General features: G+C 73.2%; 53 protein-coding genes, 1 tRNA gene and 1 pseudogene (1 of these 55 cut by a window edge). 26 read left to right on the forward strand and 29 right to left on the reverse strand.

Annotation, left to right across the window (positions count from 1 at the left end):
• Positions 1 to 73 carry the end of a hydroxymethylbilane synthase gene (gene hemC / locus ACIBIW_RS25075; protein ID WP_399339267.1) on the forward strand. The gene continues 893 nt to the left of window position 1, outside the view, so only the last 73 of its 966 coding nucleotides appear in the window; its start codon lies off the left edge, out of view; it ends in the stop codon at positions 71 to 73.
• Between the two features lie 111 nt (positions 74 to 184).
• Here hemC and ACIBIW_RS25080 read toward each other — a convergent pair.
• A tRNA-Val gene (locus ACIBIW_RS25080) sits at positions 185 to 256 on the reverse strand.
• A 188-nt stretch (positions 257 to 444) separates the two neighbouring features.
• On the opposite strand from ACIBIW_RS25080, the gene ACIBIW_RS25085 reads away from it, so the two are divergent.
• From ACIBIW_RS25085 to ACIBIW_RS25110, 6 genes are all read left to right on the forward strand, one after another.
• Complete coding sequence (locus tag ACIBIW_RS25085; RefSeq protein WP_399339268.1) at positions 445 to 1203, forward strand: DUF4097 family beta strand repeat-containing protein; 759 nt, start codon at positions 445 to 447, stop codon at positions 1201 to 1203.
• 77 nt (positions 1204 to 1280) lie between these two features.
• Positions 1281 to 2708, forward strand: coding sequence for a hypothetical protein (locus ACIBIW_RS25090; RefSeq protein WP_399339269.1), 1428 nt, complete (start codon positions 1281 to 1283; stop codon positions 2706 to 2708).
• Between the two features lie 98 nt (positions 2709 to 2806).
• Positions 2807 to 3988, forward strand: a complete 1182-nt coding sequence (gene dgoD / locus ACIBIW_RS25095) for a galactonate dehydratase (protein ID WP_399339478.1) — start codon at positions 2807 to 2809, stop codon at positions 3986 to 3988.
• A 96-nt stretch (positions 3989 to 4084) separates the two neighbouring features.
• A complete protein-coding gene (locus ACIBIW_RS25100; RefSeq protein ID WP_399339270.1) occupies positions 4085 to 4705 on the forward strand; it encodes a bifunctional 4-hydroxy-2-oxoglutarate aldolase/2-dehydro-3-deoxy-phosphogluconate aldolase in 621 nt (206 codons plus the stop codon).
• Positions 4702 to 5655: a sugar kinase gene (locus ACIBIW_RS25105; RefSeq protein WP_399339271.1), complete on the forward strand. Its 954-nt coding sequence runs from the start codon at positions 4702 to 4704 to the stop codon at positions 5653 to 5655. The genes ACIBIW_RS25100 and ACIBIW_RS25105 overlap by 4 nt, the downstream gene beginning before the upstream one ends.
• A 65-nt stretch (positions 5656 to 5720) precedes the next feature.
• Positions 5721 to 5945 carry a zinc ribbon domain-containing protein gene (locus ACIBIW_RS25110; protein ID WP_399339272.1) on the forward strand — a complete coding sequence of 75 codons (225 nt, stop codon included), beginning with the start codon at positions 5721 to 5723 and terminating at the stop codon, positions 5943 to 5945.
• Positions 5946 to 5999: 54 nt separating this feature from the next.
• Here the strand turns inward: ACIBIW_RS25110 and ACIBIW_RS25115 are convergent, their stop codons facing one another.
• From ACIBIW_RS25115 to ACIBIW_RS25125, 3 genes are all read right to left on the reverse strand, one after another.
• On the reverse strand, positions 6000 to 6854 hold the full coding sequence (locus tag ACIBIW_RS25115) for an HAD family hydrolase (protein WP_399339273.1): 855 nt from the start codon (positions 6852 to 6854) through the stop codon (positions 6000 to 6002).
• Entirely contained in the window at positions 6851 to 9331 is a 2481-nt protein-coding gene (locus ACIBIW_RS25120) for a phosphoribosyltransferase (RefSeq protein ID WP_399339274.1), read from the reverse strand. The genes ACIBIW_RS25115 and ACIBIW_RS25120 overlap by 4 nt, the downstream gene beginning before the upstream one ends.
• Positions 9332 to 9416: 85 nt before the next feature.
• On the reverse strand, positions 9417 to 10586 hold the full coding sequence (locus ACIBIW_RS25125) for an HpcH/HpaI aldolase/citrate lyase family protein (protein WP_399339275.1): 1170 nt from the start codon (positions 10584 to 10586) through the stop codon (positions 9417 to 9419).
• 231 nt (positions 10587 to 10817) lie between these two features.
• Between ACIBIW_RS25125 and ACIBIW_RS25130 the strand changes: the two genes are divergently transcribed.
• Entirely contained in the window at positions 10818 to 11609 is a 792-nt protein-coding gene (locus ACIBIW_RS25130) for a TerD family protein (RefSeq protein WP_399339276.1), read from the forward strand.
• 49 nt (positions 11610 to 11658) lie between these two features.
• On the opposite strand, the gene ACIBIW_RS25135 is transcribed toward ACIBIW_RS25130, so the two are convergent.
• From ACIBIW_RS25135 to ACIBIW_RS25160, 6 genes are all read right to left on the reverse strand, one after another.
• On the reverse strand, positions 11659 to 12399 hold the full coding sequence (locus ACIBIW_RS25135; RefSeq protein ID WP_399339278.1) for a Tellurium resistance: 741 nt from the start codon (positions 12397 to 12399) through the stop codon (positions 11659 to 11661).
• A gap of 281 nt (positions 12400 to 12680) precedes the next feature.
• Positions 12681 to 13826, reverse strand: coding sequence for a DUF475 domain-containing protein (locus ACIBIW_RS25140; RefSeq protein ID WP_399339279.1), 1146 nt, complete (start codon positions 13824 to 13826; stop codon positions 12681 to 12683).
• Positions 13827 to 13898: 72 nt separating this feature from the next.
• Positions 13899 to 14474 carry a TerD family protein gene (locus ACIBIW_RS25145; RefSeq protein WP_399339280.1) on the reverse strand — a complete coding sequence of 192 codons (576 nt, stop codon included), beginning with the start codon at positions 14472 to 14474 and terminating at the stop codon, positions 13899 to 13901.
• A 243-nt stretch (positions 14475 to 14717) separates the two neighbouring features.
• Positions 14718 to 15293, reverse strand: coding sequence for a TerD family protein (locus ACIBIW_RS25150; RefSeq protein WP_399339281.1), 576 nt, complete (start codon positions 15291 to 15293; stop codon positions 14718 to 14720).
• A gap of 113 nt (positions 15294 to 15406) precedes the next feature.
• Complete coding sequence (locus ACIBIW_RS25155) at positions 15407 to 15865, reverse strand: peroxiredoxin (RefSeq protein ID WP_399339479.1); 459 nt, start codon at positions 15863 to 15865, stop codon at positions 15407 to 15409.
• 839 nt (positions 15866 to 16704) lie between these two features.
• Positions 16705 to 17139 carry a DUF3052 domain-containing protein gene (locus tag ACIBIW_RS25160; RefSeq protein ID WP_399339282.1) on the reverse strand — a complete coding sequence of 145 codons (435 nt, stop codon included), beginning with the start codon at positions 17137 to 17139 and terminating at the stop codon, positions 16705 to 16707.
• Positions 17140 to 17565: 426 nt separating this feature from the next.
• Between ACIBIW_RS25160 and aceE the strand changes: the two genes are divergently transcribed.
• A complete protein-coding gene (gene aceE / locus ACIBIW_RS25165; RefSeq protein ID WP_399339283.1) occupies positions 17566 to 20298 on the forward strand; it encodes a pyruvate dehydrogenase (acetyl-transferring), homodimeric type in 2733 nt (910 codons plus the stop codon).
• A gap of 206 nt (positions 20299 to 20504) precedes the next feature.
• Positions 20505 to 21089, forward strand: a complete 585-nt coding sequence (locus tag ACIBIW_RS25170; RefSeq protein ID WP_399339284.1) for a PadR family transcriptional regulator — start codon at positions 20505 to 20507, stop codon at positions 21087 to 21089.
• A gap of 242 nt (positions 21090 to 21331) precedes the next feature.
• On the opposite strand, the gene ACIBIW_RS25175 is transcribed toward ACIBIW_RS25170, so the two are convergent.
• The 3 genes from ACIBIW_RS25175 to ACIBIW_RS25185 form a co-directional block, all read right to left on the reverse strand.
• On the reverse strand, positions 21332 to 21718 hold the full coding sequence (locus ACIBIW_RS25175; protein WP_399339285.1) for a hypothetical protein: 387 nt from the start codon (positions 21716 to 21718) through the stop codon (positions 21332 to 21334).
• 7 nt (positions 21719 to 21725) lie between these two features.
• Positions 21726 to 22199, reverse strand: a complete 474-nt coding sequence (locus ACIBIW_RS25180; protein WP_399339286.1) for a peptidase inhibitor family I36 protein — start codon at positions 22197 to 22199, stop codon at positions 21726 to 21728.
• A gap of 209 nt (positions 22200 to 22408) precedes the next feature.
• Entirely contained in the window at positions 22409 to 24025 is a 1617-nt protein-coding gene (locus ACIBIW_RS25185) for an MFS transporter (RefSeq protein WP_399339287.1), read from the reverse strand.
• A 166-nt stretch (positions 24026 to 24191) separates the two neighbouring features.
• On the opposite strand from ACIBIW_RS25185, the gene ACIBIW_RS25190 reads away from it, so the two are divergent.
• The 3 genes from ACIBIW_RS25190 to ACIBIW_RS25200 all read left to right on the forward strand — a co-directional run bounded on the left by ACIBIW_RS25190 (position 24192) and on the right by ACIBIW_RS25200 (position 27333).
• Positions 24192 to 24935, forward strand: a complete 744-nt coding sequence (locus ACIBIW_RS25190) for a TetR family transcriptional regulator (RefSeq protein ID WP_399339288.1) — start codon at positions 24192 to 24194, stop codon at positions 24933 to 24935.
• Positions 24936 to 25178: 243 nt separating this feature from the next.
• Positions 25179 to 26390 carry an alpha/beta hydrolase gene (locus tag ACIBIW_RS25195; protein ID WP_399339289.1) on the forward strand — a complete coding sequence of 404 codons (1212 nt, stop codon included), beginning with the start codon at positions 25179 to 25181 and terminating at the stop codon, positions 26388 to 26390.
• 67 nt (positions 26391 to 26457) lie between these two features.
• Positions 26458 to 27333 carry a DUF4429 domain-containing protein gene (locus tag ACIBIW_RS25200; RefSeq protein WP_399339480.1) on the forward strand — a complete coding sequence of 292 codons (876 nt, stop codon included), beginning with the start codon at positions 26458 to 26460 and terminating at the stop codon, positions 27331 to 27333.
• A 116-nt stretch (positions 27334 to 27449) separates the two neighbouring features.
• Here the strand turns inward: ACIBIW_RS25200 and ACIBIW_RS25205 are convergent, their stop codons facing one another.
• Both ACIBIW_RS25205 and ACIBIW_RS25210 read right to left on the reverse strand, forming a co-directional pair.
• Positions 27450 to 28463 (reverse strand): aldo/keto reductase, encoded by a 1014-nt coding sequence (locus tag ACIBIW_RS25205; protein ID WP_399339290.1) that lies wholly within the window; start codon positions 28461 to 28463, stop codon positions 27450 to 27452.
• A gap of 5 nt (positions 28464 to 28468) precedes the next feature.
• Positions 28469 to 28936, reverse strand: coding sequence for a MerR family transcriptional regulator (locus tag ACIBIW_RS25210; protein WP_399339291.1), 468 nt, complete (start codon positions 28934 to 28936; stop codon positions 28469 to 28471).
• Between the two features lie 158 nt (positions 28937 to 29094).
• Here ACIBIW_RS25210 and ACIBIW_RS25215 point away from each other — a divergent pair, with 158 nt between their 5' ends.
• From ACIBIW_RS25215 to ACIBIW_RS25225, 3 genes are all read left to right on the forward strand, one after another.
• Entirely contained in the window at positions 29095 to 29433 is a 339-nt protein-coding gene (locus ACIBIW_RS25215; RefSeq protein WP_399339293.1) for a hypothetical protein, read from the forward strand.
• 74 nt (positions 29434 to 29507) lie between these two features.
• Entirely contained in the window at positions 29508 to 29741 is a 234-nt protein-coding gene (locus ACIBIW_RS25220; RefSeq protein WP_399339294.1) for a GNAT family N-acetyltransferase, read from the forward strand.
• Positions 29742 to 29799: 58 nt separating this feature from the next.
• Entirely contained in the window at positions 29800 to 30633 is an 834-nt protein-coding gene (locus tag ACIBIW_RS25225; protein ID WP_399339295.1) for a serine hydrolase domain-containing protein, read from the forward strand.
• A gap of 56 nt (positions 30634 to 30689) precedes the next feature.
• On the opposite strand, the gene ACIBIW_RS25230 is transcribed toward ACIBIW_RS25225, so the two are convergent.
• On the reverse strand, positions 30690 to 31358 hold the full coding sequence (locus ACIBIW_RS25230) for a pirin family protein (RefSeq protein ID WP_399339481.1): 669 nt from the start codon (positions 31356 to 31358) through the stop codon (positions 30690 to 30692).
• A 115-nt stretch (positions 31359 to 31473) separates the two neighbouring features.
• On the opposite strand from ACIBIW_RS25230, the gene ACIBIW_RS25235 reads away from it, so the two are divergent.
• The 5 genes from ACIBIW_RS25235 to fabF all read left to right on the forward strand — a co-directional run bounded on the left by ACIBIW_RS25235 (position 31474) and on the right by fabF (position 36590).
• Positions 31474 to 32682, forward strand: a complete 1209-nt coding sequence (locus ACIBIW_RS25235; protein ID WP_399339296.1) for a PucR family transcriptional regulator — start codon at positions 31474 to 31476, stop codon at positions 32680 to 32682.
• A gap of 95 nt (positions 32683 to 32777) precedes the next feature.
• Positions 32778 to 33827, forward strand: a complete 1050-nt coding sequence (locus tag ACIBIW_RS25240; RefSeq protein ID WP_399339482.1) for an ACP S-malonyltransferase — start codon at positions 32778 to 32780, stop codon at positions 33825 to 33827.
• A 15-nt stretch (positions 33828 to 33842) separates the two neighbouring features.
• Positions 33843 to 34847, forward strand: a complete 1005-nt coding sequence (locus ACIBIW_RS25245) for a ketoacyl-ACP synthase III (protein ID WP_399339297.1) — start codon at positions 33843 to 33845, stop codon at positions 34845 to 34847.
• Positions 34848 to 34992: 145 nt separating this feature from the next.
• Complete coding sequence (locus ACIBIW_RS25250) at positions 34993 to 35241, forward strand: acyl carrier protein (RefSeq protein ID WP_399339298.1); 249 nt, start codon at positions 34993 to 34995, stop codon at positions 35239 to 35241.
• A gap of 77 nt (positions 35242 to 35318) precedes the next feature.
• Positions 35319 to 36590 carry a beta-ketoacyl-ACP synthase II gene (gene fabF / locus ACIBIW_RS25255; protein ID WP_399339299.1) on the forward strand — a complete coding sequence of 424 codons (1272 nt, stop codon included), beginning with the start codon at positions 35319 to 35321 and terminating at the stop codon, positions 36588 to 36590.
• An 88-nt stretch (positions 36591 to 36678) separates the two neighbouring features.
• Here fabF and ACIBIW_RS25260 read toward each other — a convergent pair whose 3' ends face one another.
• Positions 36679 to 37173: a DUF3145 domain-containing protein gene (locus ACIBIW_RS25260; protein ID WP_399339300.1), complete on the reverse strand. Its 495-nt coding sequence runs from the start codon at positions 37171 to 37173 to the stop codon at positions 36679 to 36681.
• Positions 37174 to 37527: 354 nt separating this feature from the next.
• On the opposite strand from ACIBIW_RS25260, the gene ACIBIW_RS25265 reads away from it, so the two are divergent.
• Positions 37528 to 38445: an SGNH/GDSL hydrolase family protein gene (locus tag ACIBIW_RS25265; RefSeq protein WP_399339301.1), complete on the forward strand. Its 918-nt coding sequence runs from the start codon at positions 37528 to 37530 to the stop codon at positions 38443 to 38445.
• 24 nt (positions 38446 to 38469) lie between these two features.
• Positions 38470 to 39459: an aldose epimerase family protein gene (locus tag ACIBIW_RS25270; protein ID WP_399339302.1), complete on the forward strand. Its 990-nt coding sequence runs from the start codon at positions 38470 to 38472 to the stop codon at positions 39457 to 39459.
• Between the two features lie 45 nt (positions 39460 to 39504).
• Here ACIBIW_RS25270 and ACIBIW_RS25275 read toward each other — a convergent pair whose 3' ends face one another.
• Both ACIBIW_RS25275 and ACIBIW_RS25280 read right to left on the reverse strand, forming a co-directional pair.
• Entirely contained in the window at positions 39505 to 40329 is an 825-nt protein-coding gene (locus ACIBIW_RS25275) for a hypothetical protein (RefSeq protein WP_399339303.1), read from the reverse strand.
• Between the two features lie 132 nt (positions 40330 to 40461).
• A complete protein-coding gene (locus ACIBIW_RS25280) occupies positions 40462 to 42981 on the reverse strand; it encodes a beta-glucosidase (protein ID WP_399339304.1) in 2520 nt (839 codons plus the stop codon).
• Between the two features lie 227 nt (positions 42982 to 43208).
• On the opposite strand from ACIBIW_RS25280, the gene ACIBIW_RS25285 reads away from it, so the two are divergent.
• Positions 43209 to 43790: a TetR/AcrR family transcriptional regulator gene (locus tag ACIBIW_RS25285; protein ID WP_399339305.1), complete on the forward strand. Its 582-nt coding sequence runs from the start codon at positions 43209 to 43211 to the stop codon at positions 43788 to 43790.
• Positions 43791 to 43829: 39 nt separating this feature from the next.
• On the opposite strand, the gene ACIBIW_RS25290 is transcribed toward ACIBIW_RS25285, so the two are convergent.
• The 3 genes from ACIBIW_RS25290 to ACIBIW_RS25300 all read right to left on the reverse strand — a co-directional run bounded on the left by ACIBIW_RS25290 (position 43830) and on the right by ACIBIW_RS25300 (position 47425).
• A complete protein-coding gene (locus tag ACIBIW_RS25290) occupies positions 43830 to 45164 on the reverse strand; it encodes a hypothetical protein (protein WP_399339306.1) in 1335 nt (444 codons plus the stop codon).
• Positions 45165 to 45347: 183 nt separating this feature from the next.
• Positions 45348 to 46187, reverse strand: a complete 840-nt coding sequence (locus tag ACIBIW_RS25295; protein ID WP_399339307.1) for an NAD(P)-dependent oxidoreductase — start codon at positions 46185 to 46187, stop codon at positions 45348 to 45350.
• Positions 46188 to 46483: 296 nt separating this feature from the next.
• On the reverse strand, positions 46484 to 47425 hold the full coding sequence (locus tag ACIBIW_RS25300) for a formylglycine-generating enzyme family protein (RefSeq protein ID WP_399339308.1): 942 nt from the start codon (positions 47423 to 47425) through the stop codon (positions 46484 to 46486).
• Positions 47426 to 47636: 211 nt separating this feature from the next.
• Here ACIBIW_RS25300 and ACIBIW_RS25305 point away from each other — a divergent pair, with 211 nt between their 5' ends.
• Complete coding sequence (locus ACIBIW_RS25305) at positions 47637 to 48296, forward strand: peptide deformylase (RefSeq protein WP_399339310.1); 660 nt, start codon at positions 47637 to 47639, stop codon at positions 48294 to 48296.
• Positions 48297 to 48379: 83 nt separating this feature from the next.
• Here ACIBIW_RS25305 and ACIBIW_RS25310 read toward each other — a convergent pair whose 3' ends face one another.
• Positions 48380 to 48796: a winged helix-turn-helix transcriptional regulator gene (locus ACIBIW_RS25310; RefSeq protein WP_399339311.1), complete on the reverse strand. Its 417-nt coding sequence runs from the start codon at positions 48794 to 48796 to the stop codon at positions 48380 to 48382.
• A gap of 441 nt (positions 48797 to 49237) precedes the next feature.
• Between ACIBIW_RS25310 and ACIBIW_RS25315 the strand changes: the two are divergent.
• Positions 49238 to 49480: pseudogene (locus ACIBIW_RS25315) on the forward strand (SAM-dependent methyltransferase); the annotation flags it as partial.
• Positions 49481 to 49756: 276 nt separating this feature from the next.
• Here the strand turns inward: ACIBIW_RS25315 and ACIBIW_RS25320 are convergent.
• The 6 genes from ACIBIW_RS25320 to ACIBIW_RS25345 form a co-directional block, all read right to left on the reverse strand.
• Positions 49757 to 50200, reverse strand: coding sequence for a lasso peptide biosynthesis B2 protein (locus ACIBIW_RS25320; protein ID WP_399339312.1), 444 nt, complete (start codon positions 50198 to 50200; stop codon positions 49757 to 49759).
• Positions 50197 to 50502 (reverse strand): lasso peptide biosynthesis PqqD family chaperone, encoded by a 306-nt coding sequence (locus ACIBIW_RS25325; RefSeq protein WP_399339313.1) that lies wholly within the window; start codon positions 50500 to 50502, stop codon positions 50197 to 50199. Before ACIBIW_RS25325 ends, ACIBIW_RS25320 begins: the two co-directional genes overlap by 4 nt.
• A complete protein-coding gene (locus ACIBIW_RS25330) occupies positions 50499 to 52373 on the reverse strand; it encodes an asparagine synthase-related protein (protein WP_399339314.1) in 1875 nt (624 codons plus the stop codon). The genes ACIBIW_RS25325 and ACIBIW_RS25330 overlap by 4 nt, the downstream gene beginning before the upstream one ends.
• A gap of 4 nt (positions 52374 to 52377) precedes the next feature.
• Positions 52378 to 52518 carry a lasso RiPP family leader peptide-containing protein gene (locus ACIBIW_RS25335; protein WP_399339315.1) on the reverse strand — a complete coding sequence of 47 codons (141 nt, stop codon included), beginning with the start codon at positions 52516 to 52518 and terminating at the stop codon, positions 52378 to 52380.
• Positions 52519 to 52837: 319 nt separating this feature from the next.
• Positions 52838 to 53668 (reverse strand): EI24 domain-containing protein, encoded by an 831-nt coding sequence (locus ACIBIW_RS25340; RefSeq protein ID WP_399339316.1) that lies wholly within the window; start codon positions 53666 to 53668, stop codon positions 52838 to 52840.
• Between the two features lie 84 nt (positions 53669 to 53752).
• On the reverse strand, positions 53753 to 54781 hold the full coding sequence (locus ACIBIW_RS25345) for an NADP-dependent oxidoreductase (protein WP_399339317.1): 1029 nt from the start codon (positions 54779 to 54781) through the stop codon (positions 53753 to 53755).
• Positions 54782 to 54871: the final 90 nt, after the last annotated feature.

Below are 54871 nucleotides of genomic sequence, written 5' to 3' on the forward strand. Positions count from 1 at the left end.
CCTCGGCACCCACATCAGCAACGAACTCCTGCGCCGGGGCGCGGCCGAGATCATCGAGGCGATTCCGCACTGACACGCACCGTCACGGCCTGCCAGAAGAGGGCCGGTGCCAGGCGCGACAAGACAAAACCCCCAACCCCTGCCCGACCAGCAGAGATTGGGGTTTCGTCGCGCGTCGTCCCGGTGGGCGCGGGCGGTTTCGAACCGCCGACATCTGCCTTGTAAGGGCAGCGCTCTACCGCTGAGCTACGCGCCCGGGTGGGCGACAGCCTACCTTGCGGTGTGGTCGGGGCGGCAAACCCGGGGCCGGGGGGTTATCCCCACCCCGACCCGGTGGGCGGCCTGATTCTCCCCGGCGGGCCGGGTTCCTAGGGTCAGGGTGTCCGGCCGGCCTGCCGTCGAGTGGTGGGCCGGGTGCCGTTGTCCTCGCTGGGGGAGATCCTCATGACCGTCCGTTCCCGTGTCGCCGTCGCAGGCAGCGCGGTCACCGTCTGCGCGCTGTTCGCGGCCGGCTGCTCCGCCAGCGCCTCGGACGACAAGCACCCCGACCACAAGTCGTTCTCGCTGCCGGGCAAGACGCTCACCGTCGACTCCGACAACTCGAAGCTGGAGCTGGTCCCCGCCGACGTGGACGACGTGCGGGTGACCCGGTGGTTCTCCGGCAGCTCCACCCTCGGCAAGCGGCCCGCGCCGAGCTGGAAGATCTCGGGGGACAAGCTCACCCTGCGCATGCGGTGCAGCGGCATCGTCGTGAACTGCTCGGCGCGGCACCGGATCGAGGTCCCGCGCGACGTGAGCGTGAAGGTGGAGAATGACAACGGGAAGGTCGAGGCGAGCGGCTTCCGCACCGCGCTGACCGTGGACACAGACAACGGCTCCGTGCACGTCTCCGACGTCCACGGCACCCTCGCGCTGCACTCGTCGAACGGGGGGCTCAGCGTGAAGCACGCCTCGTCGCGGCGGGTCGAGGCGAGCAGCAGCAACGGCTCCATCGACCTGGACCTGGCGGTGGTGCCGGACAGCGTCGTCAGCCGCAGCAGCAACGGCTCCACCACCATCACGGTGCCGCGCTCCCCGTACCACGTGACGACGGAGTCGCACACCGGCGGCGTGCACGTGGACGTGGAACGGGACGACCACAGCGCCCACCGGGTCTCCGCGACCTCGCACAACGGGGGCATCACGGTGCGGAACCCGAACTGACCGGCCCGTGTTTTCGTCCGTTCCGGGTGGGAGAATGACATCCGGGCAACGGCGGACGACAGCACGGGAGAGGGATTGTGACGGCGACACCTTCGCGGCGGCCGCACGCACCATATCTGTCGGGCCGGTCGCGCACCCGCCGTCACGGCGCCGCCACCGGGGGGCAGCGCGGGGCACACCCCGCGGCCGTGTTCACGGCGCTCGTCCTGCTGCCGCTGCCCCTGCTCGCGGCGCTGCCCGCGGCGTTCGCGGGCGGCGGCACCCGGCGCTGGTTCGGCGGCGGGCGCGCGGAGAGCCAGCGCGCCGAGGCGCAGGCGGCCAAGGACGCCGCGGCCACCGCCTTCTACGAACTGGACACCGCCCAGCGCGACATGCGGATCTCGATAGAGACCATCAAGGCGGTCGACGACTCCCCCGCCGCGCGCAACGCGGTCTCCCGCTTCGACGAGCTGGGCCGGCGCATCGACGAGGTCAGCAACCGCTACATCACCGCCGTCGACGCGCACGACCTGGAGCGCGGCGACCTGGACGCGGCGGGCGCGCAGCGGGCCCGCGCCGATCTGACCCGGGCCAGGGACGAGCTGGACACCACCAAGAAGGAGCTGGAGCGCTTCGGCGAGATCCTCGGCCCGCTGCTCGACAAGGCCGAGACGCGGCTCGCCCGGCTCGCCCCGGCGGTCGAGGGCGCCAGACAGGCGCTGCTCGCCGCGAGCAACGCCCTGGACGCGGTGCGCGGCAAGGGGCTGCGCGCCGACGACCTGGCGGGCAGGCTCGCCGCCCTCGGGCCCGAGCTGACGAGGCTCAACGAGGGCGCGGGGCAGCACGGCGTCGAGGACACCCTGAAGCGCGCCGAGCGCACCGCGCGCGAGGCCCAGGCGGTCCGCGCCGCGGCCGAGCGGCTGCCGGAGCAGGCCGCGGAGATCGACCACCGGCTGGTGTCGATGCGGACGAGGGCGCAGGCCCTCACCACCCGGGCCGGCCAGGTCGAGCCGGTGCTGAGCGAGCTGCGGCGCCGCTTCACCGCCGCCTGCTGGCAGGACCTCCAGAACGTGCCGGACGAGGCGGTGCGCAGTGTGCGGCAGGCCGAGGAGAAGCTGGCGCAGGCGCGGCGCGCCCGTGAGGAGCAGCGCTGGCCGGACGCGACGTCGCTGCTGTCCACCGCCAGGGCGCTGCTGAACAGCACCGACGAGGCGGTGTCCGCCGCGGGCGACCGGCTCACCCGGCTCAACGCGGTCTCCAAGGACCCGCAGCAGGAGATCGACCGCACCCGGTTCGCGATCAGGGACGCGCAGCGGCTCGCGATGGCGGGGCGGCAGACGCCCGACCCGCGGCACGCCGGGCCGCTCGACGGGTCGGTGGCCCGCCTCGACCGGGCGGTGGCGGGCCTTGAGGGGCGCCACCCCGACTACTGGCACTTCCTGACGGAGACGGACGGGGTCCGCCAGACGGTCGCGGACGTCGTGGCCCGCATCCGGGAGGACCGTGGGGCGGGCGGCGGGGCGTAGTCCTCAGGGGACGACGGACCCGGCCGCACGCCACCGCCGCCCCGTCCCCCGCCATATCTCCGACCCCGGGCTCGATTAATTCGTAAATAACTGAAAACATACGAGCGGCCAGCCCTCGTCGGAAGGAAGCGCCCGTGAAGATCACCCGTGTCGAGACCTTCCTCGCGCCGCCGCGCTGGATGTTCGTACGGATCGAGACGGACGACGGTGTCGTCGGGTGGGGCGAGCCCGTGGTCGAGGGGCGGGCCGAGCCGGTGCGGGCCGCCGTGGAGGTGCTCGCCGAGTACCTGGAGGGCCAGGACCCGCTGCGCACCGAGGACCACTGGCAGGTCATGACCAAGGGCGGCTTCTACCGCGGCGGGCCCGTGCTGTCGTCCGCGGTGGCCGGGCTCGACCAGGCGCTGTGGGACATCAAGGGCAAGGCGTTCGGGCAGCCCGTCCACCAACTGCTCGGCGGCCCGGTCCGCGACACCGTGCGCGCCTACGCCTGGGTCGGCGGCGACGAGCCCACCGAGATCAGGCGGTCCGTGGCGCAGCAGCTCGACGCCGGGTTCACCGCGGTGAAGATGAACGGCAGCGGCCGGATGAGCAGGCTCGCGGGCCCCGCCGAGATCAAGGACTGCCTGCGCCGCGCCGAGGCCGCACGCGAAGCGCTCGGCGACGGCGGCGACTTCGCCCTGGACTTCCACGGCCGGGTCACCCCCGCCAACGCCCGCAGACTGCTGCCGCTGCTCGCCGAGTACACCCCGATGTTCGTGGAGGAGCCGGTCCTTCCGGAGCACATGGGGGCGCTGCCCGACCTGGTGAACGCCTCCAACATCCCGCTCGCGCTCGGTGAACGCCTCTTCGGGCGCGGCGAGTTCGTCGCCCCGCTGGCGGCCGGGGTCGCCGTCGTACAGCCCGACATCTCGCACGCGGGCGGCGTGTCCGAGCTGCGCAGGATCGCCGCGCTCGCCGAGGTCCACGGCGCCCAGCTCGCCCCGCACTGCCCGCTGGGCCCGGTGGCGCTCGCCGCCTGCCTCCAGGTGGCGTTCACCACGCCGAACTTCCTGATCCAGGAGCAGTCCATCGGCATCCACTACAACGACGGCGCCGAAGTGCTCGACTACGTCGCCGACCGCGAGCCGTTCCGCTTCACCGGCGGCACCCTGCGCCGCACCGAGCGGCCGGGGCTCGGCGTGGACGTCGACGAGGCCGCCGTACGGGCCGCCGACCGCGCGGGACACGCCTGGCGCAACCCCGTATGGCGGTACCAGGACGGGTCGTTCGCCGAGTGGTGAGCCCCGGCGGCCGACGATGCCTCTGGCGGGCCGCGGGGCCCGCCGCACGCGCGGGGGCCGCAGACCCCGCCACGCCACAGGAAGGAAGCAGCAGCCATGGACTTCCCGACCGCCCTACGGTCACACCGACTGATCGCCATCGTCCGGGGCACCGACGCGGAGGCGTCCCTGCGCACCGTGCTCACCCTCGCGGAGTGCGGCGTAGGGATCATCGAGGTCTCCCTGAGCGGCACCGACGCCCTTGAGGTCATCGGGCGCGCCAGGTCCCGGCTCGGCGCGGACGCCTGGCTCGGCGCGGGCACCGTGGTGACCGAGGAGGACACCGGGCGCGCCGTGGACGCGGGCGCCAACCTGGTGGTGACCCCCGGCCTCGGCGCCGGGGTGGCGACCGCGCTCGGCCTCGGCGTGCCGGTGGTGGCCGGGGTGCTCACACCCACCGAGGTGATCGTGGCGCAGCGCGCGGGGGCGACCGCGCTGAAGGTCTTCCCGGCGTCCGCGGTGGGCGGGCCCGCCTATCTGAAGGCGCTCGCCGGGCCGTTCCCCGGGCTGCCGTTCGTGCCGGTCGGCGGGGTCGACGAGGCCGCGGCCGAGAGCTACCTCGCGCTCGGCGCCACCGCCGTCGGGGTGGGCTCCCCGCTCGTCGGGGACGCGGCGGACGGCGGCGACCTGGGGGCGCTGCGGGAGCGCGCCAGGCGCTTCCTGGAGGTGTGCGCGTGAGCCGCTACTCGGCGGACGTGCTCACCTTCGGCGAGACGATGCTGTCGCTGCGCGCCGGGGGGCCGCTGAAGCTGGGCGGCAGCATGGCGGTGTCGGTGGCGGGCTCGGAGTCCAACACCGCGATCGGCCTGGCGAGGCTCGGCCACCGGGCGCGCTGGGCGGGCTGTGTCGGCGACGACGAGCAGGGCGAACTCGTGCTGCGCACCCTGCGCGCCGAGGGCGTGGACGTGTCGGGGGCTGCGCGGCGCGAGGGCGCGTACACCGGGCTGATCATGTTCGAGCCGCGGCTGCCCGAGGTGACCCGGGTGTCCTACTACAGGACCGGGTCCGCGGGCTCCCTGCTCGGGCCCGAGGACGTCCAGCGGGCCTTCGCGGACGGGCCGCCGCGGGTGCTGCACCTGACCGGGATCACCCCGGCGCTCGGCCCCACCGCGCTGGCGGCCGTGCGGCGCGCGCTCGAACTGACCCGCTCGGGGGTCGCCACGATCTCCCTCGACGTCAACTACCGCTCCCGGATGTGGACCGAGGAGGCCGCCGCCGCGGTGCTCGGCGGCCTGGTGCCGCTGGTCGACGTGCTCGTCGCCTCCGAGGACGAGCTGCCGCTGGCCACCGGCGCCCCCGCCGACCGGTCGCCCGCGCTGCTGCTGGAGCGCGGGGTGCGCGAGGTGGTCGTCAAGCAGGGCGCGGGCGGTGCCACCGTCGTCACCGCGGACGGCTCGCACCACCTCGACGCCCGCCGGGTGCCGGTGGCCGACCCGGTGGGCGCGGGCGACGCGTTCACGGCCGGCTACCTGTCGGCGCTGCTGGACGGCGAGGACATCCCCGCGCGGCTCGACCGCGCGGTCACCACGGGCGCCTTCGCCGTCGCCGCCCCTGGCGACTGGGAGGGCGCGCCGACCCGCGCCGAGCTGCCCCTGCTGGGCGCGGCGCCCGGCACGGTCGTACGGTGAGCGGCACCGGCGCCCGCGCGGGTGAAGACCCCTCCAGGGCGTCGGCGGGCGGTTAGGCTGTTCGCATGCCCCGTTACGAGTACCGCTGCCGCAGTTGTGGTGACACCTTCGAACTGAGCCGTCCGATGGCCGAGTCCGGCGCCCCCGCGGCCTGCCCCGCGGGCCATGACGACACGGTGAAGCTGCTGTCGACGGTCGCGGTGGGCGGCACCGCCGCCGCGCCCGCGGCCGCGCCCCGTGCGGGCGGCGGTGGCGGTGGCTGCTGCGGAGGCGGCTGCTGCGGGGGCTGAGCGCCCCCGCCCTGACAAGTTGACCGCTTGCGGCGCCCGCGCGGGCGGCCCCGCTCAGGCGACCGGTGGCCGTGCGCGCGACGGCTGTGCGGCCGACGGCTGATGCCCGATCGCGGTCATGAACAGCCGCCGTACGATCTCCTCGCCCGCCAGCACGCCCCGCTCCCCGAGCCCGGTCACCCCGGGCGCGGTGAAGCCGGAGGCGGCAAGCTCGCCGTGGCCGGGGAGCAGCCCCTCGTCGGCGGCGAGCAACAGGTCCGCGTCGAGCAGGGAGTCCCCGGCGGCGAGCAGCGGCGCGGCCCCGGTGCGGCCGACGACCTCGCGGACCGCGGCGCTCTTGGTGAGCCCGGCAGGTACCGCGTACACCTTGCGCCCCTGGAGCGACACGGTCCAGCCGCGCTCGGCCGCCCAGCCTGTCAGCTCTTCGAGCCAGCCGGCGGGCAGCAGCTCCCGCTCCACCACCAGATACGCGAAGAAGTCCTCAGCGACCCGCTGCTTCAGCAGCCAGGAGGGGTCGGCGCTGGCGGCCAGGCGCGCGGTGACCTCCGCGAGCGGCACGGCAGACCCGTCGAGGCGGGCGCGGACGGCGCGCGTCCAGTCCCAGTCCGGCGCGCCGCCCACGAGAAGATGCCCGCCGTTGGCGCAGATGGCGTAGTCGGGCGTGGGCACCGGCAGCCGTACGCGCTCGTACTGCTCGCGGGTGCGGGTGGTGGCGGGGACGAACAGGGCGCGCGCCGCAAGCTCGGTGAGGAGCCCGGCGGCGATCTCCGTCAGATACGACAGCGGGCGGCCCCGGTAGGTCTCCACGCACAGCAGCCGGGGCGCGAGGCGGTCCGGCCCGGTCAGTTCGAGGGCGGCGGCGGAGTAGACGAGGGTGCGGTCGAGGTCGCTGGCGACGAGGGCGGTCACGCTCCTGCCACCGCCTTTCCGTCGGCGCCCGTGGCGGCCCTGGTGTAGCGGGGGTGGATCAGGCCGACGCAGGTGTACGGCAGGTCGTCGGTCTCCTCGACGGGCACGCCGCGCTGCTCGGCGAGCAGCCGTACGTGGTCGAGGTCGGCGCCCGCGCCGCGGCGGGCGAGGACGCGCCAGGGGACGCGGCGCAGCAGCACCCGGGTGGTCTCGCCGACGCCGGGCTTGACGAGGTTCACGTTGTGGATGCCGTACTCCTCGCTGATGCGCTCGACGGCGGCCCAGCCCGCCCAGGTGGGGGCGCGGTCCCCGGTCCGCAGGGCCTCGGCGCCCGAGCGGGCCGGGCCCGCGGCGGCCCCGAAGTGCCCCGCCACGGTGTCGACGAAGTGCCGGGAGACGTCGGAGCCGAGGAGTTCGCGGTAGAACTTGGCGCCGTGGTAGTCGCCGGGGCCCGTGAGGTCGGGGCGGAGCACGGTGCGGGAAACGAGGCCCGACACGGTGGAGTTGAGGCAGGCGGAGGGCACAAGGAAGTCGTCGCGGGTGCCGTAGAGGCTGACACAGGAGCCGGGGTCGGCGAGCACGGCGACACCGGGGTCGAGGGCGATGCGGTCGGAGCGCTCGAACCCGGCGCAGGCGTCGGCGAGTTCGCGAGTGATGGCCCCTTTGCCCGTCCAGCCGTCGACGAACACCAGGTCCTCGGGGCGGTGGTGGGCGGTCAGCCAGCGCAGCGCGTTGGCGTCGATGCCGCGGCCGCGGACGATGGACACGGCGTAGTGCGGCACGTCGAGCCCGTGCAGCTCGCCTGCCCAGCGGCGCATCAGGACGCCCACCGGGGTCCCGGCGCGGGCCAGCGAGACCAGTACCGGGGTGCGGGTGCGCTCGGCGAGCACCAGCTCGGTGAGGGTGCCCGCGGCCCGGGCGACCCGGGGCGCGGAGGCGCGCAGCGCGGTCTCGAAGAGGCGCTGGTACTCCTCGCTCGGCTGGTACTCGTGGGGCAGCGACTCGGCGTAGTGGGCGCCGCCGGACTGAATAGCCTCCTCGCGCTCCTCGGTGGGCGCTTCGAGGTCGACGTCGGACAGGTCCCGCAGCAGCCAGCCGACGTCCTGGGCCGGGTAGGTGGAGAAGGCGGGCGCGCGCAGCGGCGCGGGCAGCGCACTGACGCCGGGGCGCACGGCGCGCGCGCCCGGCAGATAGGAGGGGACGACGGCGAGCACGACCCGGGGGGTGTGCTGGGCGACCTTCGCCAGCAGCCCGCACGGGCCGTGCAGGGCGGGTGTGTCGGCGACGGAGTCGACGACCACGACGACGGCGTCGAAGCCGCCGCCCGCGACGTTGTACGCGTACCGCTCGCCAGGACCGTCGGCCGGGTCGTCGTGGGCGGGGAAGGCGAGGGCGGTGCGTATGGCGTAGCCGGGGTCGTCGACGGCGAGGACCGGGGAGCGGGTGGTGGTGGAGAAGCGGACGTCGGTGCCCGAGGCGGCCAGCGGGGCGCGGAGCGCGTCGGCGAGCCGCAGCGGCGCGTACATCAGCTCCTCGAAGCCGAGGACGAGCACGCTGGTACGGGGCCCGTCCCCGCCGGGGGGCAGGGCGAGCGCGTCGGCGACCCTGCGGGCCATGCCGGGCAGCGCGGCGTCGAGCGCGTCACGGTGCTCGGGGGTGAAGCCGTGCCGTCCGCCGTCGGGCAGGCCCGCGGGCCAGCCGAGGTCGACGACGGCGGGCGCGGCGCGCGGCGCCTCGGTCGCGGCGGTCTGCGCGGGCGGGCCCTGCGCCGCGACCAGGTCGCGCCCGGCCGTCAGTATCCCGTCCGGCAGCCGTACGGTGCCCTCGGCGGTGGTGACCAGGTCGATACGGATGGCGTGGTCGGCGGCGAAGCGGGCGAGCCGCTCCCGGTCCGCGGCCGGGCGGGTGTCGACGAGGGCGGCGACGACGTAGCGGGGGCGCGGGTTGCCGCGGTGCAGGGCGGCGATGGTGTTGAGGACGGTCTGCCCGGTGGAGAGTTCGTCGTCGACGAGGACCAGCGGCCCGCCGCCCGCGAGCAGCGCGGCGTCCTCGGGCAGCAGCAGATGCGAGGAGGCGTGCGAGTGGGACTCTTCGAAGCCGCCCGCGCCGCGCGCGCCGGGCACCGGGCGCCGGGTGGAGTGCAGGCAGCGGGCGTGCTCCATGCCGTCGGCGACGCACTGCCCGAGCGCGGTGGCGGTCTCCGCGTAGCCGAGGACGACGGCGCGCGCGGTGTCCTCCTCGCCGAGGAGTTCCCTGACCCGCTCCCCGAGGCGCCTGCCGTGCCCGATGACGACCGCGGGGTCCTGGGGGACGTGCTTGCCGAGGACGTTCGACACGAGCAGATGGGCCCGCTTGGGGTTGCGCCGCAGGGCGAGGCCGAGGAGCGGTGCCATCCGCCCCTCGCCGCCGGGCGCGTCGGCGAGTTCGATGCCGAGGCGCCGGGCGACCCAGCCTCCCGGCCACTCCTTGGTGCTCACGTTTCCCGGTGTTCCTTCGGGTCGGGGCGCCGGGTCCGCCGACGCCTGCCAGTTGCCTCGGGGCAGCCCGGTGGGCCCGCCCGTGTCAGAAGGTCCCACGCCCTGCGGCCAGCAGTTCCACGAAGCCGACGTTCTCCCTGGCGACGCCGAACACCTCGGCCCTGCGCAGGGTGCGTTCCGCCCAGGCGCGGTGCGGCTTCACCTCGTTCATCTTGTTGGTGTAGCTGGACCGTACGACACCGCCGCCGCTGCGGGCGGGGCGCAGGATGTCGGTCGCGTCGGTGAACTCCTCCTGGCTGACCACGGACAGCGCGTGCACCGGCAGCACGTGCGAGGGGTGGATGCAGGTCTTGCCGTGCAGGCCGTTGGCGCGGTCGAGTTCGATCTCGCGGAGCAGCCCGTCGAGGTCGTGCTCGATGAGCGTGGTGCGCAGCTCCTCCGCGGTGCCGTGGAACGGGCTCTGCCGGAGCTGGGGCTTGAACATGCGCTCCTGGAGCCTGAAGTACTCCCAGACGGGCCCGGTCACGGTGAACCCGGTGCCGTCGGCGCGGCCGAGGACGTTGACCACGTCGGCGATGACGGTCGCCACGATCTGGAGGTCGTACGCGGTCATGTCGGGCGCCCTGCGCAGGCCGTAGACGGAGCAGAAGTCGGTGACGCCGAGCCGCAGCGCGAGGACCCGCTCGCGGTACTTGTCGACCGTGCGGGCGATCGCCGCCAGGGTGTCGGCGCGGGTCTCCAGGTGGAGGAGTTCGGGGGACTCAAGGACCGGCATGGCGAAGAGCCGGTGCCCGGCGCCCGACTCGGCGTCGGTGAGGGCCTCAAGGAAGGGCACCCCGCGCTCCTCGGTGAACTTCGGCAGGACGAAGCCGGAGAGCAGCCGGGCGGCGGGGCCGAGGCGGCGCGTCAGGTCGGGGATCTGCTCCGGGGTGCGGACCCGGACGAAGAGCAGCGGCAGCCGGTCGCGGCCGGCGAGGTCACCGAGCGTGGCGAGCTGCCGGACGAGGTTGTCCTCGGCGTCCTCGACGTCGGCGTCCCCGATGGCGTCTTCGAGGCAGAGCACCATCGACATCACGCCATGCGCGGCCTGTTTGACAATGTCGTCGGCGAGCCGGGGCCTGGTGGCGGGGCTGTAGAGGGTGGCGCCCAGCGCCATGGCGAGGGTGGACGCCGGGGAGTCGACGGTGAAGTCGCCGGGCTGCCGGTGGAAGAGACGTTGCCGCACCTCGGCGGCGATGTGCCCGAAGTGCCGCATGAGCAAGTCCCCCGTACCGTCGCTGCCGGATCGTTTTTACATGGCCGGTAATAGTACGTATGGATCAGTACCGCCGGTTCCCGCAGGGTATGAAAATCAGGTAACCGTGAGGTGGCCGCGCGCCCACCGTGACGCACGGTTCTCCCCTGCGGATGGCCAGGGGTGGTCGGGCCCGGCACCGGCGGGCACCCCGCATTGTCCCGGCGCCCGTGCAGCGGGCAGGATGGCCGCATGACGCACGCGATGCTGAAGGGGTCGAACGTCCCGGTGGAGGCGGCGGCGGTACGCGCCGTGCTGTGCTGGAGCCCCCATCAGGTGGCGCCGGACGTCGACGTCTCGGCGCTGCTGCTCGGCGGGGACGGTCGGGTGCGCTCGGACGAGGACTTCGTCTTCTACAACCAGCCGAGGCACCCCTCGGGCAAGGTGTGGCGGCTCGGCAAGAAGCGGGCGCCCGAGGGCCTGACCGACACCGTGCAGGCGGACCTCGCGGGGCTCGGCCCCGAGATCAGCCGGGTGCTGCTGGTGGCGTCGGCGGACAACATGACCTTCGACCGCGTGCAGTCGCTGCGGATAGTCCTCTACGACGCGGCGGCGCCCGCCGAGCCCGTGGCGCACTTCGACATCAAGCCGGAGACCGGCGCGGAGACGGCGCTGATCTGCGGCGAGCTGTACCGCCGCGGCGAGGGCTGGAAGTTCCGCGCGCTCGGCGAGGGCTACTCCAACGGCCTGGTGGGGCTCGCCACCGACTTCGGCATCTCCGTGGACGAGGCGGAGTCCGCCGCCCCGCAGTCCGCGCCCGCGGCGCCGCCCGCGCCCGAACCGGCGCCCGCTCCGGCGTACGGCTATCCGCCGAGCGCCCCCACCCAGGCCCAAGGGCCCGCCGCCTACGGCTACCCCCCGGCCGCCGCGACCCAGACCGCGCCCCCGGGCCCCGGGCCCGCGTACGGCTACCCCCAGCCGGTGGGCGCCGCGGAGCCCGAGGCGGTGCTGCCGCCGCAGGGGCCCCAGTTCCTGCCCAGGTGAGACCCCCCGGGGTTCCCGCCCGGACGAGGCCCCCGGCCCCCGGGCCCGCTCAGCGCCCGGAGCGCGACTTGTAGCCGCGGCCCCATTGCAGGCCCCAGCCGTAGAGCCGGTCGAGTTCGGCCTGGAAGCCGTAGACGAACTTGACCTCGCGGCGCACCGTCAGATCGCCCTTCACGTTCTCCAGCAGCAGCACCGCGCAGGACCTGGCCTGCGGGGCGCGCTCGTCGAGGCCGATCTCGATACGGGGGCCGCTGCTCGGGTAGAGCGTGACGACCGCGTGGGTGCGGTCGAAGGCCGGGGTCTGGTCGTAGATGTAGACGAAGACCAGCAGCCGCTTGATCTCGTCGCTGTGGTCGAGGTTGACGAAGATCGTCTCGCCAGAGCCCGACCCGAAGCGGTCGTCCCCGCTGGACTTCACGTACGGCGGCGCGTTCAGCTCCCCGAAGAAGTCGCCGAGCGGCTGGACGACCCCCTTCTCGCCGTCCGCCAGCTCGTACATGCAGCCCAGGTCGAGGTCGACGTTGACCATGCTCTGGGTGTGCGCCTGCACCACGTCCGGCTTGAACAGGCTCAGCGGGTGGCGCAGCGAGCCGCCGGTGCCGCCGCCCGAGCCGATGTCGGAGGTACGCATCCGCCAGGAGAGGTTGACCCGCAGATTGCCGGTGTCGGCGCCCTGTTTGGTGAGGGAGACCGTGCCCCTGCGCTTGGTGAGTTCGATCGCGTTGGACGCCGCGCTGCCCGAGTCGAACTGGGCCGCGCTGCCGCGCCACAGATTGCTCCAGAATGACATGCCGCCCCCAGGTCTCCCTGTCCTCTTCCGTCTGCCGGTCCTGCCTGCCACGCCTGTCCCCGGTTCGCGCGCCGGGATACCCGCCCCGGCCCCGCGCAAGGACAGCGGGGGCGGCCCGGGGCCTTGAGCCCTGCGCCGCCCCCGCTAGGTCGTGTCTTCAACGCTCTTTTGAAGACACTCCCCAGAGAGCGTTCCCGTACCGGCGCCCGGGTCACACGCCGGATTCGGCCGCGGTCGGCCGACGGGGCCCCGGGAGGGATGATCGGGGGGCCGCCGCCCGGTCAGACCCCGGAGGAGACCTCCGGCTTCTCCTGCGAGGCGTCGTCCGAGCCCTCCGCCGCCAGCGCGCGGTTGCGGCGGACCGACGACCAGAAGGACCAGGCGATCAGGACCACCCCGACCAGGCCCGTGATGACCTCGTTGATCTGGTACTGGATGGTGACGATCAGGATGCCGGACAGGGCGCCGATGGCGTAGTGCGCGCCGTGCTCCAGGTAGACATAGTCGTCGAGGGTGCCCTGGCGCACGAGGTACACGGTCAGGGACCGCACGTACATCGCGCCGATGCCGAGGCCGAGCGCCATCAGCACGATGTCGTTGGTGATCGCGAAGGCGCCGATGACACCGTCGAACGAGAAGGACGCGTCCAGCACTTCCAGGTAGAGGAACATGAAGAACGCCGCCTGGCCGGTGAGCGCCATGGCGGAGCGCTTGCGCCCCTTGCGCTCGGCCTCTTCCTCCTCGGCCTGTTCGCGCTCCTCCTCCTCTTCGAGACGGTTCTCGAAGAAGCCGGAGAGGCCGCCGACCACGAGATACGTGATCAGCCCCGCGATGCCGGCGATCAGTACCGTCTGCCCCTTGTCCGCGTGGTGCCCGCCGTGCTGGTGCGCCGAGGCGGCCACGGTGAACGACGAGACCAGCAGGACCACCATGGCGATGCAGACCGACAGCATGTCGACCTTGCCGAGCTTCGAGAGCGGGCGCTCGATCCAGCGCAGCCACTGGATGTCCCGTTCCTCGAATATGAAGTCGAGGAAGATCATCAGCAGGAACATGCTGCCGAACGCGGCGATGGCGGGGTGGGCGTCCGTCACCAACTGCTGGTAGCGGTCCTTGTCCGTCAGCGCCAGATTGACGGCGTCCACCGGGTTCAGCTTGGCGGTGATGGCGACGATGAGGACCGGAAAGACCAGCCGCATGCCGAAGACGGCGATCAGCACGCCGACCGTGAGGAAGATCTTCTGCCAGAAGGCGCTCATCTTCTTCAGGACACCGGCGTTGACCACCGCGTTGTCGAACGACAGCGAGATTTCGAGGATGGCGAGGATCGCCACGATCCCGAAGGCCGTCCACCCCCCGTAGAGCGCGGCCAAGGCCAAGCCGATGACGGTGATCCCGAAGGACCAGCCGAAGGTTTTCAGAAGCACTGGCTACCCAATCATGAATGGGGGGTCCCCCCGTCGGAGTCGGCCACGGTCCCTCCCGTGCCGCATCCGGCTTTACGAAACATTGACCCCGAAGTCTAGAGCGATGCCCCTGAGGCCGGACGCGTAGCCCTGCCCAACCGCACGGAACTTCCACTCGCCGCCATAGCGGTACAGCTCGCCGAAGATCATCGCCGTCTCTGTCGAGGCGTCCTCGGAGAGGTCGTAGCGGGCCAGCTCCTGGCCGTCGGACTGGTTGACCACGCGGATGAAGGCGTTGCTGACCTGGCCGAACGTCTGGCCTCTGTTGTCGGCCTCGTGGATCGACACCGGGAACGCGATCTTGTCGCAGCCCTCGGGGACCTTGGTCAGGTCGACCAGGATCGACTCGTCGTCGCCGTCGCCCTCACCCGTGAGATTGTCCCCGGTGTGCTCGACGGAGCCGTCGGGGCTCTTCAGGTTGTTGTAGAAGACGAACCACTCGTCCCCGAGGACCCGGCCCGAGCTGCACAAAAGGGCGCTGGCGTCGAGGTCGAAGGGCGCTCCCGTGGTGGAGCGCGCGTCCCAGCCGAGGCCCACCATGACCTGGGTGAGATTCGGTGCGGCCTTGGAGAGGGAGACGTTGCCTCCCTTGGCGAGCGTGACGCCCATTTCGCGGTCCTCCCCGATGAGAAAAACGAAGAACAAAAACACGGTGTTTGTTCAGCGCGTCCGGCGCCGCACCCCGGGGTGCGGCGCCGGACGGTGGAGCTGTCGGTCCCGCGCCGTCGCGCACGGGCGCCGCGGGGCCCTTGGGGGCCGGTCGCGGTGTCCGGACGCCGCGGCGCGCCGCGCTCGGGGCGCGGCGCGCGAGGACCGCGGAACAAGGCCGTGCGACGGCCGGTCCCCGGTGCCTCAGACGTTGACGCCGAAGTCCTGGGCGATGCCGCGCAGGCCCGAGGCGTAGCCCTGGCCGATGGCGCGGAACTTCCACTCCGCGCCGTGCCGGTACAGCTCGCCGAAGACCATCGCGGTCTCCGTCGACGCGTCCTCGGAGAGGTCGTACCGGGCGATCTCCTGGTTGTTGGCCTGGTTGACGACGCGGATGAACGCGTTGCGCACCTGGCCGAAGGACTGCTGGCGGTTCTCGGCGTCGTAGATGGACACCGGGAAGACGATCTTCTCCACGTCGGCGGGGACGCTCGCGAGGTTGACCTTGATGGCCTCGTCGTCGCCCTCGCCCTCACCCGTGAGATTGTCCCCGGTGTGCTCGACCGAGCCCTCCGGGCTCTTCAGGTTGTTGAAGAAGACGAAGTTCTGGTCGTTGGTGACCTTGCCCTCCGCGTTGGTCAGGAGGGCGCTGGCGTCGAGGTCGAAGTCCGCACCCGTGGTGGTGCGCACGTCCCAGCCCAGACCGATGAGAACGGCGGTCAGGCCGGGGGCCTCCTTCGACAGCGAAACATTTCCGCCCTTGCTGAGACTGACTCCCACGAGTCCTCCCTTGGGTTTCAGGGGCGGGGAGCCCCGTCGTGTGTCGACAACAGGATCAACGAGCCGATCCTAGTGACGGGTTCCCGGCCTCCGCAGGCCGTGACCCCGACAAATCACAGAGTGTCGAGGGCCTTCACGTAGTCGTTGAGGTCCCTCGCGTCCGGAATGGCGTTCACCACGGTCCAGCGGATGACGCCCTCCTTGTCGATGACGAAGGTGCCGCGGACCGCGCAGCCCTTCTCCTCGTCGAAGACGCCGTACGCGCGCGACGCCTCGCCGTGCGGCCAGAAGTCCGACAGCAGCGGGTATTCGAGGCCCTCACGCTCCGCGAAGACACGCAGGCTGAAGGGGGCGTCGTTGGACACCGCGAGCAGTTGCACGTCGTCGTTGACGAACTTCGGCAGGGCGTCGCGCAGCGCGCACAGCTCGCCCGTGCAGACGCCCGTGAAGGCGTAGGGGTAGAAGACGAGTACGACGCTCTTGTCGCCGCGGAAGTCGCCGAGCCGCACGGTCTCGCCGTGCTGGCTCTTCAGTGCGAAGTCGGGAGCCTTGGCACCGGCTTCGATCGCCATGGTCATGCCTTTCCGTCCGATCCGTCCGAGAGGTGTTGCGGTCTTCACCGTAGGGGGCACGGCCGAGGCGGGCCCGGGCCGCCCCCGGGACCGTTCCCGCGCGGGCGCACGGCCGGGTACGGGAGACTTCCCGGAGCCGCGGGTTCCATGCCGGGCGGCCCCGGCCGGTGGCGGGAACGGGCTCGCGGGGTGGTGCGGGGCGGAGCAGAGGGCGTGCACGGGGCAGGACGCGTGGCGCGCGGGGCGCGGAGCCGCGGGGGGCGGTACGCCCACGGGGCCCCGGCATGCCCGGGGGCCCCGGAGGGTCGGAACGGGGCCCCGGCGCGGCGGGGGCAAGGCAGCGTGAAGCGCGCAGGTGCCGTGAAGCACGCAGGTCCCTCGAAGGGCGCAGGTTCCGCGAGCGCCCCCGCGCGCCGCCGCCCCGGAGCGACGGGCGGAGACGGCACGGCGGCTCCGCCCGTCGCCGGTCGCCCGTCGTTCCGTATCGGCTTCCGTATCGGCGCCGGGGACGCGCCCCCACGCCGCGCCGCCCCGTTTCGTACGGCCCGTGGCCCCGCGCCACCCCGGCCCCCTCCGGCGCCCCCGCACCACCGCACGCCGTGCGCACGCGCGTGCACGAGGAGTGGGGTGGGCGGTATGCGCCCGGCGTGGAGCGGCCCGGGACCGGGGCGTTCCGTACGGGAGGGCGCCGGGGCACGGAGGCGCGCCGGGAGCGCGGGCCGACACTGCGCGCCGGGGCGCGGCGGGAGGGCACGGAAGATCCCGGCCTGACGCGGTGCGCGCGTGGGCGCCACCGGTGCGCGAGCGCTTGGCGCGCGGGGAGAGCGCGGGATGGCCTGCTACCTCTTCTTGGCCGCCTTCGGCGTGACCAGACGGCTGCCGGTCCAGTCCTTGCCCGCGCTGATGCTCTTGGTCTGCGACAGGCCCGCGGTCTGCGCGGACTCGTTGATGTCGCTCGGCTCGACATAGCCCGTCCTGCCGGTCTTGGGCGTCATCAGCCAGACCGGGGAGCCCTCGTCGATCAGCGTGGTGGCGTCCACCAGCGCGTCCGTGAGGTCGCCGTCGTCCTCCCTGAACCACAGCACGACGGCATCGGCGACATCGTCGTAGTCCTCGTCGACGAGTTCGCCGCCGATGACTGCCTCAATGGCCTCGCGGAGTTCCTGATCGACGTCGTCGTCGTAGCCGATCTCCTGGACCACCTGCTCGGGCTGGAACCCCAGCCTTGCGGCAGGGTTCGTCCGCTCCTCCGCGTGGTCCGCGGTCGCGCTCACGGGTTGCCTCCTGATCTTGTTCGGACGGTTCTTCGGCCACGCGTGTATGCGAAGCGTTGGCCGTAGTCCACACGGGCGGGGCGGATCGCGCAAGTACCCGGCCCTTCAGACCGCCGAAACGGTGACGATCCCGGGCTCTTCGCCCCATCTGTCCACACAACACCACGGTAGCCCCCACACCGCGGACACGGCGAAACATCCGCAAAGCCGGTTTTCCGCCCCCGCCGCGAAACGGATGAGGCAGAACGATTTTGCGAAATAGGCCCCGCGTGCGGGCGTATCGTTGCGATTTGGTAGGGGCCGGCAGGGCACAGAGCACCACCGGGCCGGAGTTCGTGCGGGCCCGCGGCGGTCCCGAGGCCGGGAGCGGGCCGGCCATACCGGCTTCGACCTGTAGGAACGAGCCCTCGACAGTGAAGGAACAGCGTGGTTTCCGGATCTCCCGAACCCTCCGAATCCAAGAAGCGCGCCCCGATCATCATCGGCGGCCTTCCCAGCCAGGTTCCGGACTTCGATCCGGAAGAGACCCAGGAGTGGCTGGACTCCCTGGACGCCGCGATCAAGGAGCGCGGGCCCGAGCGCGCCCGCTACCTGATGCTCCGGCTGTTCGAGCGGGCACGCGAGAAGCGTGTCGCGCTGCCCGAGTCGCGCAGCACCGACTATGTGAACACCATCGCCACCAGGGACGAGCCCTATTTCCCCGGCAACGAGGAGATCGAGCGCAAGGTCCTCAACGCCACCCGGTGGAACGCCGCGGTGATGGTCTCCAGGGCCCAGCGCCCCGGTATCGGTGTCGGCGGGCACATCGCCACCTTCGCCTCCTCCGCGTCCCTCTACGACGTCGGCTTCAACCACTTCTTCCGCGGCAAGGACGGTGAGGGCGAGGGCGGCACCGGCGGCGACCAGGTCTTCTTCCAGGGACACGCGTCGCCCGGCATCTATGCGCGCGCGTACCTGCTCGACCGGCTCACCGAGGAGCAGCTCGACGGCTTCCGGCAGGAGAAGTCGAAGGCGCCCAACGGGCTCTCCAGCTATCCGCACCCCCGGCTGATGCCCGACTTCTGGGAGTTCCCCACGGTCTCCATGGGCCTCGGCCCGCTGGGCGCCATCTACCAGGCCAGGATGAACCGCTACATGCAGGCGCGGGGCATCGCGGACACCTCGGGCTGCCATGTGTGGGCGTTCCTCGGGGACGGCGAGATGGACGAGCCGGAGTCGCTGGGGCAGCTCTCGATCGCGGCCAGGGAGAACCTGGACAACCTCACCTTCGTGGTGAACTGCAACCTCCAGCGCCTCGACGGCCCGGTGCGCGGCAACGGCAAGATCATCCAGGAGCTGGAGTCGCAGTTCAGGGGCGCGGGCTGGAACGTGATCAAGCTGGTCTGGGACCGCTCCTGGGACCCGCTGCTCGCCCAGGACCGCGACGGGGTCCTCGTCAACCGGCTGAACACCACGCCCGACGGCCAGTTCCAGACGTACGCCACGGAGACCGGCGCGTACATCAGGGATCACTTCTTCGGCGACGACCACCGGCTGCGCGCGATGGCGGAGAACATGTCCGACGAGCAGTTGCTGCACCTCGGGCGCGGCGGGCACGACCACCGCAAGATCTTCGCGGCGTTCTCGGCTGCCAAGGAGCACCGGGGCCAGCCGACGGTGATCCTGGCGCAGACGGTGAAGGGCTGGACCCTGGGGCCCAACTTCGAGGGCCGCAACGCGACCCACCAGATGAAGAAGCTGACCCCCGAGGACCTGAAGGGCTTCCGCGACCGGCTCCACCTGCCGATCCCCGACAGCGCCCTGGAGGACGGGAACCCGCCGTACTACCACCCCGGGCGCGACTCGGAGGAGATCCAGTACATGCACGACCGCCGCCGCTCGCTCGGCGGCTATGTGCCGACCCGGGTGGTACGGGCGAAGCCGCTGGCGCTGCCCGGCGACCAGGCGTACGCGACCGTGAAGAAGGGCTCGGGGAACCAGACCATCGCCAGCACCATGGCGTTTGTGCGGCTGCTGAAGGACCTCATGCGGGACAAGGAGATTGGCCGCCGCTTCGTGCTGATCGCGCCCGACGAGTACCGCACGTTCGGCATGGACTCGTTCTTCCCGAGCGCGAAGATCTACAACCCGCTCGGCCAGCAGTACGAGTCCGTCGACCGCGACCTGCTGCTCGCGTACCGGGAGTCCCCGACCGGCCAGTTGCTGCACGACGGCATCACGGAGGCGGGCTGCACGGCGTCGCTGATCGCCGCGGGCTCGGCCTACGCCACCCATGGCGAGCCGCTGATCCCGGTGTACGTCTTTTACTCCATGTTCGGTTTCCAGCGCACCGGCGATCAGTTCTGGCAGATGGCCGACCAGATGGCACGGGGTTTCGTACTGGGTGCGACCGCGGGGCGTACGACGCTGACCGGTGAGGGGCTTCAGCACGCCGACGGGCAGTCGCAGCTCCTCGCGTCCACCAACCCGGCGTGCGTGGCGTACGACCCGGCGTTCGGGTACGAGATCGCGCACATCGTGCGGGACGGGCTGCGCCGGATGTACGGGGAGCCGGTCGAGGGCGAGAGCCAGGACGTCTTCTACTACCTCACCGCGTACAACGAGCCGATCCGGCACCCCGAGGAGCCGGCGGACGTGGACGCCGAGGGCATCGTCAAGGGCGTGCACCGGCTGAGCGCGGGGAGCGGCGGCACGGTGCCCGCGCAGATCCTGGCGTCCGGGGTCGCGGTGCCGTGGGCGCTGGAGGCGCAGCGGCTGCTGGCCGAGGAGTGGGACGTACGGGCCGCGGTCTGGTCGGCGACGAGCTGGAACGAACTGCGCAGGGACGCGGTGGAGGCGGAGCGGCACAATCTGCTGCACCCCGAGGACGAGCCCCGGGTGCCCTATGTGACACGTAAGTTCGCGGACGCCGAGGGGCCGTTCGTGGCGGTCTCCGACTGGATGCGGTCGGTTCCCGACCAGATCGCGCGCTGGGTGCCCGGCCGCTATCAGTCGCTCGGCGCGGACGGCTTCGGCTTCGCCGACACCAGGGCGGCGGCCCGCCGCTACTTCCATATCGACGCCGAGTCGATCGTGCTGGGGGTACTTTCCGAACTGGCCGCGGAGAACAAGGTGAGCCGCGAGGCGCCGAAGCAGGCCATGGAACGGTACGGGCTGTAGGGAGAGTCGGTGGCGGGGTGGTGGCGGGGGACGCACCGCGGGGCCCCGCCACCGGCCCCTGTCCGGTCCCGCCGGTACGGCCGCCCGCCCCCGGGCCGGGCGGAGGGCGGCGCCGCCCTCCGAGCGGGCCGCTGCGTACACCGACACGAGCAGATAGGGGACGAATCCTATAGCTCGTTTCGCGGGCGGTCAGGGACGGGGCATCGGTGGTCAAGCTCGAACACATTCTGCTGGGCCTGTTCGCCCAGCGGCCGTGGAGCGGATACGACGTCAAGAAGTGGCTGTCCGAGGACGGCAAGTTCTTCCGCTCCAACGCCGACCAGAGCCAGATCTACCGCGTCCTCGCCCGGATGGAGGCGAGCAGGTGGATCACCCACACCGTCGACCCCCGGGAGAAGCGGCCCGACGCCAAGGTCTACTTGGTGACCGAGCGGGGCCGCTCGGAGCTGCTTGCCTGGGCGCGGACCCCTTACACGCCCGTCGCCCGCTTCCAGGACCCGGACTTCCTGGTCCGCTTCTTCTTCGGCGGCATCGTCGACGCGGAGGCGCTGCGCACCCTGGTCGAGACCGAACTCGCCGCCCGCAAGGACCAGGTGGCCCGCTTCCGCGGCCGGGACCGCACCCAGCACTTCGCGTCGCCGATCCCCGAGGTGGACATCCGCCGCGCGCGGCTCCTTGAGGAGCTGACGCACATCCGCGGCATGGCGGAGATCGACTCCTGGATCGCCTGGCTGGAGGAGATGCTCGTCTCCCTCGACGCCGCGGGCGTGACGAGCCCCCCGTCGCCCTGACGGTCGGCCACGCCCGCACGACGACCCGAGGAGTGCACCCCATGCGGGCGATCATGGTCATGTTCGACACGCTCAACCGGCGGTTCCTGCCGGCCTACGGGGTGCGGGGTGTGATGCACGCGCGCTCCGCATCCGCGCTCCCTTGTGCCTCGGCACACATCCGGGCCCGACGCTGTAAGACGATTCCTATAGGGGAGAGAGCCGGTAATGAGGTGCCGGGGCCCGGGGTGGCCGGGTGGCCGTCAGGCGTCGAAGTCGTGGACTCCGTACTCCACGGAGCACCGTTCGATCAGTTCGTCCCCCCTTTCGCCGTCGTCGAGGGCGCCGAGGTGCGCCAGGTCGTCGCAGTCGTCCGCGCCGAGCGGGTCGTCGAGGCCGACGCCGACGCCGAGGTCCGCGAGGCGGTCGAGGTCCGCGACGTCCACGAGCCCCACGGCGTGGGCGAACTCCGCGCATCCAGTGGGCTCGGCGGACTCGGTGCGCTCCACGGACTCGGTGTACTCCGCGAACCTGCCGAGACGGGGGACGCGTCCGATGTCCCAGGCCACCGTGGCCTCGGCGGAGTCGTCGGTGCCCCCGGAAGGGTGCCCGCCGGCGGGCGGCCCGCCCCGGGCGCCCGACCGTCCCATGGGCCGCTCACCTCTCCCAGATCTTGAACGCCCGGCTCTGGTACGGCGCTTGTGGGACCCAGGTGCCGTCGCCCGGGTAGGTCTCGAACTCCGCCGTCTCGGCGCACTCCTGGGACTGGTAGAGCGTGACGGGGCGGCCGAGGCGGTTGGCCAGCGACTTGGCCGTCGTGCTTCCCGGGAGGGCGACACAGCTCTCGATGGGCACGTCGGCCAGTTCGTAACGGTGCCGGGCGCCCTTGAACTGCGCCTGCGCCCAGAGGCACAGCTCACCGGGGCCGCAGGCGCCGCTGGTGGGGCCCGCCGCGGCGGAGGGCGCACCGGCGACGAGGAGGCCGGCGAGCGCGGTCAGCGCGGTGAGGGCCGCACCGGCGAGCGGCAGGGCCCGGGAGGCGGTGCGGGTGGTGGCGGCAGGTGTGGTGGCGTCGGCCGCGGTGACGGTGGCAGGCGTGGTCGTGGTGGTGGCAGGCGTGGTGGTACGCATAGGTGCTTCGAACCCCCGTGTCGTGGTTGATCACTTGCGACCACTCTGACCTGCGGTGACGGGGGGTGGGAAGGGGTGACGAGGGTTGCCACCCGGAATGGCGAAAAGCCCCGCCGGTCGGAACTGGCGGGGCTTTCGCGGCGTTACCACGCCCGTGTCGAGGCCACTCGGCGGGCGTCGCGACGGGGTGAACGTTGCCTGTTGCGGCGCTAGATGTGCGCGACCCCCTCGGTGGCATGCTCGCCCTTCTTGGTGAAGACCGCGACGACCGCCGCGATCACGGCGACCACACCGGCGACGGTGAAGGCGACGCCCATGCCGGAGACGAAGGTGTCGTGCACGGCGTGCGAGATGCGGCCGAGGATCTGCGGGGTGACACCGTCCGCCTTGGCGACCTGGGGCGGCACACCGCCGGTGGCCGCGGCCTTGTCGAGGCCGGGGGGCGGGTTGCCCGGCAGGCCCGAGTCCTTCCAGTTCCCGGCGAGCGCCGAGCTGACCTTGTTGGACATGACGGCGCCGAGCACCGCCGTGCCGAGGCTGCCGCCGACCTGCATCGCGGCCTGCTGGAGGCCGCCCGCGACACCGGACAGCTCGATCGGGGCGTTGCCGACGATGACGTCGGTGGCGCCGACCATGACCGGCGCCAGGCCGAGGCCGAGCAGCAGGAACCAGAGGGACATGGACAGGGTGCCCGTGCCGGTGGACATGGTGGTCATGCCGAACATCGCGACCGCGGTGCAGACCATGCCGCCGACCAGCGGCACCCGGGGCCCGAAGCGGGTGATGAGGGCGCCCGCGACCGGCGAGGACACGATCATCATCGCGGTGAGCGGCAGCAGGTGCATGCCGCTGTCGACGGGGCTCATGCCGTGCACGTTCTGGAGGTAGAACGTGACGAAGAACAGGCCGCCCATGAAGGCGAAGGCCATGAGCACCATGAGGACGGTGCCCGCGGTCAGCGGGATCGAGCGGAACATGCCCAGCGGGATGAGCGGTTCGCGCACCCGGTTCTCCCAGAGGGCGAAGAGGGCGAAGCAGACGAGGGAGCCGACCAGGAAGCCCCAGGTCTTGCCGCTGCCCCAGCCCCACGGGTCGCCGGCCTTGATCAGGCCCCAGATGAGCGCGAACATCGCGGCGGAGAGCAGGACGATGCCGCCGATGTCGAAGGAGCGCGGCGCGTTCTTCGCGCGGTGGTCCATCAGGATGAACGCGCCGAGGGCGAGGGCGACCACGCCGACGGGCACGTTGATGAAGAACACCGACTGCCAGCTCACATGCTCCACGAGCACACCGCCGAGGATCGGGCCGCCCGCGGTGGAAGCGCCGATGACCATGCCCCAGATGCCGATGGCCATGTTGAGCTTCTCGGCCGGGAAGGTGGCGCGCAGCAGGCCGAGCGCGGCCGGCATCAGCAGGGCGCCGAACAGGCCCTGGAGCACCCGGAATCCGATGACGACGGAGACGCTGCTCGACAGGCCGATGATGCCGGAGGCGGCGGCGAAGCCGACGACGCCGATGAGGAACGTCTGGCGGTGCCCGAAGCGGTCCCCGAGCTTGCCCGCGGTGATCAGGGACACCGCGAGGGCGAGGAGGTAGCCGTTGGTGATCCACTGGACGTCGGCGAGCGAGGCGCCCAGGTCGGACTGGATGGCAGGGTTGGCGATGGCGACGATGGTGCCGTCGAGGGCGACCATCATGACGCCGATGGCGACGGAGAAGAGGGTCAGCCAGGGGTGGCCGCGCAGGCCCTTGCGCTGCGGTGGAACGGACGAGACCGACGCGCCGTCGGCCGGGCCAGTCGTATCGACGGCGGTCTGACTAGTCATATCGTGGAGGCTAATGTCAGACGCTGACAGTTGACAAACCAATTCACAATTCAGTAACTGTCAGGTTGCTCACATCCATAATGGACCGTGGGGCCGCCTGCGGAGAACCAACCCGGGGGAACACCCGGGAGAACGGCCAAGGGGCAGAGAGATCGAGGACCAGGGAGTGACGTCGGCCCGTACGGGACTGCGGGAGCGCAAGAAGCGGCGCACCCGGGACGCGCTGCTGCGCGCCGCGCTCGAACTCTTCGTGACGCAGGGATTCGAGGAGACCACCGTCGACGAGATCGTCGAGGCGGTGGGCGTCTCCCAGCGCACCTTCTTCCGCTACTTCGCGGGCAAGGAGGACGCCGCCTTCGCGGTGCACCGCCTCGCCGAGTCCTCCTTCATGCACGCGGTGCGCGAGCGCCCCGGCGACGAGGGGCCGCTGGAGGCGATGCGGGGCGCCGTGGTCGACTCCTGGGACACCATCGAGCGGTCCGTGGCCGAGGTGGTGCCCCTTGAGCTGTACATGCGTATGCAGCAGCTCATCGAGTCCACCCCCGCGCTGCTCGCCTCCCTGCTGCGGCGCTCCACCGAGCAGGAGGACGAGCTGGTACGGGTGATCGCCGACCGGGAGGGCCTCGACCCCGAGGCGGACGCCCGCCCGTACGTACTGGTGGGCGCGCTCAGCGGGGTGCTGCGCCTGTCGGGGCGGCGCTGGAGCATGGGCGACGAGACCAGCCTCGCCTCGATCCGCCGTATCACCACGCACCACATCGACCAGCTCGGGCCCGCGCTCGCCGGGCGCTGGCGCGGCCCCGCGGGCGCGGGCACCGCGCGCGGCCCGAGGGGCGCGGGGCCTGCCCAGGCCGAGACCGGTGCCCGGCGGCCCGCCGCGTCCGCGGGGCGGGCCGCCGCGAAGGAGTGAGGGGGCGCGCCCGGCCGCGGGGTGCGGCGGGACCTGCGGGCGCGTCGCCACGCCTGGGGCGGGTACGCGCCGTAGCGTCGGCCATATGAGATGACGCAGACCGGGACCGGCCCGCACACCCCCGCCCGGCCGCACCGCCGCCGGGTGAGGCGTTCGCTCGACGGCTCACGGCCCGCACCAGGCTTCCCCGGGGGTGTCACGGCCCCGCGGAGATCGGCAAGACGTCCTCTAGGGTGTTGCGCAGTGACTTCCTTCGACTCGTCCCCCCAGATCAGCGCGTGGCGGGCACTGCTCGCGCTGTCCGTCGCGTTCGTCATGCTCGCCACCACCGGGTGGACGGCGCTGCACCAGAACCACCCGCCCTCCTCCCCCATCGCGGCGGCCCGCGCCGCCTGGGGGCACGGGCGGCTCGGCGGGCACCGGCTGCCGCCCGTGGGCTCGGGGCCCACCAGGCTCGCCCGGTTCTTCGCCGCGCTCGGCGCGGGGCAGCGCGCCACCCTCGCCGCCCGGTACCCGCTGGCGGTGGGCAACATGAACGGCGCCCCCGTGGAACTGCGTTACCGCGCCAACCGGATCGCGCTCGACCAGGCCAGAAAGGTGGAGCGGCGCCGGATGCACGACGCCCGGCTCTCGCCGACCGGCCAGCACGACGCGGGCCGGCTGATGCACCGCCTGGAGTCGCTGCTGGAGCCCGGGCGCAAGATCCTGGCGTTCGACCCGACGGGCTCGGGCCGGATCGCGGAGGTGCTGGGCGACCTGGACACGGCGCGGCGGATCTCGGTCGTGGTGCCCGGTGTCGACACCGACCTGATGAGCTTCAAGTCCGCCCGCCACCCGTACGCCTCGACCGAGGGCATGGGCACCGCGCTGTACCGGGCGGAGCGCAGCGCGAACCCCGGCGCCGACACCGCCGTGATCGCGTGGGCCGACTACACCGCCCCCAGCGGCCTCGGCGTGGAGGCGGCCACCGCCAAGCGCGCGCAGGACGGGGCGGTGCGCCTCGACGCGCTCCTCGACGTGCTGCCCGGCAGCTCCACGGTGGCGCTCTACTGCCACAGCTACGGCTCGGTGCTGTGCGGGGTGGCCGCCCGCTACCTGCCGCGCCGGGTCACCGACATCGCGGTCTCCGGCAGCCCCGGCATGCGCGCGTCGAGCGTGACGGGGCTCGGTACGGGCGCCAGGGTCTGGGCCATGCGGGACGAGGGCGACTGGGTCGCGGACGTGCCGAACCTGGAGGTCGGCGGCCTCGGGCACGGCGCGGACCCGGTGTCCGCGGGGTTCGGGGCCCGGCTGCTGTCCGCGGCGGGCGCCGAGGGGCACGGAGGGTACTTCGTACCGGGCACGGAGAGCCTGCGGAACTTCGCCGAGATCGGCGTTGGCTCGTATCTTTCGGTGCGCTGTTCCGACGGCAACAACGCCTGCCGTGCCGGTCTGCCCCTCACGATCGCCTACTGACGCGCGTAGAGATCGAGGAAACCAAGGCTCGCCGAGGGAGGGGACGGAGGCGCGCGTGCCGCATACGATGAGCCGTATGGGTGACGTACTGGCCGGATTGCACGCTGTTTGGGAGTTCGAATCCGACTCCGTGCTCATCCGCTACGAGCGGGGCATCCGTACACCGAAGCTGTTCCAGGTCCTCGGGGAGCGGCGCATACCCCACGAGGCGATCTCGGAGGTCGCGCTCGCCCCCGGCAAGCGGGGCACGGTGGTGCTGCGCGCCGTGCCGCGGCCGGGCGCCGACGCGCTGATGGACGCCGCCGACGGGCAACTGCGCCCCGGCTGCGACCCGTACCGGCTCGTGGTGCCAGGAGAGCGGAAGGCGCTCGCGGAGTACTACGCGGCGGAGCTGCGCACCCTCGCCCACGGCGCGGGCGACGAGCCGCCCGGCCGCTATCTGGTGGCCCCGCCGGAGGCTCCCCAGCAGTTCAAGGCGTACGACGGCAAGGCCGCCTTCGACGGGCACTCGGTGTCCTTCCGCTGGTTCTGGACCGGTGCGTCGTCCGCGAAGTGGAAGGCGGGCGACCAGCACTTCCCCGTGGCGGAGCTGAGCGGCGTCGAGTGGCGCTCCCCCGAGCTGCTCGACGGGCATCTGCGGCTGCTGCGCGAGGCGGCCGTCCCCGGCCCGCGGGAGCAGGCGGACCAGGACCCCGCCTCGGTGGTCTTCGGGGTCGGATACGGGCCCGTGCACGAGTCGTTGCCGTTCGCGGCCGCGGTCCTCGCGGCGCTGCGCCCGCCCGCCGCGACCGGGGCCGCGCTGCCGCGCCGGCAGTCCGCCGCGCACCGGGACCCGGCCGACATCGCCGACCGCATCCGCCACCTCGGGGAGCTGCACGAGGCGGGCCTGGTCACGGACGAGGAGTTCAGCGCGAAGAAGGCCCAGCTCCTCGCCGAGCTGTGAGCCGCGGCGGGCGGCGCCGCGCGGGTGCGCCCCGCCCCCGGCGGGCCGGGAGCGGGGCGGTGCGGACGGGTCGTCCGCGGTGACGGGAGGCGTCCGCGGGGGCGGCGGGCGGGGTGTTACTCGCGTCCCGCCGAGGTGAAGGTCATGTCCTCGTAGCGGTCGCCCGCGACGCGGGAGGCGATCGGGTCGAGCAGGGCCAGCTCCTCCTCGGTGAGGACGATGCCCACGGCCCCGGTGTTCTCCTCCACCCTGGCCGCCTTGCGGGTGCCGGGGATCGGCACCACCGTCAGCCCCTTGTGCACCGTGGCCCGCTGCTGCACCCAGGCAAGCGCGATCTGGCCGGGGGTGGCGCCGTGCGCGGCGGCTACCGTGCGCAGCGGTTCGAGCAGCGCGGCGTTGGCGGCGGCGTTGTCGCCGGTGAAGCGGGGCTGGTGGCGGCGGAAGTCGTCCTCGGCCAGCTCCTTGCCCGCGTCCGCGAAGGAGCCGCTGAGGAAGCCGCGGCCCAGCGGCGAGTACGGCACGAGCGCGACGCCGAGTTCCGCGGCGGCGGGCACCACGCCCGCCTCGATGTCCCGGCTGAAGAGCGACCACTCCGACTGGAGCGCGGCGACCGGGTGGACGGCGTGCGCGGCGCGCAGCTCGGGCCCGGTGACCTCGCTCAGCCCCAGGTGCTTGACCTTGCCCGCCGCCACAAGATCCGCCATGGTGCCGACGGTCTCCTCGATCGGGATGTTCACGTCGCGGCGGTGCATGTAATAGAGGTCGATCACGTCCACGCCGAGGCGGCTCAGGCTGGCGTCGACGGCGGAGCGGATGTACGCGGGGTCGTTCCTGATGACGCGCCGCGGCGGGATCGAGTCGTCGAAGGACAGGGCGAACTTGGTCGCGATCACGACCTCGTCGCGGTGCGCGGCGAGGAACGGGGCGAGGAAGCGCTCGTTGTCCCCGCCGCCGTAGGCGTCCGCCGTGTCGTAGAGCGTGACGCCAAGCTCCAGCGCGCGGTCCAGGGTGGCCCGCGCGGCGTCCGCGTCCGTCGGCCCGTACGCCCAGCTCATGCCCATGCAGCCGAGGCCCTGGGCGCCCACCTCGGGACCCGCGGAACCGAGCTTGACCTGTGGGATGACACTCATTCGGTTCAGTACCTCTCCGACGCCAGCCGGGCGTCAGCATAGTGATTGATCTTGAGGTCGAGCACCGCGAGGGTGTCCTGTAGCTCCCCGATCCGCGCCAGCACGTTGCGGCGGGTGGTCTCCAGCAGTTCCTGGCGCTCGGGGAAGGTGTGGGGGCCCTCGCGCACCATCTCCGCGTACCTGACCATGTCCGCGACCGGCATGCCGGTCAGACGGAGCTTGCCGACCAGGCTGAGCCAGTCGAGGTCGCGGTTGGTGTAGCGGCGCTGGCCCGTGTGCGAGCGGTCGATGTGCGGCATGAGCCCGATCCGCTCGTACCAGCGCAGGGTGTGCGCGGACAGCCCCGTGAACGCGACGACCTCGCTGATCGTGTACTGGTCCTCGCCCTCGGGCCGGGGGTGCCCGGCCTGGATGCCCGGCTTGAGACAGGGATCGCTCTCGGTGGGTACGGCCGTGGTCTCCATCACCGTCATGCCCACCACGCTATGACCTTGGAGTGCACTCCAGGCAAGCGTGTTCCGGTCCGCGAACGGCAAAGCCCCCGGGTGCCGTACCCCGCGCCGCCTCCCATGGCCGGGTGCGGGACGAAAATACCGGCGGGCGGCGCACCGCCCCCGGTTACCCTCCCCCCATGGACGCGCCACCCGCCGCACCGACCGCACGCCGCGCCGCCCCGGCCGACGCCGAGGAGATCGTCAGGCTCCGCAAGATCATGCTGGACTCGTTCGCGCCCAGCGACGACACGTCCTGGATCCGGCCCGCCCTCGCTGACCTGCGCGAACGCCTGGAGCACGCGCCGGACACCCTCGCCGTGTACGTGGTGGACGACCCCTCGGGGACCGGGCTAGGTCGTGTCGTTTGGATCTTCGTGGACCAGGGTGCGGCGTCAGATGCGGTGCATCGCAAGGCGGAGGATCGTCCTCGTACTGGGCGTACGTGGACGTTCCGACAACGCGGCGAGGTGCCGTAGCTGGCGTCGCACCCCCGCGAAGATCCAAACGACACGGCCTAGCCGCCTGCGCCGCGGGCACCGTGGAGCACAGGATGCCCTCCCCCGGCAATCCGCGGGGGCTGACGGGACACGTGTTCAACGTCGCCACGGAGCCGGGCGCGCGCCGCCGCGGCTACGCGCGCGCCTGCATGGACGCGCTGCTCGACTGGTACGGGCGCCGTGGCGTGCCGAAGATAGACCTGCACGCCACGCGGGACGCCGAACCGCTCTACGCCTCCCTCGGGTTCCGCACGAGCCACCAGCCGGCCATGCGCCTGAGCCGGTGACTTCCGGGGACCTTCGGGCTCGTGCCCTGTGGCTCCCGGGGGCCGTTAGGCTCGTGGCATGCGAAGCCTGGCGCTGATCGACAACTGGCCCGTCACCACCGCGGCCGCCGCCGTCGTCCGGCGGGACGGCACCGTGGCGGGCAGCCGGGGCCCCACCGGGCACCGCTTCCCGCTCGCCTCCGTCACCAAGCCGCTCGCGGCGTACGCGGTGCTGGTGGCGTACGAGGAGGGCGGCGTGGACCTCGACGAGCCCGCGGGGCCCGAGGGCGCCACGGTGCGCCATCTGCTGGCGCACACCAGCGGCCTCGCGTACGACGAACGCCGGGTCACCGCCCCGCCGGGCGAGCGCAGGCTGTACTCGAACGCGGGCTTCGAGACCCTGGGCGACCATGTGGCCAAGGAGACCGGCATACCCTTCCCCGAGTATGTGCGGCAGGCCGTGTTCGAGCCGCTGGGGATGGCGGCGAGCGCCGTCGAGGGCGCGGGCTCGCCCGCGAAGGACGGCGTGTCGACGGTGGACGACCTGGCGCGTTTCGCCGCCGAGGTGCAGGCGCCCCGGCTGCTCGACCCCCGCACGGTCGCGGAGGCGATGAGCGTGCAGTACCCCGGCACCCGGGGCGTGCTGCCCGGCTTCGGGCACCAGAGCCCCAACGACTGGGGCCTCGGCTTCGAGATCCGCGACGGCAAGTCGCCGCACTGGACCGGCGCCTCCTCGTCGCCGCGCACCTTCGGCCACTTCGGCCAGTCGGGCACCTTCCTCTGGATCGACCCGGACGCGGGCGCGGCGGCCGTCGCGCTCACCGACCGCGCCTTCGGCCCCTGGGCCGCGCAGGCGTGGCCCGCGTTCACGGACGCGGTGCTCGCGGAGCTGCGCGGGAGCGCTGCCGCCTGACCCGCGCGGGGACGGCCCGAATCCGCCGCGTTCCGTTCCCCGCCGCCGGGCGACGTCTAACGCGCCCCGTCCCCCGACAGTTCCCACACCAGCAGCTCCGCCCTGGACGCCCCGGTCACCTCGATCGCGCCCGCGGCGGCGGCACGCAGCGCGTCGCCCGCCGCCAGCTCCCTGCCGTCCGGCAGCCGCACCGCGCCCCGTACCACATGGGCGTACACGAGCGGCGCCGCGGGCAGGGCGGCGCGCCGCCCCGGGCCGAGCCTGCGCACGTGCAGCAGGGCGCCCGCGGCGGGCAGTTCATAGGGGGTGGCGTCGGCGATGCCGCGCACCACCTCGTAGCGCGGCGGCCCGCCGGGATCGCGCGGGGCGAGCCATGTCTGCACGAACACCAGCGGCCCCGGGCCCGGGTTGCGCTCGGTGTGGCGCACCCCGTCGCCCGCGCTCAGGCGCTGGACGTCCCCCGGACGCACCGTGGACTCGTGGCCCGCGGAGTCCCGGTGGCACAGCTCGCCCTCGACGACCCACGTCACGATCTCGGTGTGGCTGTGCGGGTGCTCGTCGAACCCGGCGCCGGGCGCGAGGCGTTCCTCGTTGACGGCGAGCAGCGGCCCGAAGCGGAGGTTCGCCGGGTCGTAGTGCGGTCCGAAGGAGAACGAGTGCCAGGACTCGATCCCGGCCCCCGCGTCGCCCCCGGGGTAGCGGGTGGCCGCGCGACGCACCTCGATTCCGGCCGTCGCCGGGTCCCTTGAGTCCACCGGCCCACCGTAACGCCGCGGTGCCCCGCGAGCCCGCTGTCCCCCGCCGCCACACGGCCGCGCCCCGATGAGGCAGTCTTGTCCCGTGCCAGAACCCGAATCAAGCAGCACAGGACCCGTACCGCCGACCGCGCACCCGGTCCATCCGCACGCCGCCACCCTGCGGCGGCTGGAGAAATCCTCCGGCAGCCTCGCGGCGCAGGCGATCACGCGGATGGCCGAGACGCTGCCCTGGTACCGGGCGATGCCGCCGGAGAACCGCTCGTGGATCGGGCTGGTGGCGCAGGCCGGTATCGCCGCGTTCACCGAGTGGTTCAGGCACCCGGAGACCCCGCAGGCGATCTCCACGGACGTGTTCGGCACCGCGCCGCGCGAGCTGACCAGGGCGATCACCCTGCGCCAGACGGTGGAGATGGTGCGCACCACCATCGAGGTGATGGAGTCCGCGATCGAGGAGGTCGCGGCGCCGGGCGACGAGTCGGTGCTGCGCGAGGCGCTGCTCGTCTACGCGCGCGAGATCGCCTTCGCGACCGCGCAGGTGTACGCGCAGGCCGCCGAGGCCCGCGGCGCCTGGGACGCACGCCTGGAGTCGCTCGTGGTGAACGCGGTGCTCTCGGGCGAGGCCGACGACGGCGCGGTGTCCAGGGCCGCCGCGCTCGGCTGGAACTCCCCCGAGCACGTGTGCGTGGTGCTCGGCACCGCGCCCGACGGGGACAGCGAGCTGACCGTGGAGGCCATACGGCGGGCCGCGCGGCACGCCAAGCTCCAGGTGCTCACCGGGGTGCTCGGCAACCGCCTCGTGGTGATCGCGGGCGGCAGCGACAAGCCGCTCCAGGTGGCGAAGGCGCTGATCAGGCCGTATGCGGCGGGCCCCGTGGTAGCGGGCCCCGTGGTGGGCGACCTCCAGGCGGCGACCAGGTCGGCGCAGGCCGCGGCGGCCGGACTCAAGGCGTGCACGGCGTGGCAGGACGCGCCGCGGCCTGTGCTGGCGGACGATCTGCTGCCGGAGCGCGCCATCGCCGCCGACCCTTCCGCCCGGCGGCAGTTGGTGGAGGAGATCTACAGACCGCTCGAAGAGGCGGGGTCCGCTCTGCTGGAGACGCTGAGTGTCTATCTGGAGCAGGCGAGCAGTCTCGAAGGGGCGGCGCGGATGCTCTTCGTCCACCCCAACACGGTCCGGTACCGGCTGCGACGAGTGACTGACGTCACCGGCTGGTCGCCGTCCGATGTACGCTCTGCCTTCACTCTCCGGATCGCGCTGATTCTGGGCAGGTTGGCGGACGCCGAGGCATAACCGGCACGGTTTGTGGAAGAGCTACAATTCCCCCTTGCGTTCTTCGTCCTTGTCCCCACGGGCGGGCGGTACCGTACACAAGAGAGAGTGTGAGTGTGCTCGTACTCGTAGCTCCCGGACAAGGCGCACAGGCGCCCGGTTTCCTCCGCCCCTGGCTCGATCTGCCCGGCGCCGCCGACCTCGTGGGGTCGTGGTCCGAGGCCATCGGCCTCGACCTCGCACACTTCGGTACGGAGGCCGGCGAGGAGGCGATCCGCGACACCGCGGTGGCGCAGCCCCTGCTGGTCGCGGGCGGCCTGCTGTCGGCGTGGGCGCTGGAGACGGCGGCGGGCGGTCCCGTCGCCGCGGGGGCGGTCGGCGGCCACAGCGTCGGCGAGATCACGGCGGCCGTGCTCGCCGGGGTGTTCGACGGGGACGCGGCGCTGCGCCTGGTGCGCGCCAGGGGCCGGGCGATGGCGGAGGCCGCGGCGGTCGCACCGACCGGCATGGCGGCGATCCTCGGCGGCGCGGACGACGTGGTCACCGCGCGCCTCGAACACCTGGGCCTGACCGCCGCGAACGTGAACGGCGCGGGACAGATCGTGGCGGCCGGCACCGCCGCACAGCTCGACGCGCTGGCGGCCGAGCCGCCCGAGGGGACGCGCAAGGTGGTGCGGCTGAAGGTGGCGGGCGCCTTCCACACCTCGCACATGGCGCCCGCGGTGGAGCGGCTGACCGAGGCGGCGCGGGCGATCAGGCCCGGCGACCCGGCGACTGCGTACGTGTCCAACCGGGACGGCGCGGTCGTCGGGGACGGCGTCCAGCTCCTCGACCGGCTCGTCGGCCAGGTCGCGAACCCCGTCCGCTGGGACCTGTGCATGGAGACCTTCACCCGGCTCGGTGCGACGGGGCTGATCGAGCTGTGCCCCGGCGGCACGCTGCGCGGCCTCGCCCGGCGCGCCATGCCGGGGGTGCCCACGGTGGCCCTGAAGACACCCGATGATCTCGAAGCCGCCCTGGAGCTGGCCGGACGGCACGCCGTGGACGCGGCGGCCCCGGCGGACGGGCGGGCGCCGCATGGGCAGGTCCGGGCCGATGACGCCCCGGACGGCCGCACCCCTGGCACCCCCGTCGATGGAAGTCCCGCCGTGGACACCACGGCCTGACAAGGAGCCGACAGTATGGCGAAGCTGAAGCCGAGCAGGGGCGCCCCGCACGCCCGTATCCTCGGGGTGGGGGGGTACCGCCCGACCCGGGTGGTACCCAACGAGGTGATCCTGGAGACGATCGACTCCTCCGACGAGTGGATTCGCTCCCGCTCCGGCATCGCGACCCGGCACTGGGCGAACGCGGACGAGACGGTCGCCGCCATGTCCCTGGAGGCCGCGGGCAAGGCCATCGCGGACGCCGGGATCTCCGCGGAGCAGATCGGCGCGGTGATCGTCTGCACGGTGTCGCACTTCGCGCAGACCCCCGCGGTGGCGACGGAGATCGCCGACAAGCTCGGCACCGACCGCGCGGCCGCCTTCGACATCTCCGCGGGCTGCGCCGGGTTCGGCTACGGGCTGACGCTGGCCAAGGGCATGATCCTCGACGGTTCGGCGCAGCACGCGCTGGTGATCGGCGTCGAAAGACTCTCCGACCTCACGGACCTCACGGACCGTGCGACGGCGTTCCTCTTCGGCGACGGCGCGGGCGCGGTCGTCGTGGGCCCCTCGAAGGAGCCGGAGATCGGCCCGGCGGTGTGGGGCTCCGAGGGCGACAAGTCGGAGACGATCAAGCAGACGGTGCCCTGGACCGCGTACCGCGACGGCGACGCCCCGGAGAAGTTTCCGGCCATCACGCAGGAGGGCCAGGCGGTCTTCCGCTGGGCCGTGTTCGAGATGGCGAAGGTGGCCCAGCAGGCCCTGGACGCGGCCGGGCTCTGCGCGGACGAGCTGGACGTGTTCATCCCGCACCAGGCCAACATGCGGATCATCGACTCGATGGTGAAGACGCTGAAGCTGCCCGACCGGGTGGTGGTCGCGCGGGACGTCGAGACCACGGGCAACACCTCCGCGGCGTCCATTCCGCTTGCGATGGAGCGGCTGCTCGCCACGGGGGAGGCCAGGAGCGGGGACACGGCGCTGATCATCGGGTTCGGCGCGGGACTCACCTACGCGGCCATGGTCGTCACCCTCCCCTAGCCGCACCGCAGGCACCCGACCGGGGACTCGGGCGCAGCTCACAGCGCGGGGTCGCGTACCGTCCTCCCGGAAGTTGCACGGCCGTACGGCACCAGTCGTACGGGAAGCCCCACACCCTCTGATACACACCGAAGGAGCGCCCGACATGGCCGCCACTCAGGAAGAGGTCGTCACCGGTCTCGCCGAGATCGTGAACGAAATCGCCGGGATTCCGGTTGAGGACGTCCAGCTGGACAAGTCCTTCACCGACGACCTCGACGTCGACTCGCTCTCCATGGTCGAGGTCGTCGTCGCCGCCGAGGAGCGGTTCGACGTCAAGATCCCCGACGACGACGTGAAGAACCTCAAGACCGTCGGCGACGCGACCGACTACATCCTCAAGCACCAGGACTGAACCGGGCCTGTGCAAGCCTGCCGCCACCCGGCGGTGGCGCCGCTGAATCCCTCGTACACCGTGGAGAATGAATTCCTGTGAGCCAGACCAAATGCACCGTGGTCGTCACCGGTATCGGCGCAACCACACCGCTGGGTGGCGACGTGGCATCCACCTGGGAGGGTCTTGTCGCCGGGCGTTCCGGCGTCGGCCCTCTCGAACAGGACTGGGCGGAGCAGCTCTCCGTCCGTATCGCGGCCCAGATCGCGGTCGAGCCGACCGAGATCATCCCCCGGCCGCAGGCTCGCCGGCTCGACCGCTCGGCGCAGTTCGCGCTGGTGGCGGCCCAGGAGGCATGGAAGGACGCCGGGTTCACCGACAAGGCGGGTCCCGACCCGTCCGTCGACCCCGACCGGCTCGGCGCCGTGGTGGCCTCCGGCATCGGCGGGGTGACGACGCTCCTCGGGCAGTACGACGTCCTGCGCGAACGGGGCGCGCGGCGGGTGTCCCCGCACACGGTGCCGATGCTGATGCCGAACAGCCCGGCGGCCAACGTCGGCCTGTGCGTGAACGCGCGCGCCGGGGTGCACACCCCCGTCTCCGCCTGCGCGTCGGGCGCCGAGGCCATCGGCTACGCGATCGAGATGATCCGCACCGGCCGCGCCGACGTGGTGATCGCGGGCGGCACCGAGGCCGCGATCCATCCGCTGCCGATCGCCGCGTTCGGCAACATGATGGCGATGAGCAAGCGCAACGACGACCCGCAGACCGCCTCCCGCCCCTTCGACGTCGACCGCAACGGCTTCGTGCTCGGCGAGGGCGCGGGCCTGCTCGTGCTGGAGTCAGAGGAGCACGCCAGGGCGCGCGGGGCGCGGATCTACGCGGAGGCCGTCGGCCAGGGCATCTCCGCCGACAGCCACGACATAGTGCAACCGGAGCCGGGCGGCAACGGCATCGCGCACGCCCTGGAGAACCTCCTCCAGAACACGGACGTGGACCCCGCCGAGATCGCCCACGTCAACGCGCACGCCACGTCCACGCCCGCCGGGGACGTCGCGGAGCTGAAGGCCCTGCGCAAGGTCTTCGGGGACCACGTGGACCACATGACGGTCTCCGGCACCAAGTCCATGACGGGCCATCTGCTCGGCGGCGCCGGCGGTATCGAGAGCGTGACCTGCGTCCAGGTGCTGCGCCACCGGCTCGCACCGCCGACGATCAACCTGGACAGGCTGGACCCCGAGGCCAACGCGGACGTGGTGGGCGCCGAGCCGCGCCCGCTGCGGGACGGGCCGCTGACGGTCCTGAACGACTCGTTCGGCTTCGGCGGCCACAATGTGGTCCTGGCGCTCAGGAGCTACGAGGGCGAGTGAGCCCCGCGCCGCAGGAGGCCCGCCCCTTCCGTCTTACGGGGGCGGGCCTTTCGTGTGACCCGGCGCGCGGGCGGCGCGGGGGCGGGGGTCAGACGACCTGGTGGAGCCAGCGGACGGGGGCGCCCTCACCGGCGTAGCGGAAGGGCTCCAGCTCGTCGTCCCAGGGCTTGCCGAGCAGCTTGGAGACCTCGGCGGCCAGGTCGGTGCCGTCGCGCTGGGCGCGGGCAAGGGCGGCGCGCAGCCGGTCCTCGGGGATCAGGATGTCGCCGTGCATACCGGTGACGGCGTGGAAGATGCCGAGGTCGGGGGTGGCGCTGTAGCGCTCGCCCTCGGCGGTGGGACAGGGCTCGGCGGTGACCTCGAAGCGCAGGAGCTGCCAGCCGCGCAGCGCGGACGCCAGCTTGGACGCCGTGCCGGCCTCGCCCTGCCAGGAGAACTCGGCGCGCCAGGTGCCGGGGGCCGCGGGCTGCCGAATCCAGTCGAGGTTGACGCGCGTACCGAGCACGCCAGCGACCGCCCATTCGACGTGCGGGCACAGAGCGCGCGGTGCCGAGTGCACGTACAGAACTCCACGAGTCGTCACCGGGACCTCCAGTGTGGGACGAGGTCCGCTGCCGCGGGGGTCTCGCGCCCGTGCCGAGCAATCTTTCCTGACATCCGAGGAAACCTGACAACCAACAACTACGAGAAACTCAAGAAACCAATAAAACGGACAGATACGACGTGATGCAATTTACCGGACGGTTTCGACGGGATGCCGTCGGGTCGCACCCGCGGCCTGTCGCCGCCCCGCCGAGGCGGCCGGTACGCGCCATGTGGCCGAGGCTACCGTGCGGCGGGGTGGGGAGTGTGACGTACTGTCGGTCCCGGGCCAGGGAAACACCGACCATTCACCCGCAGGGACGTCATGGCCACACCGAGCGGACGGGGGAACGTGATGCGCGGGAGCCGGCGGAGCAGGACCGGGGTGCGCACCGCGTCGGCCGTGGCGGCCGTCGCGCTGTGCGCGGCGGGGCTCACCACGTACGGGGTGGTGCACGACGGCGGCGGGCACGGGTCGGCGGCACGGTCCGCGAAGCCGCGGGCGCCCCGTCCTGAGCGGGTGTGGGACACGAGCCCGTCGTCGCTCGCGGCCGTGGGCGACTCCATGACCCGCGGCTTCGACGCCTGCTCGGTGCTGACGGACTGTCCCGAGGTGTCCTGGTCGACCGGGAGCGACCCGGACGTCGACAGCCTCGCGGTGCGGCTGCTCGGCAGGGAGGGCGCCGCGAAGCACAGTTGGAACTACGCCCGCACCGGCGCCCGGATGCGGGACGTCGCGGGGCAGATCGAGAAGGCGGCGCCCCGCTCCCCCGGCCTGGTGACGGTGCTCGCGGGCGCCAACGACGCCTGCCGCGACACGGTCCAGGACATGACCCCGGTGGCCGACTTCCGGACGGCCTTCCACCACGCGCTCGCGGTGGCGCACGACAGACTGCCCAAGTCCGAGGTGTACGTGGCGAGCGTGCCCGACCTCAAGCGGCTGTGGTCGCAGGGCCGGGGCAATCCGCTGGGCAGGCAGGTGTGGAAGCTCGGCATCTGCCCCACCATGCTGGAGGACTCGGGGGCGCGGGACGCGGCGGCGACGCGGCGCAGGGACGCGGTGCGGGAGCGGGTGGTGGCGTACAACTCGGTGCTGCGCGAGGAGTGCGCGGCGGTGCCCAGGTGCCGCTTCGACGACGGCGCGGTCTTCGAGTACCGCTTCGGCACCGGGCAGTTGAGCCACTGGGACTGGTTCCACCCGAGCCGGGACGGGCAGGCGCGGCTGGCCGAAATCGCCTTCGCGCGGGTCACGGCGCCCGAGGCGGTCTCCTGAGGGGACGGCGCCCGGCGTACCCTCATGATCATGTCTCCTGAAACCTTCGGTGTGCTGCCGGGCGGTGTGCCCGTCTCCCGCTGGACCCTGGAGCGCGCGGGGGTGCGGGTGGCCGTGCTGACGTACGGCGGCATCGTGCAGTCGGTGCGGGTGCGGGGCGGGGACGGGCGTCCCGTGCAGGTGGCGCTGGGCTTCCCCGGGCTCGACGGCTACCTCGCGCACCCGGAGCCGTACCTCGGGGCGCTGGTGGGCCGCTACGCCAACCGGATCGCGGGCGCCCGTGTGGAGATCGACGGGCGCACCCATGTCCTGCCCGCCAACGAAGGAACCAATCTGCTGCATGGCGGGCCGCGGGGTTTCGACAAGCGGGTGTGGGACGCGGAGCCGGTGGCGCACGGGGTGCGGCTGAGCCGGGTGAGCCCGGACGGCGAGGAGGGCTTCCCCGGCCGTCTCCGGATCGCCGCGACCTACACCCTGGACCCGGACGGGGCGCTGAGGATCGGCTACGAGGCCACCACGGACGCCCCGACCGTGGTCAACGTCACCAATCACACCTACTGGAACCTGGCCGGCGCCGGCTCGGGCAGCGCCGTCGGGCACGAACTGCGGCTCGCCGCGGGGCGGCTGACGGAGACAGGCCCCGGCAACATCCCGACCGGGCGGATCGTGCCGGTGGAGGGGACACGCTTCGACTTCCGCGAGCCCCGCGGGACCGGGCCCGGCTACGACCACAACTACGTGCTGGACAAGGGGGTGACGGAGCGCCCCGAGCCGGTGGCCCTGCTGTCGGACGCCGCGTCGGGCAGGACGCTCTCGGTCGCCACCACCGAGCCCGGCCTCCAGCTCTACACCGGCGACCATCTCTCCCACGGCCCGTACGGGCCGTGCGCGGGGATCGCGCTGGAGACCCAGCACTTCCCCGACTCCCCGCGCCATCCGCACTTCCCCGGCACCGTGCTGCGCCCGGGCGAGGTGTTCCGCTCGCAGACGGTGTACGGGTTCTCGGCGCGGTAGGCGTCGGGCGCGCCGCGCCGCGCGGCGGTGGCGGGGCGGGGCGGGTCAGGCGGCGGGGCCGCGCAGGCGCCGGGCGCAGCGGCCGAGGACGGCGATCGCGGCGAGGCAGCCGAGCACCGTGGCGGCGCCGAGCGCCTGGGTGGCGGTGGAGCCGCCGCGCACCAGGAGGGCGAGCCCCGGCAGGGTGAAGGCGGCGTACAGGCGGCGGCCCGCGGTGGCGCCCGCGGGGACGCCGCGCAGCAGCAAGGGGAGGGTCGCCGCCGCCGCGAGGGAGAGCGCCAGCGGGAGCGCCGCGGCGAGCAGCAGGGCGCCGAAGGCCACGGAGTCGTGGAACGCGCCCAGGTCGGCGCCGAGCACCAGCAGGTACACGGTGGCGCCGAAGGAGAGCAGCGCCAGCAGTCCGTTGAGCCGGGCGGCGAGGGTGGCCGCGGCGCGCGCGTCCGGCAGGTGCGCCACCGGGGAGGTCCTGGCGTCAGCGGAGCGTGCCAGTACCCGGCGCCGCAGCAGGCGCGCCCTCGGGGCGAGCGGCACGGCGGCGGCGAGTGTCGCGAGGCCCGCGAGGGCGAGGAGGAGGCCCGCGGGCGCGCCGCGCAGGGCGGCGTGCAGGCCGCCCGCGATGAGCGGCACCGCTGCCAGGCAGCCGGCCGTCAGCAGGCCGCCGAGCTGCCGTGCGCGCCATACCAGGGCGCGGTGCTGCGGTGTGCGGCCGGGGCGGGGGTCTTCGGCGCCCCGGGGGTGTGCGGGAGGCTCGTGGAACGGGTCCCGGGGGTCAGGCGGGTCGAGCAGGCTGCCGGGGGCGGTGGGGTACGGATGCGGGCGGTGCGGCCGCCCCCTCGGGTCTGGTGCGCGCCGTCGGTCCGAAACCGCCATGTGTGCTCTCCCGCCGCCGTGTTGGGCGGGGAGTCTGCCACAGGTGTGCGGGGCGGCGCACATCCGTGACGGGTGCGCGGGCCCCCGGGCCGGCCGTCAGGTGCCGTCCCGGGGGCGTCTTTTGACAGACCGTCAGATGTCGTGGCGGGCGGTGAGCCTGAGGTCGGCCGCGGAGCGGCCCGCCTCGATGGAGTAGGCGCCCTTCACCGGGGTCCAGGCGCCGGTGTGCTCGTCCCAGACCTCGAAGGCGCGGCGGTGCAGTGCGACGGTGGCCTCGGCGCTCTCGCCCGGCCCCGCCTGCACGGTCGCGAAGCCCGCGAGCACCCGCACCGGGCGCGGCGGCCCCTCGGTGCCCGGCCCCGGCGCCGCGTACACCTGGACGGTCTCGCGGCCCGCGCGGCCGCCGGTGTTGCGCACCCGCACGGTGGCGGTGGTGCCGTCCAGGGTGAGGGACTCGTAGGCCCAGTCGGTGTAGCCGAGGCCGTGGCCGAAGGCGTACGAGGGCTCGGCGGCGGGCGGTGCGGCCGGGTCGTCCGGGGTCCGCGGGCGCTGCCAGGCGCGGTAGCCGATGAACACGCCCTCGTCGTAGGCGAGTTTCCCGTCGGTGGGCACGACCCTGGTGACGGGGGCGTCGGCGAGCGGGCCCCAGGTGGTGGGGAGCCGTCCGCCGGGCTCCTCGGTGCCGAGCAGGACGTCGGCGAGCGCGGAGCCGCCCTCCTGCCCCGGGAACCAGGTGAGCAGCACGGCGGCCACCTCGTCGCGCCAGGGCATCTCCACGGGGGAGCCGGCGTTGACGACGACCACCGTGTCGGGGTTGGCGGCGGCGACCGCGCTCACCAGGGCGTCCTGGGTGCCGGGCAGGGACAGGTCGCGGCGGTCGAAGCCCTCGGACTCGACGCGCTCGGTGGTGGCGACGACGACCACGGCGGTGTCGGCGGCGCGTGCCGCTTCGGCGGCCTCGGCGATGAGTTCGTCGGCGGGCCGCCGCGGGGGCAGGTGGACGAGGGAGAACGTGATGCCGGGCAGCGGGCGTTCGAAGACGCGGTCGGGGGTGTGCAGCAGGGACACCTCGACGGGGACGCCCTCGGTGAGGTGGACCCTGGCGCGCTCGACGGGCTCGCCGAAGAACGCGGCGAAGGGGTCGTTGCCCTCGACGACGCCCTGGGTGCCGTCCCAGCGGCTCAGGCCGCCGACGCTGATCCTGAAGTCGCCGAGGCCGCGGGTGCCGAAGGCGTGCTCGCCCGTGGTGCGGGGGGTGAAGGTGCCGGTGATCTCGACGGTGTCGAGGGTGGCGTGGGTGACGCCGTCGGGGAGGTCGTCGCCGATCCACTGGACCTGCCCGGTGGGCTGGGGGCAGCCGCCGAGTACGGTGCCCGCGGCGTCGCGGCAGACCGCGCGCAGTTCGAACCCCTGGGCGGCGGGGGCGAGTTCGTCGGTGAGGTCGGCTCCGAGCGCGTAGTGGACGGCGCCTTCGGGCAGGGCCGCGGTGAGCCCTTCGAGCGGGGGGACGACGTGGTCGGGGAAGACGGTGGCGGAGCCGCCGCCCAGCACGCGGGCGTCGCGGGCGGCGGCGCCGATGAGCGCGACCGTGCCGGGCGCCGAGGGCGCGAGGGGCAGTACCCGTCCGCCGCCGGGGGCGCCGCGGCGGGGCTCGTTGCGCAGCAGTACGAAGGAGCGGTGGGCGATCTCGCGGGCCAGCGCGGGGCCGTCGGCCGCGGGCGGCAGCGCGGCGGGCGGGACGGCGGGCGGGGCACCTTCGAGCACGCCGACGCGGGCGGCGAGCAGCAGCACCCGGCGCGCGGCGCGGTCGAGGGTCGCCTCGCTCACCTCGCCCGCCCTGACGGCGGCGGCGAGCGCGGGCCCGAACACGGTGCGCGGGCCCGGCATCGCGATGTCGAGGCCGCCGCTCACGGCGCCGGTGGAGCGGGCGGCGGTCCAGTCGGAGACGTTGACGCCGTCGAAGCCCCATTCGCCCCGCAGTACGCCCTCGACGAGCGCGTGGTGCTCGGTCATGGTGGTGCCGTTGACCGTGTTGTACGCGGTCATGACGCCCCAGGGCGCGGCGTCCGCGACGATCGCCTCGAAGGGCGCGAGGTACAGCTCCCGCAGGGCGCGCTCGGAGACGGTGTTGTCCACGGTGAAGCGGTCGGTCTCGGCGTCGTTGGCGACGAAGTGCTTGACGGTGGTGGCGACGCCGCCGGACTGGACGCCGCGCACATAGCCGGTGCCGATCACCCCGGTGAGGTGGGGGTCCTCGCTGTACGCCTCGAAGTGGCGGCCGCCGAGCGGGGAGCGGTGCAGGTTCACGGTGGGGGCGAGGAGCACGTGGACGCCCTTGCGGCGGGCCTCCTGGGCAAGCAGCACACCGGCGCGGTGCGCGAGGTCCTGGTCCCAGGAGGCGGCGAGGGCGGTCGGGGAGGGCAGCGCGATCGACGGGTCGGCCGCGGTCCAGCGCACCCCGCGCACCCCGACCGGGCCGTCCGACATCACCAGCGCGCCGAGGCCGATCGCGGGCAGCGCGGGCAGCGCCCACATGGTCCGGCCGGCGAGCAGCCGGGCCTTGTCGTCGGTGTCGAGCCGGGCGAGCGCGGCGTCCACCGCCGCCTCGCGGGCTGCCTCGTCGCCGGCGGTTGCTGTGCTCGGTGCCGCCATCGGCGGGCCCCTCTCTGGTTCGTCGGCCGTGCTCCTCGGCGCTCCCGGGCGCGGCCGGGGCGCCGTCGCCCCGCGGTTCCCGTGCGAGCCCGTCCCATCCTGCACCCGTACCCTGTAGATCGGTAGATTTCGTTACCTTGCCGTTATTCTTGATGTCGTACGGTGCGGGGGGACAGGCGGTGGCCGGGACGGCCGGGCAAGGGCGGCGAAGGGAAGGGGAAGCGGGCATGGCGGCCAGGGCCAGGGGCGCGGAGCGGCGCGCGGAGATCCTGCGGGCGGCCTTCGAGGTGATCGCGGAGCGCGGCTACCGGGGCGCGACGCTGGGGGCGGTCGCGGAGCGCGTGGGGCTGACCCAGCAGGGTCTGCTGCACTACTTCCCCACCAAGGAGGCGCTGTTGCTGGCCGTACTTGAGCAGCGCGACGAGTGGGACGCGGTGCCGCACGGCGCGTGGCGGCTCGACCTGCTCAAGGCCCTCGTGGAGTACAACGCGATGCGGCCGGGGATCGTGCAGACCTTCTCCGCGCTGCTGGGCGAGAGCGTGACGGAGGAGCACCCGGCGCGGCCGTTCTTCACCCAGCGGTACGCGGGCGTGCGCGCGACCATGGCAGGGGCGCTGCGCGAGGAGTACGGGGACGCGCTGCCGTCCGGGCTCAGCCCGGAGCGCGGGGCGATGCTGATGGTGGCGGTGATGGACGGGTTGCAGTACCAGTGGCTGCTCGACCCGGACGCGGTGGACATGCCGGGCGTCTTCCGGGACTTCGTGGCGCTGTTGGGGGCGGAGGACGGCCGGGACGCGGCGGACCGCTAGGCACCGGGCCCCGGGCGGGCCCTGGGTCGCCCCGCAGGGTCAGGCGGCGTCCGCGAGGCCGTCCCAGCCGCCCGAGGGCGCCTGGCCCACGCCGAGGGTGCGGAAGGAGGCGAGGGTGTCGGCGGACTGGGCGTCCAGCCAGTCGCACAGCTCACGGAAGGACACGAACCGCACGTCCGGCATGTCGGCCACGTCCCGTACGAACTTCTCCACGGCGTCCATGTAGATGCCGCCGTTCCAGGACTCGAAGTGGTTGCCGACGAACATCGGGGCGCGGTTGCCGTCGTAGGCGCGCTGGAAACCGGCCTTGTAGCTGCGGTGCGCGGTGTCGAGCCAGCCGGGGCGGGAGGCGGTGTTGCCGTTGGTGGAGTTGCCCGACTGGTTGGCCATCATGTTGTAGTCCATGGTCAGGACCTCGAAGTGGTGCCCGGGGAAGGGCACGCTCTGGAGCGGGAAGTCCCACAGGCCGTGCTTCTTGGTGGGCCACACCTGGAGGCCGCCGGGCGAACTCGCGTCGTAGCGCCACTTCCTGGCCGCCGCCGCGACCAGCAGGTTGTCCTGCCCGAGCAGGCAGGGGGTGCGCCCGCCCACCAGTTCCTCGCGGTAGTCGAAGGGCAGCGCGGGCAGGTCGGTGAAGCCGGTGTTGGTCTTCCAGGAGGTCACGAAGGACATCGCCTGGGATATCTCGCTCTCCCACATCTCGGGCGTCCACTTGGCGACGGAGCCCGAGCCGGAGCAGAAGTGCCCGTTGAAGTGCGTGCCGATCTCGTGGCCCTCCCGCCAGGCCGCGGAGACCTGCTCGATGGTGTTCCTGATGTGCCCGTCGGCGAGGTAGCCGATGTCGGAGGCGCCGACCGGGTTGTTCGGCGGCCGGTACAGGTGCTTCTTGGACTCCGGCAGCAGGTAGAGGCCGGAGAGGAAGAACGTCATGTGGGCGCCGGTGTCCTTGGCGACCCCGCGGAAGCGTTCGAAGAGGCCGTCGTCGAGGGAGCCGGCGCCGTCCCAGGACACCACGACGAACTGCGGCGGGCGTTCGCCCGGCGCGAGCCTGCGCGGCTTCTGCCGGTGCGGCTGCGCCCCGGTGTCCGAGGTCGAACCGTCCCCGATGGGCTTGGCGGACGCGCCCTCGGAGCCGTCCACGCCCTGGAGCGCGGAGGCGCTGTGCCCGCCCCAGCGCGCCGCCGCGAGGGACGCGCCGCCCGCGAGCAGCCCGGCCGCGCCGAGCCCGAGCAGCGCCCGCCGCGAGGGACGCCGCCGGGAGGGCGCCGCGTGCGCCCCCGGCGCGTCCGCCGTCCCCTCAAGCCGGGGGAGCCTGGCCGTCCGCGCCGTCTCGGTCTGCCAGTCGTCGTACCGTCCGCGCCCGTCGTCGTTCATGGCCACTGCTCCCCTCGCCCCCGGCGGCGCCGCCGCCGTCCCCGATCGGTCCTTTCACCCAGTCCGATGAAGAGCGCGGCACGGCGGTTGTCACGGGCGTGTAACGTCGCCCGGGGGTCAGGGGGAGAACGCGGAGTGTGACGGGTGGGGGCGCGGTGGCGTGCGGGGCGGTACGGGGGTGTGTCAGCCGGTCCCGGGGGCCCCGCCGCGGGCCCTCGCGGCCGCTTCGCGGACCCGGGGCACCAGGGCGGCGATGTCCTCGGCCGGGGCGGTCTCCGCGGCAGACGCGTACTGCCGGTGCACGGCGTCCAGGATCGGCAGGCCGGCGGTGTCGACGGCGAGGCCCGCGTCCTTCTTCGCCAGGGCGAGGCCGAAGTTGACGTCGGTGGCGAAGGCGCGCGGCACGGCGCCGCCGAGCGCGCTGGTGGACAGCACGCCGCGCACGGTGTCCTCGGGCAGGCCGAGCGCGTCGGCGAGCGACATCGCCTCCGCGACCAGCGCGACGCCGCCGAGCACCGCGGTGTTGACGACCAGCTTGAGGGCGGCGGCGGAGCCGAGGGCGCCGGTGTGGGTGACGGTGCCGAAGCGGGCGAGTACGTGCTCGACGGCGGCCGCGTCACCGCCCGCGAGCACCCGCAGCTCGCCCGCCTCCGCCTTGTCCGTGCTGCCCGCGACCGGGGCGTCCACCAGGCTCACGCCCTCGGGCAGCCGCGCCGCCAGGTCCCGTACCGCGTCGGGGCCGATGGTGGACATCTCCGCCCAGTGGGTGCCGGGGCGCAGCGCCGGCAGGATCGCCGCGGCGACCTCCTCGACGGCCGCCGGGTCGGCGAGCATGGTGATGACGACGTCGGCGTCCCGCACCGCCTCCGCCGGGGTGGCGGCGGCCCGCGCGCCGCGTCCGGTGAAGGGCTCCGTCCTGGCGGCGGTGCGGTTCCAGACGGTCAGCGGGTGGTCGGTGTCCAGCAGATGACGGGCCATCGCGGCGCCCATGTGCCCGAGGCCGAGGAATGCGATCTTCTCCATGCCGGTGATGCTAGTGCTGCGGCAGGCAGCGTTTGCCTGTCAAGGAGCGGCGTCCGGTGCGTGCTGTCGGCGTGCCGGGCGGAAGTCCGCGTACTGGGCGTACGTGGGCTTTCGTCCGGTGCGGCGAAGGGGGTACCTCCCTGTTCGGGCGGAGTCGAGAACTCGGGGGAGCGTGCTGGGTGTCGCGACGGGGTGAACGTTGCCTGTTGCGGTACTGGGGCGTGGCCGCGCCCCGGCCCGTCCGCACGGCGCGCCCGGCCCCGTCCCCGGCGCGGGCCCGGGTGCGGGCGGGCGGTTCAGAGGTCGCGGGCGCAGCGGAAGCCGCCGTGTCCTGTGGAGGAGTCGGGGGTGTTGTGGGAGCGGGCCGCCACCCGGTAGCGGTTGCAGTACGAGACATGGCAGAGGTAGGAGCCGCCGCGGATGACCCGTTCGCCCGGGCCCGCCTCGTCGGCGCACCACTCCCACACGTTCCCCGAGGTGTTGTGGAGGCCGAAACTGTTCGGCTCGTACGCGGCGACGGGGACGGTGCCGGTGCGCCCGCCGGGGCGCGCGGAGCGGCGGGGGAAGTCGCCGATCCAGGTGTTGCACATCTCCCGGCCCCCCGGGGTCAGTTCGTCGCCCCAGGGGTAGCGGGCGCCGTCGAGGCCGCCGCGGGCCGCGTACTCCCACTCGGCCTCGGTGGGCAGCCTGAGGCCCGCCCAGGCGCAGTAGGCCAGCGCGTCGTGGTACGAGACATGGGTGACGGGGTGGTCGGCGCGGGTGTCCACGTCGGAGCCCGGGCCCTCGGGGTGGCGCCAGGAGGCGCCCTCGACGCCGAGCCACCAGGGCGCGGCGGGCACGTGGCCGAGCACCCGGCGCCCGCCCTCGGGGGTGACGAGCAGGTGGAAGACGAAGGAGTTCCCGAACCGCTCGGCCTCGGTGACATGGCCGGTGGCCTCGGTGAACGCCGCGAACTGCGCGTTGGTGACGGTGGTGGTGTCGATGGCGAACCCGGCCACCGCGACCTCCCTGACCGGCCACTCCCCGTCGCCCGGGTAGCCCTCGCCGAAGGCGTCGCCCATCCGGAAGGTGCCGCCGGGCAGCACGGCCATCCGGTGGCCCGCAGGCGGCCGCGACGCCGACGCGGGTGCCTCGGGGGCGGGTAGAGGGGCGGCGGGCACGGCGCGCGGTGGTGTGTCCCCGGCGTCGCGGGCGGGGCCGCAGCAGGGGGAGGCGGCGGGGTGCGGGGAGTCCTTCATGCCGTCGCTCCCGCCGTCGCCCGCCGTGCGGCGCCCCGCGCGTGGTTCGCGTGGTCCCTCATCCGTGCTCCCTGCCCCGGACTCCGGGTGGCCTGCGCAGCGGCCCCGACGTGCGGATTCCGGTACCGTTCCAGCCTGCCACGGCGGGCCCCGCGCCCGGTGGGCGGGGCGGCCGGGACGGCGGCGCCCGGGGCCGTGGCATCCTGTGCGGATGTCCAGGACACCACCCGCGCCCCCGCTCGCGGAGCAGGTCGCCGAGCTGCTCGCGCGGCCCGGTCCGCTGCCCCTCGTCACGGCGGGCGACCCCGTGCTGCGCCGGCCCGCAGAGCCCTTCGAGGGGCAGCTCGACGACGCGCTGCTCGGCCGCTTCGTGGCCGCGCTGCGGGAGACCATGCACGCGGCCCCCGGGGTGGGCGTCGCCGCGCCGCAGGTCGGCGTCGGGCTGCGGATCGCGGTCCTTGAGGACCCGGCGGAGGTCGACGCGGAGGTGCGTGAGGCCAGGGGGCGGGTGCCGCTGCCGTTCCGGGTCCTGGTGAACCCGGTGTACGAGGCGGTGGACGGGGAGCGCGCGGCGTTCTTTGAGGGCTGCCTCAGCGTGCCCGGCTACCAGGCGGTCGTCGCCCGGCACGCGCGTGTGCGGCTGCGTGCGCTGGACGGGCGCGGGCGTGCGGTGGTGGAGGAGTACGCGGGCTGGCCCGCGCGCATCGTCCAGCACGAGACCGACCACCTGGGCGGCACGCTGTACCTGGACCGCGCCGAGCCCCGCTCCCTCGTCTCGGCCCCGCAGGCGCCCCGTTGGACCCAGCCCACCCCGCACGCCGCGGCCCGCGCGCTCGGCTTCGACCTGCCGCCGGAACCGGAGCCCCGGTAGGACTCCGCCGGCTTCCGCCGGAGTACGACGCCGAGCGCGTCAGCTTCCGTGCCGGTCCCGTCCTGCCGCGCGGCGGCGGCCCGTCATGTCCCGTGGGTCCCCGTGGGGTCGGAAGAGGGCGCGTCCGCCCGGTCGTAGGCTCGCTGCGCCGCGGACACGTCGCCGAGATGGGTCACCGACCACTCCTCCAGGGCGCGCAGCGGCTCGCGCAGGGTGCGGCCCGCCTCGGTCAGCTCGTACTCGACGCGCACCGGGACCTCGGGGTGGACGGTGCGGTCCACGAGCCCGTCCCTTTCGAGCCCGCGGAGGGTCTGGGTCAGCATCTTCTGCGAGATGCCCTCGACGCGCCGCCGCAGCTCGGAGAAGCGGACCCTGCCGTCCCCGAGGGCGCCCACGATGAGCACCGTCCAGCGGTCTCCGATGCGGTCCAGGACGCGGCGCGTGGGGCAGTCCGCGCGGTAGGGGCTGCCGAGGAGCACCGACTCGGACGATGTGGTCACCACAGAGTGCCTTCTTCCTGGCGGAGATCTGGTCTCTTACGGTAATCGCAACGCGTCGCCCGGCACCACCCCGCACCGTGCAGGGCCCCGCGTCCGACGCCTTCCCGGTCTGGACCCCCGCGGGAGTACGCCTCGCCCGGATCGGCGTCCGGCAGCGGGACGCGGCCCCGGCGCTCGTCGAGGCCGTCCGCAGCCCCGAGGGGTACGCCGCCGTCCACGACGCCATGAGACTCAACGGCGCACTCGGCGGCCTCGCGCCGCGCCACTCGCTCACCCGGGGCCAGGAGGAGCGTTTCCTGCCGGGAGAGTCGCTGGACAGCGCCGATCTGCCGCGTCACGCCGAACTCAAGCGCCGACAGCTCCCCGACGTCCGCCTCCGTGGCCGCGCTGATCCGTACCGTCCTTCACCCTTCCCGGTCCGCCGCCCCCGCGCCGGGCACGATACGGGGGCGCGGGGCGCGAGCCGCGGCCTGCCTTGGCCGGGCGCTCGGCCTGGCCGGCGGCTCGGGCGAGCTGCTGTGCACCTGGGCGCGCGACCACGCGATCACCGGGACGGGTGTGGACATCAGCACCGTGTTCACCGGCAAGGCCAGGGCCCGCGCGGCCGAGCTGGGCGTCGCCGACCGGGTGGAGTTCGTGCACGCGGACACTGCCGGATACGTCGCCCGGGAGCGGGTCGGGCTAGAGGGTGTTGCGAAAGTGGCGTCGTTCGCCCGGAGGGCGGGCCGGGCGGCGTTCGGTGCTGGGGGTACCTCCCACGCCTTTCGTGCAGTGGGGGAGATCGCAAGGCGGTGGGGGCGCCCCCGGGCCCTCGGGGCCCAGGGGGAGGTCGCCCTCGTACTGGGCGTACGAGGACGTGCCCGGCAACGCGGCGCCCGGCCGTGGCCTGGGCGACGGCCTCCGGTGCGGTGGAACCCCCTTGGGAACCGTCCCGCGCGGGAGGCCGTCGCCGCCGCGACGCTACCGCCGGGTTTTGCGCTGTCTGCCGCCGGGCGCGGGCTCGACGGTGAGGGTGGGCGAGTAATAGCCCGGCGGGTGTGGTTCGCCGACGGCGACGCCATCGGCCTCGACCCAGGCATGGGCGCTGAACGGATACAGGTGGACGCCGGTGCGCCAGGTGGGCCAGGTGCCGTGCATGCGGCACAGCAGGGCGGTGGCGATGGAACGCGGCAGGCAGCCCTCGCCCGCGCACGAGATGCTGACGGCCACGACCGCGTCCCGCGCCTGCCTCGCCTGCCGCTCCGTGGCGGGCCTGGCGCCCGTGCGCGCATATGCGAGCGTTCCGCGTATCCGCTCGGGTGACCGACGGGAGAGGAGATGCGCGGCGCCCACCGCGACCAGTGCGGCCGGGCGCTTCCGCCAGGCCAGGCGGCCGCGTCCCTCGTGGACATAGGGAACGTTCATGTCCGCTCCAGCAGACCGGAACCGACCAGCCGGTCGATGAGGTCCCTCGTGTCCTCCGCGGCGCGGGGGACGGCGGCCGGGTAGGCGGCGCAGAGCTGCTCGGCGGCCTCCTCGGGGCTCGCGTCCCGCAGCAGAGCAGTCACGAGGAGGTGAGCGGTGGGGTTCAACTGCCAGTACGTGCCCCTCCGTCCGTCGAGCAGTACCGCTCCGCGGCGCGGCCCGCCGGTGTCGTCTGCTTCCGCGGGTGCTTCCACCGGTGTGAGGGTGACGTGCGCTGGTAGCCGCAGGGACACGCTGTTCATCCCCCTTCTCCCCGCCGTCGAGGAGACGACGGGGTGTCTTCGACGGCGCGCAGCCAGTTCTCGACCGCGATGAAGATGTCGAGGCCCACGGCGTCGAAGCCGCCGGCGCGGGTCGGGGTGTGGGCGCACAGCAGGCGCAGCCGCTCCGCGTCGGCAAGGCCGTGGCGGGCCAGGGCGGAGTCCTCGGCGAGCGCCAGCAGTTGGTTTTGGTGGGCGCGGAATCCGGCGTAGAACTCCGCGGAGAAGTCGTCTTTGGTGCCGCGTTCGAGACACCGGGGCGGGACGTGTGACCCCATGGCCGCCACCGTGAGCGGTTTGAAGGCGACCGGGCTCGACCTGTGATCGATCCTGACCGAGAGCGCGGCGGTGATGACCTGGTCGTCCAGGTAGGGGGTGCGCATCGTGGCGCCGGAGCGTGCGGTGAGCCGGCCGAGGGCCGCGTAGTCCGCGGCGTTGGCCCTGAGCGTGGAGAGGCACTGGTGCTGTGCGCGTGCGCGGGAGTAAGGGGAGATGTGCTCGGCGGTGGCGTCAAGGTGGCGCTGCACCTCCTGGGCGGCCGCGCGTGTCGCGAACGAGGGGAGCCGCAGGGGCATTTCCCAGCCGAAGTCAGGACGGTTCCTGGCAGGCAGGGGGGACGTGAGGAGACGTCCCTGGGCGGCCAGCCAGGTGCCGTAGGAGGACCGGTCGGAGAGCGCGTGGGCGCAAGAGGCGATCGGCCACCGCTTTCTGGCGCGGGCGGCGCGCAGGTGTGGCCACAGCGCGCGCGGGTGGGTGCGGGACAGGTCGTGCAGGTAGCAGAGCGGGAGATGGGTGACCTCGTCTCCGCCGTGGCCCGTGAGGTGCACCGCCGCGCCCTGGCCGCCCAGCAGTTCCGCGGTCGCGGTGACCCGCGCGAGGGAGCGTACGGTCAGGAGGGGCTCGTCAAGGCCGTGCACGGGTCGCGCCGCCCGCGCGAACCATGCGGGCAACTCGCCGAACCGCGCTGTCACATGCGTACTCGACAGGTGTTCAAGGGCACGGCGCCGGTAGTCGGCGTCGTCCAGGCCCGGCTGGCCGGACTCCTGGGAGAACGTGATCAGCCGGCCGTCGGTGCGGCGCGCGAGGGCGTCGGCCAGGAAACTGAGGGGTGTGGAGTCGAGTCCCCCCGACAGATCACACGCCATGGCGCCCGCCCTGGCCCGCGTCGCCACCGCGCGCTCCAGCGCCGCGGAGAATGCGGGGGCGCCCTCGGCGAGGGAGAGTTCCGCCTCCGGCACCGTCCACCAGGGGCGAATGCGTATTCCCTCGGGGCCGAGGCAGGCGGCGCTGCCCGGTGCGACGGAGCGTATTCCCTTCCACAGCGGTACGGAAAGCGCCGAGGGGACCCGGGGCAGCAAATGGAGGGCCAGTGCTTCTGTGCTGAGGTCCGCCCCGACGCCCTCGGCCAGTTCTCTGGCTCCGCCGGCCATGACGACGGCATGGTCGAATTCCGCCCCCAGGCGCGTGTAATAAACCCGCCGCAGACCGGATGCCGTTCCCTGGAACCGGGCTTCGTCACCCACGACCGCCACCACATGGAAACTGCCGGATATCCGCTCCGCCACCGTGTCGACGTCATCGAGCCGGCGTATCCGGGCCGCGATTACCCGCACCTGCTCCGGGGAGACCGCCGTGTCGCCGATAACCGCCAGCGCGACCGGGCCCGCCCGCGCCGAGACGAAACGCTCATTCCCCGAGGGGGCCGCAGGGGCAGGGCCCGGGTCCGCTATCAGGCATGGCCGTCCTGAGCCGTAGGCGAGAAGTTCCCGTCCGCCGAAAAGACGCCGGGCGCCGACGCCTGACGCGCTGTCGGGCAGCACGACAAGGCGGTCGGCGCCCGGTTCGCGGTCCACGCGCTCAGTCAAGGAAGTAGTAACCGTTGTAGTCGATCACTATCAGGCCCTGGCCGAGCGTGACTTCGCGGAAAGAGCCGATCTCGGAAACCTGGGGCGGCTCGTACGTCGTCACTTCTTTTTCGGTGTCCACATGCGACTCCACGCCGGTACCTCCTCTGGTTGGATGATCCGGATGGACCCGTCCCACGCTGGCGCGGCACATCGGGCATGTCAAGCCGACAGAAAAGTGCGTTCTGCCCATGTTTTCATACGGAGTTGACGCGGCTTTTTGTGGGGAGCCGTGAGCCGAAGGGCCGCATCAAGGCGAGGACCTGCGCAGAAGAATGCGGGCAGAATGATCGGGATCTGCGCCGCCATGCCCATCGAGGACCGCGCGGAAAAGGCACGGTGAGGAAGGGGTGAAGGAACGGGCACAGCCCTCCCCCACCGTGGAGTCGTGATCCGTACGCCGCGCCGGTCCACTACTCCGGCGGGGCCAGGAGGTCCCCTGGCGGCTCTTCCTCCGGGGTGTCGGTGGCCGGGGAGTGCTCGTCGTCCGGGGCGCCGCTCTCCTCCCCCATGAGGTCCCGCGCCATCAGCGTGGCGCCCGCCACCGCGCCCGGCATCAGGAACACCGCCACCACGGGCACCAGGAAGGCGACGCCGAGCGGGGTGCCGAAGCCCCACACCAGCGTCCGGCGGGAGCGCAGCAGGGCGAGGCGTTCGCGCAGTTCGACGCGGCGGCGCTGGAGCGGCACCGCGAGCAGTTCCTCCGTGAGGAAGAAGCCGGTGACGAAGAAGCCGACCACCGGGACCACGGTCTGCCCGGCCACCGGCACGAAGCCCAGCGCGAAGAGCAGCACGCCCCACACGGCCGCGCGCACCGCGATCCGCACGCCGTCCCTGACGCCGAGCCACAGCTCGCGGCGGAACGTGAGGCCGGACTCGGGCGCGCTGCCGTCCGGCGAGACCGAGCGGTCGACCCGCTCCGAGAGCGCCTCGTAGAACGGCTGGCCCACCAGCAGCGTCACCGCCGTGAACGCGACCACCGAGAGCAGCAGCACCAGCGCGAAGAGGACCGCCGTCAGAAAGCCGCGGAACAGCCCGGGCCAGGGCGACGCCCAGTCGTCGGCGAACGGTGTCAGCGCCGTCACCAGGTCGTCGCCCCACAGCACCAGGCACACCAGCACCGCCAGATACAGCACCAGGGTCAACAGTCCTGGCAGCAGCCCGAACCCGTACTGTCTGCCGTGCCGGGCCACCCAGCGCTGGCCCTTCAGCAGATAGCCGAACCCCACCCCGAGATCACGCATGGCGGGCAGACTACCGGGCCGCGCGGGCACCGCCCGCGACGGTGCCCCCCGCGCTCCCGGCCACCCGCCGCACCGCCCGTCGGGTCAGCCGTCGAGCGCGACGAGCATCTTGCCGGTGTTCTCGCCGCGCATCAGGCCGAGGAACGCCTCCGCGCCCCGCTCGATGCCGTGCAGCACGGTCTCCCGGTACGTCAGCCGGCCCTCGCGCAGCCACCCGGAGACCTCCTCGACGAACCGCGGGCGCAGCCGCTCGTGGTCCCCGACGAGCATGCCCTGCATCCGCAGCCGCTTGCCGATCAGCAGGGCCAGGTTGCGCGGGGCCGGGCCTGGCGCGCCGTCGTACTGGGCGATCATGCCGCAGACCGTGATCCTGCCGTGCACGTTCATCCGGGAGAGCGCGGCCTCCAGGTGCTCGCCTCCGACGTTGTCGAAGTAGACGTCCACGCCGTCCGGCACCAGCGGCCTGAGCTGCCCGACCACCGGCCCGTCCTTGTAGTTGAAGGCGGCGTCGAAGCCGAACTCGTCCACCAGCAGCCGTACCTTCTGCGCCGAGCCGGCGGAGCCGACGACCCGGGCGGCCCCCTTCAGCCGCGCGATCTGCCCGACCTGGCTGCCGACCGCGCCCGCGGCCCCGGACACGAACACCGTCTCGCCAGGCCGGAAGGACGCCACGTCCAGCAGGCCCGCATAGGCGGTGAGGCCGGTCATGCCGAGCACGCCGAGGTACGCGGACAGCGGCGCGAGCGCGGTGTCGGCCCGCACGCAGGTGTCCGCGGGCACCGTCGCGTACTCGCGCCAGCCGCGGCCGTGCACCACCAGGTCGCCCGGCTCGAAGCCCGCCGCCCGCGAGGCGATCACCTCGCCCGCGGCGCCGCCGTCCATGGGGTGGTCGAGGCGGTAGGGCGGGGTATAGCTCTTGACGTCGTTCATCCTGCCGCGCATGTACGGGTCGACCGAGAAGTAGCGGTTGCGCACGAGGACGCTCCCCTCCTCCGGCGGTACGACGGGGATCTCGCGCAGGGCGAAGTCCTCGGCGGTGGCGGGGCCTTCGGGGCGGCGTGCGAGGTGCCATGCGAGGCCCGTCGCGGGGAGGTGTTCCGTGGTGCCTGACATACGCGGCGATCGTCTCCTGTCCGTTCTCGGCTTCCGGCCTGCTGTCGCTCTGCTGCGCCTGTTCCCGCGTGCTTCCGGTTGCTTCCGCTT

Origin of the sequence: Streptomyces sp. NPDC050560 (assembly GCF_044457285.1) — a bacterium.
Lineage (GTDB): Bacteria > Actinomycetota > Actinomycetes > Streptomycetales > Streptomycetaceae > Streptomyces.

Bases quoted from the DNA above. Each gene is read 5' to 3' on its own strand.
- ACIBIW_RS25085 (WP_399339268.1), top strand. From the start codon at position 445: ATGACCGTCCGTTCCCGTGTCGCCGTCGCAGGCAGCGCGGTCACCGTC.
- ACIBIW_RS25100 (WP_399339270.1), top strand. From the start codon at position 4,085: ATGGACTTCCCGACCGCCCTACGGTCACACCGACTGATCGCCATCGTC.
- ACIBIW_RS25110 (WP_399339272.1), top strand. From the start codon at position 5,721: ATGCCCCGTTACGAGTACCGCTGCCGCAGTTGTGGTGACACCTTCGAA.
- ACIBIW_RS25125 (WP_399339275.1), bottom strand. From the start codon at position 10,586: ATGCGGCACTTCGGGCACATCGCCGCCGAGGTGCGGCAACGTCTCTTC.
- ACIBIW_RS25130 (WP_399339276.1), top strand. From the start codon at position 10,818: ATGACGCACGCGATGCTGAAGGGGTCGAACGTCCCGGTGGAGGCGGCG.
- ACIBIW_RS25135 (WP_399339278.1), bottom strand. From the start codon at position 12,399: ATGTCATTCTGGAGCAATCTGTGGCGCGGCAGCGCGGCCCAGTTCGAC.
- ACIBIW_RS25145 (WP_399339280.1), bottom strand. From the start codon at position 14,474: ATGGGCGTCACGCTCGCCAAGGGAGGCAACGTCTCCCTCTCCAAGGCC.
- ACIBIW_RS25155 (WP_399339479.1), bottom strand. From the start codon at position 15,865: ATGGCGATCGAAGCCGGTGCCAAGGCTCCCGACTTCGCACTGAAGAGC.
- ACIBIW_RS25175 (WP_399339285.1), bottom strand. From the start codon at position 21,718: ATGGGACGGTCGGGCGCCCGGGGCGGGCCGCCCGCCGGCGGGCACCCT.
- ACIBIW_RS25180 (WP_399339286.1), bottom strand. From the start codon at position 22,199: ATGCGTACCACCACGCCTGCCACCACCACGACCACGCCTGCCACCGTC.
- ACIBIW_RS25185 (WP_399339287.1), bottom strand. From the start codon at position 24,025: ATGACTAGTCAGACCGCCGTCGATACGACTGGCCCGGCCGACGGCGCG.
- ACIBIW_RS25200 (WP_399339480.1), top strand. From the start codon at position 26,458: ATGAGCCGTATGGGTGACGTACTGGCCGGATTGCACGCTGTTTGGGAG.
- ACIBIW_RS25205 (WP_399339290.1), bottom strand. From the start codon at position 28,463: ATGAGTGTCATCCCACAGGTCAAGCTCGGTTCCGCGGGTCCCGAGGTG.
- ACIBIW_RS25210 (WP_399339291.1), bottom strand. From the start codon at position 28,936: ATGACGGTGATGGAGACCACGGCCGTACCCACCGAGAGCGATCCCTGT.
- ACIBIW_RS25215 (WP_399339293.1), top strand. From the start codon at position 29,095: ATGGACGCGCCACCCGCCGCACCGACCGCACGCCGCGCCGCCCCGGCC.
- ACIBIW_RS25220 (WP_399339294.1), top strand. From the start codon at position 29,508: ATGCCCTCCCCCGGCAATCCGCGGGGGCTGACGGGACACGTGTTCAAC.
- ACIBIW_RS25225 (WP_399339295.1), top strand. From the start codon at position 29,800: ATGCGAAGCCTGGCGCTGATCGACAACTGGCCCGTCACCACCGCGGCC.
- ACIBIW_RS25245 (WP_399339297.1), top strand. From the start codon at position 33,843: ATGGCGAAGCTGAAGCCGAGCAGGGGCGCCCCGCACGCCCGTATCCTC.
- ACIBIW_RS25250 (WP_399339298.1), top strand. From the start codon at position 34,993: ATGGCCGCCACTCAGGAAGAGGTCGTCACCGGTCTCGCCGAGATCGTG.
- ACIBIW_RS25265 (WP_399339301.1), top strand. From the start codon at position 37,528: ATGCGCGGGAGCCGGCGGAGCAGGACCGGGGTGCGCACCGCGTCGGCC.
- ACIBIW_RS25270 (WP_399339302.1), top strand. From the start codon at position 38,470: ATGATCATGTCTCCTGAAACCTTCGGTGTGCTGCCGGGCGGTGTGCCC.
- ACIBIW_RS25275 (WP_399339303.1), bottom strand. From the start codon at position 40,329: ATGGCGGTTTCGGACCGACGGCGCGCACCAGACCCGAGGGGGCGGCCG.
- ACIBIW_RS25280 (WP_399339304.1), bottom strand. From the start codon at position 42,981: ATGGCGGCACCGAGCACAGCAACCGCCGGCGACGAGGCAGCCCGCGAG.
- ACIBIW_RS25285 (WP_399339305.1), top strand. From the start codon at position 43,209: ATGGCGGCCAGGGCCAGGGGCGCGGAGCGGCGCGCGGAGATCCTGCGG.
- ACIBIW_RS25290 (WP_399339306.1), bottom strand. From the start codon at position 45,164: ATGAACGACGACGGGCGCGGACGGTACGACGACTGGCAGACCGAGACG.
- ACIBIW_RS25295 (WP_399339307.1), bottom strand. From the start codon at position 46,187: ATGGAGAAGATCGCATTCCTCGGCCTCGGGCACATGGGCGCCGCGATG.
- ACIBIW_RS25300 (WP_399339308.1), bottom strand. From the start codon at position 47,425: ATGAAGGACTCCCCGCACCCCGCCGCCTCCCCCTGCTGCGGCCCCGCC.
- ACIBIW_RS25305 (WP_399339310.1), top strand. From the start codon at position 47,637: ATGTCCAGGACACCACCCGCGCCCCCGCTCGCGGAGCAGGTCGCCGAG.
- ACIBIW_RS25320 (WP_399339312.1), bottom strand. From the start codon at position 50,200: ATGAACGTTCCCTATGTCCACGAGGGACGCGGCCGCCTGGCCTGGCGG.
- ACIBIW_RS25325 (WP_399339313.1), bottom strand. From the start codon at position 50,502: ATGAACAGCGTGTCCCTGCGGCTACCAGCGCACGTCACCCTCACACCG.
- ACIBIW_RS25340 (WP_399339316.1), bottom strand. From the start codon at position 53,668: ATGCGTGATCTCGGGGTGGGGTTCGGCTATCTGCTGAAGGGCCAGCGC.
- ACIBIW_RS25345 (WP_399339317.1), bottom strand. From the start codon at position 54,781: ATGTCAGGCACCACGGAACACCTCCCCGCGACGGGCCTCGCATGGCAC.